Origin of the sequence: Phytohabitans sp. LJ34, assembly GCF_052068095.1 — a bacterium.
Taxonomy (GTDB): Bacteria; Actinomycetota; Actinomycetes; order Mycobacteriales; family Micromonosporaceae; genus Phytohabitans.
The window spans coordinates 1-56,150 of the sequence record NZ_JBQHDG010000016.1 but is presented as its reverse complement, the minus strand read 5'-3'; the positions used below and the strand labels follow the sequence as shown (position 1 = coordinate 56,150).

The 56,150-nt window shown below is 71.6% G+C and carries 47 protein-coding genes (1 of these 47 running past the window's edge); 24 read left to right on the top strand and 23 right to left on the bottom strand.

Annotated features, from left to right (window positions below; translation table 11 throughout):
- Nucleotides 1–1,110: the 5' portion of a glycoside hydrolase family 30 protein gene (locus tag ACTMTJ_RS26875; protein WP_441220660.1), read on the bottom strand. The gene continues 309 nt to the left of window position 1, outside the view; 1,110 of the gene's 1,419 nt are visible here — the first part of the coding sequence; it begins with the start codon at nt 1,108–1,110; the stop codon falls past the left edge of the window.
- 397 nt (nt 1,111–1,507) lie between these two features.
- On the opposite strand from ACTMTJ_RS26875, the gene ACTMTJ_RS26870 reads away from it, so the two are divergent.
- The 9 genes from ACTMTJ_RS26870 to ACTMTJ_RS26830 all read left to right on the top strand — a co-directional run bounded on the left by ACTMTJ_RS26870 (nt 1,508) and on the right by ACTMTJ_RS26830 (nt 11,798).
- Entirely contained in the window at nt 1,508–2,398 is an 891-nt protein-coding gene (locus ACTMTJ_RS26870; protein WP_441220658.1) for a fructose bisphosphate aldolase, read from the top strand.
- Nucleotides 2,399–2,508: 110 nt separating this feature from the next.
- Nucleotides 2,509–3,717, top strand: coding sequence for a dipeptidase (locus ACTMTJ_RS26865; RefSeq protein ID WP_441220656.1), 1,209 nt, complete (start codon nt 2,509–2,511; stop codon nt 3,715–3,717).
- Complete coding sequence (locus ACTMTJ_RS26860; RefSeq protein WP_441220654.1) at nt 3,717–5,312, top strand: ABC transporter substrate-binding protein; 1,596 nt, start codon at nt 3,717–3,719, stop codon at nt 5,310–5,312. Before ACTMTJ_RS26865 ends, ACTMTJ_RS26860 begins: the two co-directional genes overlap by 1 nt.
- 2 nt (nt 5,313–5,314) lie before the next feature.
- Complete coding sequence (locus ACTMTJ_RS26855) at nt 5,315–6,280, top strand: ABC transporter permease (RefSeq protein ID WP_441220652.1); 966 nt, start codon at nt 5,315–5,317, stop codon at nt 6,278–6,280.
- Complete coding sequence (locus ACTMTJ_RS26850; protein ID WP_441220650.1) at nt 6,277–7,167, top strand: ABC transporter permease; 891 nt, start codon at nt 6,277–6,279, stop codon at nt 7,165–7,167. Before ACTMTJ_RS26855 ends, ACTMTJ_RS26850 begins: the two co-directional genes overlap by 4 nt.
- 5 nt (nt 7,168–7,172) lie before the next feature.
- The gene (locus ACTMTJ_RS26845) at nt 7,173–8,330 is read left to right on the top strand and encodes a M24 family metallopeptidase (protein ID WP_441220648.1); all 1,158 of its coding nucleotides are present in this window, start codon (nt 7,173–7,175) and stop codon (nt 8,328–8,330) included.
- Nucleotide 8,331: 1 nt separating this feature from the next.
- Complete coding sequence (locus tag ACTMTJ_RS26840) at nt 8,332–9,168, top strand: alpha/beta fold hydrolase (RefSeq protein WP_441220646.1); 837 nt, start codon at nt 8,332–8,334, stop codon at nt 9,166–9,168.
- Nucleotides 9,168–10,145, top strand: a complete 978-nt coding sequence (locus ACTMTJ_RS26835; RefSeq protein WP_441220644.1) for an Lrp/AsnC family transcriptional regulator — start codon at nt 9,168–9,170, stop codon at nt 10,143–10,145. Before ACTMTJ_RS26840 ends, ACTMTJ_RS26835 begins: the two co-directional genes overlap by 1 nt.
- A gap of 135 nt (nt 10,146–10,280) precedes the next feature.
- On the top strand, nt 10,281–11,798 hold the full coding sequence (locus ACTMTJ_RS26830; protein ID WP_441220642.1) for an ankyrin repeat domain-containing protein: 1,518 nt from the start codon (nt 10,281–10,283) through the stop codon (nt 11,796–11,798).
- 588 nt (nt 11,799–12,386) lie between these two features.
- Here ACTMTJ_RS26830 and ACTMTJ_RS26825 read toward each other — a convergent pair.
- The 3 genes from ACTMTJ_RS26825 to ACTMTJ_RS26815 form a co-directional block, all read right to left on the bottom strand.
- Nucleotides 12,387–12,782 (bottom strand): DUF805 domain-containing protein, encoded by a 396-nt coding sequence (locus tag ACTMTJ_RS26825; RefSeq protein WP_441220640.1) that lies wholly within the window; start codon nt 12,780–12,782, stop codon nt 12,387–12,389.
- 26 nt (nt 12,783–12,808) lie between these two features.
- Nucleotides 12,809–14,329 carry an alpha/beta fold hydrolase gene (locus ACTMTJ_RS26820; RefSeq protein WP_441220638.1) on the bottom strand — a complete coding sequence of 507 codons (1,521 nt, stop codon included), beginning with the start codon at nt 14,327–14,329 and terminating at the stop codon, nt 12,809–12,811.
- A gap of 70 nt (nt 14,330–14,399) precedes the next feature.
- Nucleotides 14,400–15,398: a magnesium transporter CorA family protein gene (locus tag ACTMTJ_RS26815; RefSeq protein ID WP_441220636.1), complete on the bottom strand. Its 999-nt coding sequence runs from the start codon at nt 15,396–15,398 to the stop codon at nt 14,400–14,402.
- Between the two features lie 61 nt (nt 15,399–15,459).
- Between ACTMTJ_RS26815 and ACTMTJ_RS26810 the strand changes: the two genes are divergently transcribed.
- A complete protein-coding gene (locus tag ACTMTJ_RS26810) occupies nt 15,460–16,956 on the top strand; it encodes a B12-binding domain-containing radical SAM protein (protein WP_441220634.1) in 1,497 nt (498 codons plus the stop codon).
- Here the strand turns inward: ACTMTJ_RS26810 and ACTMTJ_RS26805 are convergent.
- The 3 genes from ACTMTJ_RS26805 to ACTMTJ_RS26795 form a co-directional block, all read right to left on the bottom strand.
- Nucleotides 16,882–17,994: a cellulose binding domain-containing protein gene (locus tag ACTMTJ_RS26805; RefSeq protein WP_441220632.1), complete on the bottom strand. Its 1,113-nt coding sequence runs from the start codon at nt 17,992–17,994 to the stop codon at nt 16,882–16,884. The two genes, ACTMTJ_RS26810 and ACTMTJ_RS26805, sit on opposite strands and share 75 nt — an antisense overlap.
- A gap of 262 nt (nt 17,995–18,256) precedes the next feature.
- Nucleotides 18,257–19,489: a Dyp-type peroxidase gene (locus ACTMTJ_RS26800; protein ID WP_441220631.1), complete on the bottom strand. Its 1,233-nt coding sequence runs from the start codon at nt 19,487–19,489 to the stop codon at nt 18,257–18,259.
- Between the two features lie 10 nt (nt 19,490–19,499).
- The gene (locus ACTMTJ_RS26795; protein WP_441220629.1) at nt 19,500–20,063 is read right to left on the bottom strand and encodes a copper chaperone PCu(A)C; all 564 of its coding nucleotides are present in this window, start codon (nt 20,061–20,063) and stop codon (nt 19,500–19,502) included.
- Between the two features lie 166 nt (nt 20,064–20,229).
- Here ACTMTJ_RS26795 and ACTMTJ_RS26790 point away from each other — a divergent pair, with 166 nt between their 5' ends.
- The gene (locus ACTMTJ_RS26790; protein ID WP_441220627.1) at nt 20,230–20,487 is read left to right on the top strand and encodes a hypothetical protein; all 258 of its coding nucleotides are present in this window, start codon (nt 20,230–20,232) and stop codon (nt 20,485–20,487) included.
- A 45-nt stretch (nt 20,488–20,532) separates the two neighbouring features.
- A complete protein-coding gene (locus tag ACTMTJ_RS26785) occupies nt 20,533–21,957 on the top strand; it encodes a hypothetical protein (RefSeq protein WP_441220625.1) in 1,425 nt (474 codons plus the stop codon).
- Nucleotides 21,958–22,057: 100 nt separating this feature from the next.
- Here the strand turns inward: ACTMTJ_RS26785 and ACTMTJ_RS26780 are convergent, their stop codons facing one another.
- Nucleotides 22,058–22,849 (bottom strand): SAM-dependent methyltransferase, encoded by a 792-nt coding sequence (locus ACTMTJ_RS26780; RefSeq protein ID WP_441220623.1) that lies wholly within the window; start codon nt 22,847–22,849, stop codon nt 22,058–22,060.
- Nucleotides 22,850–23,007: 158 nt separating this feature from the next.
- On the opposite strand from ACTMTJ_RS26780, the gene ACTMTJ_RS26775 reads away from it, so the two are divergent.
- Complete coding sequence (locus ACTMTJ_RS26775; protein ID WP_441220621.1) at nt 23,008–25,017, top strand: hypothetical protein; 2,010 nt, start codon at nt 23,008–23,010, stop codon at nt 25,015–25,017.
- Nucleotides 25,018–26,154: 1,137 nt separating this feature from the next.
- On the opposite strand, the gene ACTMTJ_RS26770 is transcribed toward ACTMTJ_RS26775, so the two are convergent.
- Genes ACTMTJ_RS26770 through ACTMTJ_RS26760 form a run of 3 tightly spaced genes read right to left on the bottom strand, consistent with a single transcriptional unit; the run spans nt 26,155 to nt 29,179 of the window.
- A complete protein-coding gene (locus ACTMTJ_RS26770) occupies nt 26,155–27,129 on the bottom strand; it encodes a TAXI family TRAP transporter solute-binding subunit (protein ID WP_441220619.1) in 975 nt (324 codons plus the stop codon).
- On the bottom strand, nt 27,126–28,505 hold the full coding sequence (locus ACTMTJ_RS26765) for an ATP-binding protein (RefSeq protein WP_441220617.1): 1,380 nt from the start codon (nt 28,503–28,505) through the stop codon (nt 27,126–27,128). The genes ACTMTJ_RS26770 and ACTMTJ_RS26765 overlap by 4 nt, the downstream gene beginning before the upstream one ends.
- A 20-nt stretch (nt 28,506–28,525) precedes the next feature.
- Nucleotides 28,526–29,179, bottom strand: a complete 654-nt coding sequence (locus ACTMTJ_RS26760) for a response regulator transcription factor (protein ID WP_441220977.1) — start codon at nt 29,177–29,179, stop codon at nt 28,526–28,528.
- Nucleotides 29,180–29,376: 197 nt separating this feature from the next.
- Between ACTMTJ_RS26760 and ACTMTJ_RS26755 the strand changes: the two genes are divergently transcribed.
- A complete protein-coding gene (locus ACTMTJ_RS26755) occupies nt 29,377–29,733 on the top strand; it encodes a peptidase inhibitor family I36 protein (RefSeq protein ID WP_441220615.1) in 357 nt (118 codons plus the stop codon).
- Between the two features lie 68 nt (nt 29,734–29,801).
- Entirely contained in the window at nt 29,802–30,689 is an 888-nt protein-coding gene (locus ACTMTJ_RS26750; RefSeq protein WP_441220613.1) for a hypothetical protein, read from the top strand.
- On the opposite strand, the gene ACTMTJ_RS26745 is transcribed toward ACTMTJ_RS26750, so the two are convergent.
- Nucleotides 30,674–31,450 (bottom strand): AfsR/SARP family transcriptional regulator, encoded by a 777-nt coding sequence (locus ACTMTJ_RS26745; protein ID WP_441220611.1) that lies wholly within the window; start codon nt 31,448–31,450, stop codon nt 30,674–30,676. The two genes, ACTMTJ_RS26750 and ACTMTJ_RS26745, sit on opposite strands and share 16 nt — an antisense overlap.
- A gap of 79 nt (nt 31,451–31,529) precedes the next feature.
- On the opposite strand from ACTMTJ_RS26745, the gene ACTMTJ_RS26740 reads away from it, so the two are divergent.
- Complete coding sequence (locus ACTMTJ_RS26740) at nt 31,530–32,798, top strand: alpha-L-fucosidase (RefSeq protein ID WP_441220609.1); 1,269 nt, start codon at nt 31,530–31,532, stop codon at nt 32,796–32,798.
- A gap of 775 nt (nt 32,799–33,573) precedes the next feature.
- On the opposite strand, the gene ACTMTJ_RS26735 is transcribed toward ACTMTJ_RS26740, so the two are convergent.
- Genes ACTMTJ_RS26735 through ACTMTJ_RS26720 form a run of 4 tightly spaced genes read right to left on the bottom strand, consistent with a single transcriptional unit; the run spans nt 33,574 to nt 37,661 of the window.
- Entirely contained in the window at nt 33,574–34,413 is an 840-nt protein-coding gene (locus tag ACTMTJ_RS26735; RefSeq protein ID WP_441220607.1) for a carbohydrate ABC transporter permease, read from the bottom strand.
- Nucleotides 34,413–35,375: a carbohydrate ABC transporter permease gene (locus ACTMTJ_RS26730; RefSeq protein ID WP_441220605.1), complete on the bottom strand. Its 963-nt coding sequence runs from the start codon at nt 35,373–35,375 to the stop codon at nt 34,413–34,415. Before ACTMTJ_RS26730 ends, ACTMTJ_RS26735 begins: the two co-directional genes overlap by 1 nt.
- A gap of 1 nt (nt 35,376) precedes the next feature.
- Nucleotides 35,377–36,666: an ABC transporter substrate-binding protein gene (locus ACTMTJ_RS26725; protein WP_441220604.1), complete on the bottom strand. Its 1,290-nt coding sequence runs from the start codon at nt 36,664–36,666 to the stop codon at nt 35,377–35,379.
- A gap of 38 nt (nt 36,667–36,704) precedes the next feature.
- On the bottom strand, nt 36,705–37,661 hold the full coding sequence (locus ACTMTJ_RS26720; protein WP_441220602.1) for a carbohydrate kinase family protein: 957 nt from the start codon (nt 37,659–37,661) through the stop codon (nt 36,705–36,707).
- Nucleotides 37,662–37,798: 137 nt separating this feature from the next.
- Here ACTMTJ_RS26720 and ACTMTJ_RS26715 point away from each other — a divergent pair, with 137 nt between their 5' ends.
- Genes ACTMTJ_RS26715 through ACTMTJ_RS26705 form a run of 3 tightly spaced genes read left to right on the top strand, consistent with a single transcriptional unit; the run spans nt 37,799 to nt 42,995 of the window.
- Nucleotides 37,799–38,527: a DeoR/GlpR family DNA-binding transcription regulator gene (locus ACTMTJ_RS26715; RefSeq protein WP_441220600.1), complete on the top strand. Its 729-nt coding sequence runs from the start codon at nt 37,799–37,801 to the stop codon at nt 38,525–38,527.
- Nucleotides 38,524–39,966 carry a 6-phospho-beta-glucosidase gene (locus tag ACTMTJ_RS26710; protein ID WP_441220598.1) on the top strand — a complete coding sequence of 481 codons (1,443 nt, stop codon included), beginning with the start codon at nt 38,524–38,526 and terminating at the stop codon, nt 39,964–39,966. Before ACTMTJ_RS26715 ends, ACTMTJ_RS26710 begins: the two co-directional genes overlap by 4 nt.
- Before the next feature lie 11 nt (nt 39,967–39,977).
- Complete coding sequence (locus ACTMTJ_RS26705) at nt 39,978–42,995, top strand: alpha-mannosidase (RefSeq protein ID WP_441220597.1); 3,018 nt, start codon at nt 39,978–39,980, stop codon at nt 42,993–42,995.
- Nucleotides 42,996–43,071: 76 nt separating this feature from the next.
- Here the strand turns inward: ACTMTJ_RS26705 and ACTMTJ_RS26700 are convergent, their stop codons facing one another.
- From ACTMTJ_RS26700 to ACTMTJ_RS26685, 4 genes are all read right to left on the bottom strand, one after another.
- The gene (locus tag ACTMTJ_RS26700) at nt 43,072–43,773 is read right to left on the bottom strand and encodes a hypothetical protein (protein WP_441220595.1); all 702 of its coding nucleotides are present in this window, start codon (nt 43,771–43,773) and stop codon (nt 43,072–43,074) included.
- Between the two features lie 137 nt (nt 43,774–43,910).
- Entirely contained in the window at nt 43,911–44,972 is a 1,062-nt protein-coding gene (locus ACTMTJ_RS26695) for an AI-2E family transporter (RefSeq protein ID WP_441220593.1), read from the bottom strand.
- Between the two features lie 9 nt (nt 44,973–44,981).
- Nucleotides 44,982–45,530, bottom strand: coding sequence for a GNAT family N-acetyltransferase (locus tag ACTMTJ_RS26690; RefSeq protein WP_441220591.1), 549 nt, complete (start codon nt 45,528–45,530; stop codon nt 44,982–44,984).
- Nucleotides 45,531–45,597: 67 nt separating this feature from the next.
- On the bottom strand, nt 45,598–48,003 hold the full coding sequence (locus ACTMTJ_RS26685) for a M14 family metallopeptidase (protein WP_441220589.1): 2,406 nt from the start codon (nt 48,001–48,003) through the stop codon (nt 45,598–45,600).
- A gap of 166 nt (nt 48,004–48,169) precedes the next feature.
- Here ACTMTJ_RS26685 and ACTMTJ_RS26680 point away from each other — a divergent pair, with 166 nt between their 5' ends.
- The 4 genes from ACTMTJ_RS26680 to ACTMTJ_RS26665 are packed head-to-tail and all read left to right on the top strand — an operon-like array spanning nt 48,170 to nt 52,229.
- Nucleotides 48,170–48,874, top strand: a complete 705-nt coding sequence (locus ACTMTJ_RS26680; RefSeq protein ID WP_441220587.1) for a hypothetical protein — start codon at nt 48,170–48,172, stop codon at nt 48,872–48,874.
- Between the two features lie 9 nt (nt 48,875–48,883).
- A complete protein-coding gene (locus tag ACTMTJ_RS26675) occupies nt 48,884–49,843 on the top strand; it encodes a LysR family transcriptional regulator (protein ID WP_441220585.1) in 960 nt (319 codons plus the stop codon).
- A 54-nt stretch (nt 49,844–49,897) separates the two neighbouring features.
- Nucleotides 49,898–51,160, top strand: a complete 1,263-nt coding sequence (locus ACTMTJ_RS26670; RefSeq protein WP_441220583.1) for an MFS transporter — start codon at nt 49,898–49,900, stop codon at nt 51,158–51,160.
- Nucleotides 51,161–51,215: 55 nt separating this feature from the next.
- Nucleotides 51,216–52,229, top strand: a complete 1,014-nt coding sequence (locus tag ACTMTJ_RS26665; protein ID WP_441220582.1) for a glycoside hydrolase family 6 protein — start codon at nt 51,216–51,218, stop codon at nt 52,227–52,229.
- On the opposite strand, the gene ACTMTJ_RS26660 is transcribed toward ACTMTJ_RS26665, so the two are convergent.
- The 3 genes from ACTMTJ_RS26660 to ACTMTJ_RS26650 are packed head-to-tail and all read right to left on the bottom strand — an operon-like array spanning nt 52,226 to nt 54,830.
- Entirely contained in the window at nt 52,226–53,047 is an 822-nt protein-coding gene (locus ACTMTJ_RS26660; RefSeq protein ID WP_441220580.1) for an ABC transporter permease, read from the bottom strand. The genes ACTMTJ_RS26665 and ACTMTJ_RS26660 overlap by 4 nt on opposite strands.
- Nucleotides 53,044–54,024: an ABC transporter ATP-binding protein gene (locus tag ACTMTJ_RS26655; protein WP_441220578.1), complete on the bottom strand. Its 981-nt coding sequence runs from the start codon at nt 54,022–54,024 to the stop codon at nt 53,044–53,046. Before ACTMTJ_RS26655 ends, ACTMTJ_RS26660 begins: the two co-directional genes overlap by 4 nt.
- Nucleotides 54,021–54,830, bottom strand: a complete 810-nt coding sequence (locus tag ACTMTJ_RS26650; protein WP_441220576.1) for an ABC transporter permease — start codon at nt 54,828–54,830, stop codon at nt 54,021–54,023. Before ACTMTJ_RS26650 ends, ACTMTJ_RS26655 begins: the two co-directional genes overlap by 4 nt.
- Before the next feature lie 26 nt (nt 54,831–54,856).
- On the opposite strand from ACTMTJ_RS26650, the gene ACTMTJ_RS26645 reads away from it, so the two are divergent.
- On the top strand, nt 54,857–55,777 hold the full coding sequence (locus tag ACTMTJ_RS26645) for a winged helix-turn-helix transcriptional regulator (protein WP_441220574.1): 921 nt from the start codon (nt 54,857–54,859) through the stop codon (nt 55,775–55,777).
- Nucleotides 55,778–56,150: the final 373 nt, after the last annotated feature.

Sequence of the window (56,150 nt, the reverse complement as noted above, 5' to 3'; positions counted from 1 at the left end):
CCACAGGCGCTTGGAGACCCGGTAGCCGTCGCCCGAGTTTGGCAGCTGGATGAACGCCCGCGTGGCACCGAGCGACATCGCGACCCAGTAGACGTAGGCGTTGGCGTTGGCTTCGGCGAACGTCTGGTGGATGCTCTCCGCGACGGCGAAGCCGGCGTGGGTGGTGCCGTCGTCCCAGGCCTCGTTCCAGGTGGTGCCGCTCGGGTTCCACTCGGTCATCCAGGTCGGCTTGCCGGTGGGCAGCGGCGCGGTGGGCCGGCTGGCGTACATGTGCCCGGTGTGCGTGGCGACCTCCCGCGCGGCGGCCGGGTCGGCCTCGATCGCGGCCGTGTACGCCGCCTGTTGGCTCCACCCGAACGAGTCGCAGCACACCAGCTCGGTGCGCAGCCCGCTGCGGCGCAGCGTCGGCCCGAGCACCTTGACGAAGTCGGCGGCCTGCGCGGGCGTGAAGCGCATCGAGGCGTAGGACGCGGTCCAGTCGGGCTCGTTGGTGAAGCCCACGTCCGTGATACGGATGCCTTCCTGGCGGTAGAAGCGCAGATACCGCACGAGGTAGTTGGCGTAAGCCTGGCGCCAGTCACCGCTGGCGCAGGCCGTGCCCGGCACACCGCAGAGCTCGCCGCCCTGCACGTCGGTGCCGTTGGTCTTCATGAAGCCCGGCGCGCTCCACGCGTCGGCGAAGAAACGCTTGACGCCATACCGCTGCGCCTGCTTGCTGAACCACACCTGCGCGCCGTCGTCGCCGTCCCACACGTAGGTGGGCTTCGCGTCCGGCCCGCCCGGGTCGGTAGGCTCGATCGTCTTCATGTGGTCGTAGACGTCGTCCGTCGACGACCCGATGCCGATCCGCACGATCGACGCGCCCGCGCCGGTCCGCTGGTCGAAGAGCAGGTCGAGCACCGCCTGCGTGCTCTCGGGGGAGAGGCCCCGATCCCCGCGCAGGAGCGTCGCCCGCTGAAACGCCGCCGCGAAGCCCAGCCCGTCGATCGACTGGAGTCGCTGCCGGAAGCTGATCGTGTCCCCGGTGTCTTGTGCCGCCGCGGACCCAGGCGCGAACGACACGATGGTGGCGGAGACCGCCAGGCAGGCGAGCGCGGCGCGTAGTTTCATGTGCCTTCCTTCCGATAGTTTTCCGGAGGCAGGCATAAACTATGGTCGATCGCCGTCGTGCGTCAACCGCCTGGTCTCGCTCTTTCCGCGGTCGAAACTTTCGAAGCCTATTTGCCCACGTGGGTGGGTGGTGGCGCGTCTTGCTTCCGCGGGCTTTAGCTCCGCTGTCGGGTCGGGCTTGGCGCGCCTGCTGCTCGGATGGGCTCGACGGTGCGCTGTGGACCCTTCGCCGCGGAAGGGCGGTGGCCGGAGTTGATCAGGGAGTTGGTGGGCGTGTCGGTCGGTGTGTCGTGACATCAACTCCCTGATCAACAGCGGTGGGCCTGGGTTTTGGGCTAAGCATCACGCGGTGCCCGACCCGGTCTGTGGGTATGACGCGAGGAAAAGGGGGTGTCCCATGAACGAGGCGCAGTTGCACAAGGTGGCCCATGACGCGGGCTTCGTCGCAGCGCTCGACCAGAGTGGTGGCAGCACGCCGAAGGCGCTGGAGCACTACGGCGTGCCCGAGTCGGCCTATGCCGGCGACAAGCAGAAGATGTTCGACCTGATGCACGAGTTTCGCAGCCGGATCATCACCGCGCCGGCGTTCGGCGGTGACCGGATTCTCGGCGCGATCCTGTTCGAGCAGACGATGGACCGTGACGTGGCCGGCGTGCCGAGCCCGCGGTACCTGTGGGAGCACAAGAACGTGGTGCCGTTCGTCAAGGTCGACGAGGGTCTCGCGCCCGAGGCGGACGGGGTGCGGCTGATGAAGCCGTTCACGAAGCTCGACGGGCTGCTGGAGCGCGCGGTCCAGGCGGGGGTGTTCGGCACGAAGATGCGGTCGTTCATCGCGCGCGCCGACCCCGACGGCATCGCCGCCGTGCTGGATCAGCAGTTCATGTACGGCCGACGGATCCTGGACGCCGGGCTCGTGCCGATCCTGGAGCCCGAGGTCGACATCAACAGCGACGACAAGGCGGAGGCTGAGCGGCTGCTCGAGCAGGGCATCGCGGAACGGCTGTCCGGCGTGCCGGACGGGCGGCGGGTGATGCTCAAGCTCACCATCCCCAGCGAAGACGACCTCTACGCCAATCTGATCCGGCATCCGAAGGTGCTGCGCGTTGTCGCGCTGTCCGGCGGCTACTCGCGGGACGAGGCCACCGAGCGGCTGGCACGCAACCACGGGCTCGTCGCGAGTTTCTCCCGGGCGCTCACCGAGGGGTTGCGGCGGCAGGAGAGCGACGAGGAGTTCGACCGGATCCTGGAGGCTTCAGTCGCCGCGATCTACGCGGCCTCGACAACCTAACGGATTCTGTCGTTACGACACCGTGATGGACGGATTTCCTCACGGACTTGACGTCGACTGACTGATACTGGCACCGTCGGGCTAGTTGTGAATCATGAAAGGAGCCCGGCGTGCTGGATCCTGCCGCCCGCTACACCGGCTACCGGTCCTACAGCTACCTCGAGGCCGGGTCCGACTACCGTGAGTTCAAGCTCGCGCCCGAGCTCGGCCGGGTGCCCGCCTACCAGGGGACGGCGCTGACCGGCGACCAGCGCGACCGGGTGCGGCGGCTGCTCACCGACAACATCGTCATCTCGCTGCACGACCACCCCTCGGTCTTCCCGGAGGACATCGGGGAGACCGTCGAGTACAACCGGACCGCGCGCCACCACACCGGCTACGAGGGGCTGGCGCGCTCCGGGATGACCGCCGTCTTCGACAACTTCATGGACGGCACCTGCTGCGTCACCAGCCAGATGGGCTGGAAGTGGAGCGACGTCATCGCCGACGTCGGCACCCGCCTGTCCGACGTCGCGCACCAGGACTACCTGGTCAAGGTCGAGCGGCTGGCCGACATCACCGACGCGCACGCGAGCGGCCGGGTCGGGCTGGTCGTCGCCACCGAGGCCGCCACCATGATCGAAAACGAGGTGGACCGGCTCGACATCCTGTACGGGTTCGGGGTCCGGCAGATGGGCATCGCCTACAGCGAGGCCAACACGCTCGGCAGCGGCCTGAAGGAGCGCGGCGACGGCGGGCTGACCTACTTCGGCGAGCGGGCCGTGCGCCGGATGAACAAGCTGGGCATCGCCATCGACGTCTCGCACTCCGGCGACCGGACCTCGCTCGACACGATCCGGCACTCCACGAAGCCGATCTTCATCACCCACGCCGGCGCCCGCGCGGTGTGGCCGACCAACCGCATGAAGCCCGACGAGGTGATCCGCGCCTGCGCCGAGCGGGGCGGGGTCATCGGCATCGAGGCGGCACCGCACACGACGCTCTCGCCCGCCCACCCGCGACACACTCTCGAGTCGGTCATGGACCACTTCACGTACTGCGTGGATCTGGTCGGGATCGACCACGTGGCCTTCGGGCCAGACACCCTCTTCGGCGACCACGTCGGCCTGCACGACGCGTTCGCCGCGCACCTGTCCATCGCCGAGGCGCACGGGCACGTCGAGCACCCGCGGGTGTCCTACGTGGACGGCCTGGAAAACCCGGCCGAGTGCTACTGGAACATCACGTCCTGGCTGGTCGGCCGGGGCTACTCGGACGACGAGATCGTCAAGGTCCTGGGGGGCAACATCATGCGCGTCCTTGCGGAGGTCTGGCACTAATGCGACGCATCCTCGTGGGCATCGCCTCGATAGCACTCGTCGCGGCCGGTTGCTCGCCGAGCAACCCGGACAGCGACTCCTCCGACAGCGGTGGCGGCTCGGGCCGGCTCACCATCGGCACCACGGCCGACGTGGTCAACTACAACCCCCTGGTCGGCAACAGCCGCACCGACACCTGGGTCACCAACCTCATGTACCCGCGCCTGATGAGCATGGACATGGAGGGCAAGCGGACGCCGTACCTCGCGACGAAGTGGGAGTACGCGGACGGCGGCAAGACGGCCAAGGTGACGCTGCGCGACGACTTCACCTGGAGCGACGGCACGAAGGTGACCGCCGACGACGTGATCTTCACGATCGACGCGGTGGCCAAGGAGAAGATCGGCGTCGTGGCCGGCCTGATCCCCGCGTACACCGACGCCACCGCGGTGTCGCCGACCGAGATCGAGTTCCACCTCTCGCAGCCGGACGGCACGTTCCTCGACAACGTCGGGTTCTGGATGCCAGTGGTGCCGAAACACGTTTTCGAGAAGGCGCCGAGCGTGCAGAAGTTCGCCAACGACAGCGACTGGGTCTCCGCCGGGCCGTACAAGCTGGAGACCGTCGAGCGCGGCCAGCGGTACGTGCTCAAGCGGGTCGACTCGTACCCGCTGGTCGACGGCGGCAAGCCCACCGCGGAGGAGGTCGTCTTCCGGGTCTTCCCGGACGTCAACACCGAGGCGCTCGCGCTGCGCAACGGCGAGATCGACCTGATCGCCAACGCCGTGCCGCCCGCGCTGGCCAAGACGCTCGAGGGCAATGACAAGATCAAGACTGTGAAGGTGCCATCGCTCGGTTGGGCGCACATGCAGTACAACGTGCAGCGCAAGCCACTGGACCGGCTCGAGGTGCGGCAGGCCTTGGCGGCCGCGGTCGACTACGAGGCGATCCGGCGGGTGGCGTTGCAAGGCTCGGCCGTCTCGTCCAACTCCTCGGTGCTCACGCCGACGCTCAAGCAGTGGCAGGACACGAGCGCCAAGGAGTACACGTACGACACCGCCAAGGCGAAGCAGCTGCTCACCGGCGCCGGCTTCAAGGACGGCAACGGCGACGGGCTCTTCGACGGCCTCAGCTTCCGCATGATCTACGACCAGGCCGACCCGAACATCGCCAAGTGGGCCCAGCTCGTGCGCGACTCGGCCAAGCAGGCCGGCGTCGACATCAAGCTGGAGGGCCTGGAGCGCAACACCTACGTCGCCAAGTACCAGGAGCGCGACTACGACATCTACGCCGGCTCGTGGGCGATCATGGACAATCCGCCGGCCAACCTCGCGCTCGCGTTCAAGTGCAAGGGCTTCATCAACTACGCGAACGCGTGCGACCCGGAGCTGGACAAGCTGATCGACCAGGCGCGGGCCCAGCTCGACCAGGCCGACCAGAAGCCGATCATCCAGCAGGCCGCCAAGATGATCACCGACAAGGTGTACGACAACGTGCTATACGTCGAGGAGTTCACCATCGCGCACTCCGCGCAGTGGTCGAACTTCCTGACCCAGCCCAGCGAGCTGCTGTCCATCGTCAACCCGCAGTCGATCGCCCAGGCCAAGAAGGGCTAGGCATGGGCGGCAGCACCCGGTTTCTGGTCCGCCGCCTGCTGCGCGGGCTGCTGACCCTGTGGTTCGCGGCGACCGTGACGTTCCTGCTGCTGCGGTTGCTGCCCGGCGACCCGGCGCTGGCCGTCGCCGACCCGACGATGACCGAGGAGCTGTACGACGAACTGCTGCGCGACTACGGCCTGGACAAGTCGCTGCCCGTGCAGTATTGGCACTTCCTGACCCAGCTCGCCCAGGGCAACCTCGGTGTCTCGTTCCGGCAGAACCAGCCGGTGCTCGACATCCTGCTCGAACGGTTGCCCTGGACGATGCTGCTGGCCGGGTCGTCGCTGCTGGTCACGGTGGTGGTGGGCATCCCGCTCGGGGTGCTCGCCGCCACCCGGGCCAAGGGCCTGCTCGACCGGCTCATCCAGGTCGGCGGGATCACCGGCCAGTCGCTGTTCGTGCCGAGCATCGGCGTGTTCCTGCTGTACCTCTTCGGTGTGCGACTGGGCTGGCTGCCGATCGGCGGCGCGATGGACGACGACGTCTACGGCCTGGCCGCGTACGCCAGCATCGCCAAGCACCTCGTGCTGCCCTGCCTGTCGCTCGTGCTGGTGCAGCTCGGCTCGTACGTGCTGACCCTGCGCAGCACGCTCATCGAGGCGCTGGGCGAGGACTACTGCCGGCTGGCCCGCGCCAAGGGCCTGCCCAACCGGCGGGTGGTGTGGCGGCACGCGTTGCGCAACGCGCTGCTGCCCACCACCACGCTGGTGGGGCTACAGCTCGGTTTCCTGGTCGGCGGCGCGGTGCTCACCGAGTCGATCTACGCGTACCCCGGCGTCGGCCGGGCCATCTACGACGCGGTCGCGCAGCTCGACTTTCCCGTGCTCCAGGGCGCGTTCATCATGCTCGCGTTCACCGTGATCGTCGCCAACCTGCTCACCGACATCGCGTACGGCGTGCTCGACCCCCGGGTGCGGGCGTCATGACCCTTCTCCGGCGCCCGACCGGTCGCCGCGCGGCGGCGCCCGGCGAGACCGTCACCGAGTCGCCCGGCCGGCTCACGTTCGAGGCCTTCCGGCGCAACCCGCTCGGCCCGGCCGCCGTGGCCGTGCTGCTGCTCATGGGCCTCGTCGCGGTGGCCGCGCCGCTGATCGCCGACTACCCCAGCGGGTACGGCGAGGACGTGCTCGCCCCGCCCGGCGGCGCACACTGGTTCGGCACCGACGACCTGGGCCGCGACGTGTTCGCCCAGGTGGTGTGGGGCACCCGGGTGAGCATCGTGGTCGGCCTGGCGGCAAGCCTGCTGGCCATCGTCGTCGGCGTCGTCGTCGGCGTCGCGGCCGCCTACTTCAAGCGGGCCGACGCCGCCCTCGGCGTGGTCGTCGACCTGTCCCTCTCGCTGCCGGTGCTGCCGCTGATGATCCTCGTCGCCGCGCTCGCCGGCCCGAGCGTGCCCACGCTCGTCGTGGTCATCGCCGCGTTCAGCTGGCCGGAGGTGGCCCGGGTCGTGCGCTCGCAGGGCCTCGCGGTCGTGCCCCTGCCGTACGTCTCGGCCTCCCACGCGCTCGGCGGCTCGCACCTGTGGATCATCCGCAAGCACGTGCTGCCGGGCGTCGCGCCGGTGGTCGCCGTCTCCGTCGTCCTGACCACCTCGCGCGCCGTGCTCTCCGAAGCGGGCCTGTCGTTTCTCGGCCTCGGCGACCCGGACAGCTGGTCGTGGGGGGCGATCCTGCACAACGCGCAGCGGTCCGGCTCCCTGGCGACCGCGTGGTGGACCACGCTCTTCCCGTCCTTGGCCATCCTGCTGCTCGTCGTCTCGGCCACGCTCGTCGCGGTGGCCTACAACGACGCCAGCAACCCGCGTACGAGGTGACCCGCATGCGACTGGCCCCGGCCTTCTACGCCGACCTCCACACTGGACTGCGCGCCGACCTCGACGCCGCCGGCCTCGACGCGCTGGTGCTCGACGACCCGCTCGACGTGGCCTACGTGACCGGCTTCGCGCACTTTCCCAACGAGCGCCCGGTCGCCGCGTACGTGCCGCGCGAGGGCGAGGTGCTGCTGCTCGTGCCCGACCTCGAACGCGAGTACGCGGCCGACCAGCAGGCCAGCGCCACGCTCGCCGTCTACCCCGAGTTTCCTGGCGAACGGTCACCCTTCGCGGTGCTCCGCGACGCCGTGGGCGCCCAGCCCCGCCGCGCGGCGCACGCGCCGTCGACGTCGTATGCCCGGGTACAGGCGCTGGCGTCGGAGTTCGCGGATACCCGGTGGACGGTCAGCGACCTGGTCGGTGCGCGCCGGCTGCGCAAGACGCCGGAGGAGATCGCGCTGCACGTCGAGGCGGCCCGGATCGCCGACGCCATGGTGGCCGAGGGCGTCCGCCTGGTCGGCGAGGCGAAGGACGACCTGCCCACCGAGGCGGAGCTGGCCGCGCACGTGACCCGCTTCGGCGCCCAGCTCATGTACGCCGAACACGAGGACGTCGTCGTCGTGCCGATGCTCACCGGCGGCCTCGTCTACAGTGGACCCAACTCGGCCCAGCCGCACCGGCTGCCCGGCGGCGACCGGCTCCGCCGCGGCGAGCCGTTCATGCTGTCGCTGGGGTGCGCGGTCGGCGGTCGGTTCGTGGAGAGCGAGCGCACGTTCCTGCTCGGCGAGCCGGCGCCGGAGCAGCGCCACTACTACAGCGTGGTCCGCGAGGCGCAGCACGTCGGCACCGAGGCACTGCGCCCCGGCACCCGCTGCGCCGACGCCAACCGCGCCTGCCTCGACGTGATCCGCCGCGCCGGCTTCGCCGAGTACCTGCGGCACCGGCAGGGACACGGCATCGGGCTGGGCTTCCACGAGCCGCCGTGGGTGGCCGACGGCGACGACACCGTGCTCGCGCCGGGCATGGTGCTCTCCAGCGAGCCCGGCCTGTACGTGCCGGGCCACGCCGGCTACCGCATCTCGGACACCGTGCTCGTGACCGACGAGGGGCCGCGGCGGCTCACCGGGTACCCGCGCGACCTGGCCGACATCGTGATCGGAGCCTGACATGCACGTCGAGATCAACGGAAACCGCCTCACCGTGGAGGTGCTCGGCGACGGGCCTGGCAAGCCCACGATGATCGTCCACCATGGAGCACCCGGACTCGGCTCGCACACCGAGCCCCTGGCGTCGTTCGGCCCGTTCGCGGACGCGTACCGCGTCGTGGTCTTCGACGCCCGCGGCTCCGGCACCAGCGAGGGCAAGCCGCCGTTCACCCACGAGCAGTGGGCGTCCGACGTGGACGGTCTGCGCGCCTGGCTCGGCGCCGAGCGGATCGTCATGGCCGGCGGCTCGTACGGCGGCTTCGTCGCGATGGAGTACGCGATCCACTACCCTTCGCGGGTCTCCGCCCTCGTGCTGCGGGACACCGCCGCCGACAGCTCCAACCAGGACGCCGCGCTCCGCAACGCCCTGTCGTCGGCGCGCGTCAAGGTCGACCGGGAGAAGCTCGACCGCATCATGTCCGGCACCGTCCGCGACGACGCCGACCTGCGCGACTGCTGGGCCGAGATCCTCCCGCTCTACGACCACGACCTCGACTGGGCGAAGGTGCGCGAGCGGGTGGCGGCCACCCCGTACCGGTACGAGACGCACAACTTCGCCTTCGCCGTCAACCAGCCGAGCTACGACATCAAGGCCAAGCTGCCCGGCATCACCTGCCCCACGCTGGTCACCGTCGGCCGCCACGACTGGATCACGCCGGTCGAGTGCGCCGAGACGATCGCATCGCTGATCCCCGGCGCCGAGCTCGTCGTCTTCGAAAAGTCCGGCCACTCGCCCCAGCTGGAGGAACCCGAGCTGTTCCAGGCGGTGGTCCGGCGGTTCCTCGCCCGCGTGGCATGATGCCCGTCGACATGTACGCGCACCTCGACTCGACCGACCGGCGCATCGTCGCCGCGCTCCAGGTCAACGGACGGGCCAGCTGGACCGACATCGCCCAGCTCACCGGCGTCTCGGTCAACACCGTGGCCCGCCGGGGCCAGCAGCTGTTCGCCGCCGGCCTGGTCCGGGTCGCCGCCGTCTTCCTCGGCTCCACCAACATGCTGATCACCCGGATCAACTGCGCGCCCGGCACCCAGCTCAGCGCCGCGCAGGCCCTCGCCGCGATCCCCGAGGTGCGGTTCGTCGCGCTGGTGACCGGCGCCTACGACCTTGTCGCCGAGGTCGTCGTGCCCAAGGACGCCGGGCTGCACTCCGTGCTGCTCAACGGCGTGCAGGCCATCCCCGGCGTGCGGGGGAGCGTGGCCGACCTCGAGCTGCACGTGTACAAGTCCACCCACGAGTGGAGCCGCCACCTGCTGCCCGATGCCAGCCAGCTCGGCCCCCCGCCGACCGTGCACGACTGCGCGCCCGACCACATCGACACGGTGGGGGAGCAGATCGTCGACGTGCTGCGCGAAGACGGCCGGGCCAGCTTCCAGGCCGTCTCCGCGCGGCTCGGGGTCAGCGAGAGCACCGTGCGGCGCCGCTTCGAGGCCCTGCACAGCACCGGCTGCGTACAGGTGATCACGCTGGTGCCGGCCGCCGCGCTGGGCTTCGAGGCGGAGGTGCTCTTCTGGGTGTCGGTCGCACCGGCCCGGCTCGACGGCGTCGCCCGCGAGCTCGCCAAGCTGCCCGGCGTGCGGTACGTGGCCGCCACCCTCGGGCAGCAGTCGCTGATGTGCGAGGTCATCCTGCCCACCCACGACGACCTGTTCCAGTTCACCACCCACACGCTGGCCGGCATCGAGGGCATCCTGTCCTGGACCGCCAACGTCGAGCTGCTGACGGTGAAGCGAGGCTTCGTCGTCACCCCCTGGGCCGCCCGCCACCTGGGTTAGGATGGCGGCTGGCTGCCAGGGAGCCACCGGTCCGCGGAAATGGGCTCAGCCCACCTGGCGTGAGCACACGCGCGTCACGATCGTTCTCCTTTCGGCCTGACCGAGCGGACATCAGGCAGACGAGAGGAGGCCATCGTGCCGACCCTGGACATGCCCGACCGTCCCCACCTCGACAGCTTCCGCCGGCAGGCCCGTGCCCTCCAGCGGGCCGCGCGGGCCGGCGACCCCGACGCCCTCGCCAGGCTGGCCCGCGACCACCCCGGCGGCCCGCCCGGTGACACGAGCGCCCTGCGGCTCAGCGCCGCGCAGGCGGTCGTCGCCCGCGAGTACGGCTTTCCCAGCTGGCCCCGCCTCACCCGATACCTGGAGACCGTGGCCGAACACGGCTGGGAGACCGGCCTCGGCGCGGCGCCCGCCACCGACCCGGCCGACGAGTTCTGCCGCTTGGCCTGCATGACGTACAGCCGCGACGACGGACCGGCCCGCTGGGCGCGCGCCCGCCAGATGCTGGCCGAGCACCCCGACCTGACCAACGCCAACATCTGGGCCGCCGCGGCCGCCGCCCGCCCCGACGACGTCGGCCGGCTGCTGTCCGAGCGGCCGCGGCGGGCGGTCGAGCGCGGCGGCCCGTTCGGCTGGCGGCCGCTGTTCTACCTCGTCTACTCGCGGTTCGACCCGACCGTGCCGGCCGAACGCGTGCTCGCGGTCGCCCAGCGGCTGCTGGACGCCGGCGCCGACCCCGACGAGGGCTACCTCTTCGACGCGCTGCCGTCACCGTTCACGCTGCTGACCGGCGTCTTCGGCGCCGGCGAGCTGGGCGAGCCGCACCAGCCCCGCCACCCGCACTGGCGGGCGCTCGGCCGCCTCCTGCTCGACGCGGGCGCCGACCCCAACGACGCGCAAGCCTTGTACAACCGGATGTTCGCGCCGGACGACTCGCATCTGGAGCTGCTGTTCGAGTACGGCCTCGGCACCGGCGACGGCGGCCCGTGGAAGGAGCGGATCGGCCAGCTGCCCACCCCCGCGCGGATGCTCCGGGTCCTGCTGCGCTGGGCGGTCGAACACCACCAGCCCGCCAGGGTGCGGCTGCTGGTCGAGCACGGGGTCGACTTCCGCTCACCGTTCGAGGGCGACGGACCGAGGTGGAGCCCCGGCGACGGCCGCACACCGGTCGAGCTGGCCCGCCTCAACGGCGACGCCGAGATCGCCGACTACCTGCTGGCCCAGGGCGCCCCACCGCCCGCCGCCGACCCGGCTCGAGACCTGATCGCGGCGGCCTTCCGCGCGGACCGCTCCACTGTGGACAAGATCCGCGCCGAACACCCCGCCGCCCTGGCCGAGGCCCGCCGCGACCGCCCCGGCCTCGTCGTCTGGGCCGCCACCCACGCATCCGGCGAGACGGTCGGCCTGCTGGCCGAGCTGGGCTTCGACGTCAACGCCTTCGGCCGCGGCGACGCGCCCGTCGAGGAGGCCTGGGAGACCGCACTGCACCAGAGCGCCGGCCACGGCGACGTCGCCCTCACCCGCCGCCTGCTCGACCTGGGCGCCGACCCCAACCTCCGCGACAAACGCTTCGACGCCACCCCACTCGACTGGGCCCGCCACCTCCACCAACCCGCGACGGCCGCCCTACTCGAACCACTCACGACCTAGGCGTGGCCGGGCGCTGAGTTCCTTTATTTAGGACAAGGATTTGGGCTACCGCGATGTCCGTCGTGGTCCGGACCGCTGCTCCCGCGGCCTCACCCGTCCGCCGTTGGTCGCGCTCACCCTGTGCGTAACCGGCCCGGGAGAAAGGGGCGGGTGGATTGAGCTCGTGCCAGGCGGTGGTCAACGTTTGTCCACAATGACCGTTCCCGGATCGGCGATCCGGGAAAGCAACAAGGGTTTCGTCGCCGCGTGTAACCGCTGCGGCGGTGTGCGCGGCGCGAGATTCGCGATCTAGGAGAGTTGGGGCGCTATTTCAACCCCAAGTCTCCTAGATCTCGAAGTTTCGTCCCCTGGCTGGTTACGCTGCGTCAGGATGGCGGAGGTAGCGCCGTGAAGACCCTTCGGGCTTGTCCCGTGGAGCCGGCTGTGGGCGGCCGGGGGTTTCGGCGAGCGCTGCGAGCCGGCGCCGGGAGTGGTGCCTGCGGGAGCACCCGGTCCGTCGCTGAGGCGGACGGGGAAATCTGCCGGAACGCCGCCGCACGCGTAACCCCGACTCCGAAGGCTCTCCAGAAACAGACATCGCGGCGGTGGCTAGGCCCAGGATGGCTGGGGTTCTTTGGGGCTGGGGCCGAAGCGGTTGGGGCCGGGTGTGCTGTCCTGCACCATGAACACGATCAGGACGATGGCGCCGACGAGCGGGATGAGGGCGATCAGCAGCCACCAGCCCGAGCGGTTGGTGTCGTGCAGCCGGCGGACGCCGACGGCCAGGGACGGCAGCAGCAGCGCCAGGTTGACGATCGTGCCGACCAGGCCGGCGGACCACAGCGACGACGAGGAGTCGGTGCCCAGCGCGATGTCGATGATGCCGGCGACGATGCCGACGAGGATGGTGAAGAGCACGAACCACCAGTACTCGGACCGGCGGGCTCGGCCTCCGAATTGGACGTACTGGGAGAGCACGGAACGCACGGCAGCGGTGAAAGACATGCGGTCAGGGTAAGCAGTGCCCGCCATCAATCCTGGAACGGCTGCGTCTCCGCCGGGCACACCGTCCCCGGCGGTGGCAGCGCGAGGTCGACCAGGTAGTGGGCCGCGATGGCCTGGGCGCAGCCGCTCCGTGGGCGGTCCGGCCGGCCGAGGCTGGTGTGGCCGAACGCGTCGACGCTGACCAGCCGGGCCGCGTCGAGCTCGGCCGCCATCCGCTGGTTGAACGTGTAGTTGGTGGCCGGATCGTGGTAGTTGCCGAACAGCAGCAGCGGGGTGGCGGCGCGCCGGTCCCAAGGGCCGTCGTAGCGCTCTGGCTGGCGAGCCGGCCACGTCGCGCAGAAGACCGCGCCGAAGGCGTGCCCGCGGCCGAAGGTCGGCGCCTGGTGCTCCCAGAGCGGCGCCACGGCCGGGAAGATCGCCGGGTTTCGCGGGTATGGCTCGTCGGCGCAGGTGACCGCGAACTCCGACTCGTTGCCCGTGTAGGGCGTGCCGGACGTCTTCGCGGCCGCCGGGCCGGCCTGGGTCGCCTCGTACACCGCCTGGAGCTGCGCGGCGAGCTGTGCGTAGAGCTGCGGTGTGTACAGTGTGGACGCAAGCTCGCCGGTGAACGTGCTGAGGTCGAGCGGCCCGAGCCCTGGGACGGTCAGTGGGCCCTGTCGCAGCCGCGCGCGGATCGCCGCCAGCTTGGCCGCCGGGTCGCCTGCGCTGAACGCGCACCGCGCGCCGACCTCCGCGCACCGGCTCAGAAACGCGTCGAGGACCGCCTCCATGCCGGCGGCGCGCTGGCGCAGGTACTCCAGCCCGTTCGTGGTCCGCAGCGCCGGATCGACGTTGCCGTCGCCGACGACCGCGCGGACCCGGTGCGGGAAGAGGTTGGCGTAGGTGGCGCCGACCAGCGTGCCGTACGAGAAGCCGAGGTAGGTGAGGCGCCGGTCGCCGACAGCCGCGCGCAGCCGGTCGAGGTCGCGCGCCACGTTCAATGTGGACACGTGCGGCAGCAGCGGGCCGCCTCGCGCGGCGCAGGCGTCGGTGAGGTCGCGGTTGGCCCGCAGCGTCGACGCGATCTCCGGGCGGGTGACCGGCACCAGGACGACCCGGCCGTAGACCGCCTCGGCCTCCTCGCCGGTGGCGAAGCACCGGATCGCGCCGCTCAGTCCGACCCCCCGCGGGTCGAAGCCGACCACGTCGAAGCGGCGCAGGATCTCGGCGGGCAGCACGCTGTCGAGCTCGATCGGCAGCAGCGTGCCCCGGCCACCCGGGCCGCCCGGGTTGACGAACAGCGAGCCGATGCGGTGCGCCGGGTCGTCGGCCGCGCGCCGCAGCATGGCGATCCCTACCGTGCCGGCGGCGGGCCACGCGTAGTCGATCGGCACCGCGTGGGTGGCGCAGTCGTACTTGTGCCGCTCTTCCACGGGCACCGCGCGGACCATCTCCTCTGGACAGTCCGTCCAGCGGAGCGGGTCCGCGCTCGCCGGCGGCGCCGGCGCCACCAGGGATACCAGGAGGAGCGCTGTCAGTGCGGCGACCAGCCGGGGCAACGGCTTCATGCCCGACAGTCTCCACCGCCAGCCCGGCCGGCACATCGCGGCAAAGCCCTAGGGACCACCCCTGACCCGGCTAGAGCCAGCCGCGGCGTCTCAAGTAGAGGTACAGGCCCGACGCGCAGGCGACGATCACGACCGTGCTCACGACGAAGCCCCACGTGGTCTCGTACCCGGGGTAGGGGAGGTTCTGGCCGAAGAAGCCGGTCAGCGCGGTCGGCACCGCGATGACCGCGGCCCAGGCGGCGAGCTTGCGGGTGATGTCGTTGAGCACGTTGCCCTGCTCGGCGAGGTCGGCCTGGAGGACGCCCTCGATGCGGTCGCGCAGGTGTTCGACCTCGTCGACGGTGTGGCGGGCGTGCTCCTCGACGTCGGTGTAGTAGGGCGCGACCTGTTCGTCGACGGTGCGGCCGTCGGTGCGCATGGCCTGGCTGACCAGGTCGGGCATCGGGGCGACCGGGCGCCGGATGGTGGCTACCAGCTTGCGCAGCGCGACGCCGCGCATCCGCACCGGCCGCGGGGCGCCGCCCTCCTCCAGCAAGGTGTCCTCGATGGCGTCCACGGCCGCGTCGACGCGCTGCGCGGCCGCGAACTGGCCGTCCACGACGACCGCGAGCAGGCCGTAGAGGAGGAAGGAGACGCCGCCGGCGGCGATCAGACCGGCGTCGGCGTCCCACCGGCCGATGAGCGGGGCGGTGTCGCCGGGTGACTTGCGGACGGTGATCAGGGCCCGTTCGGTGACGAACGCACTGATCTCGTTCTTGCTGAGGCGGAGCCGGTCGCCGGCGGCGTCGACGTCGAGCGCGTAGACGTTGAGGAACATGTGGCCCGGATAGCGCTGGAGCTTCGGCGCCTCGTGGTCCTGCACCGCGTCCTCCAGCGCGAGCGGGTGCAGGTGGAACGGGCCGGCGATGGCCGCCAGGTCGTCAGTGTCGGGGTCTTCGAGGTCGAGCCAGAGCACGGCCTCGGGGTGCTCGTCGAGCTTCGCGGCGGCCTCGCCGGCCGGGAAGCCCTCGGCGACCACGGCGCCATCCTGGTAGAGGCGGGTCTGCGTGGGGCAGGACGGTGCGTTCACCACCGCATCTTCACACTTCCACCACCACCGGGCCCGGCGGAGGGCCATACGGTCGGAGGTCATGCGGGTCCTGATGATCCTCCCGGCGCTCACCGAGGCGACGAGTCCGCTCTTCCGGCCGATCAAGTATTCGCTGTTTCCGCCGCTCGGGCTGGCCACGCTCGCCGGCTACCTGCCCGACGGCGACGACGTGCGGATCGTCGACGAGCACGTCGAGCGGTTCGACCCCGAGGACGGCGCGCTGCCGGATCTCGTGGTGATCCAGGTGTACGTGACGTCGGCCCGCCGGTCGTACGAGCTGGCCGACTGGTACCGGGCCCGCGGCGTCTTCGTCGCGCTCGGCGGCCTGCACGTGACGTCGCTGCCGGAGGAGGCGGCCCGGCACGCGGACGCCGTCTTCACCGGGCCCGGCGAGGACACCTGGCCGGTGTTCCTGGCGGACTTCCGGCGCCGGGAGCCGCTCAAGCGGTACACCTCGAAGCTCCGCACCCTGCGCGGGCTACCGCCGATCAGGCGTGACCTGATCCGGCGGCACCGCTACCTCGTGCCCAACTCGATCGTCGTGTCGCGTGGCTGCCCGCACCACTGCGACTTCTGCTACAAGGACGCGTTCTTCGAGGGCGGAAAGTCCTTCTACACGCAGGCGGTCGACGACGCCCTCGCCGAGATCGAGCGGCTGCCCGGGCGGCACCTGTACTTCCTCGACGACCACCTGCTCGGCAACCGGCGCTTCGCCACGGCCCTGTTCGACGGGATGCGCGGCATGGGGCGGGTCTTCCAAGCGGCGTCCACAGTGGATGCCGTGCTCGCGCCGGAGCTGCTGGAGAAGGCGTTCGAGGCGGGGTTGCGCAGCCTGTTCGTCGGCTTCGAGTCGGTCAACGCGGCCGGCCTGACCGAGCAGCGCAAACGGCAGAACGTCGGCCGCGACTACGCCGCCGTGGTGCGGCGGATCCACGACGCGGGCGCGATGGTCAACGCGAGCTTCGTCTTCGGCCTGGACTCCGACGGGCCGGACGTCTTCGACCGCACCGTCGGGTGGGCGGTCGAGCAGGGCATCGAGACCGCCACGTTCCACATCATGACGCCCTACCCGGGCACCGGCCTGTTTCGCCGGATCGAGGCCGAGGGGCGCATCGCGCACCGCGACTGGGAGCTGTACGACACCCGGCACGTGGTCTACGAGCCGCGCGGCATGAGCCCGCGCCAGCTGGAGGACGGGTACTGGCGGGCGTACCGCGACTTCTACCGGTGGGGCAACCTGTGGCGGGGCGCGGCGGCCAAGGAGCGGCTCGGCGACCGGCTGCGGCACCTGGCCTACGCGGGCGCGTGGAAGAAGTTCGAGCGGGTGTGGGACGCGCTGATCCGCACCCGCCAGGTGCTGCACGCGCTGCCCCTGCTGGAAACGGCGCTGAGCAGCTTCGGCGCGCGCCGGCCGGCGACGCCGCGGGGCCGGCGGCCGCCGTCACGACCGCCGGCCGAGCTGTCAGGTCGTCGCGCAGGTGGGGGTTGGGGCGGTGTTGGTGCCGTTCCACGAGGCTATGAAGCCGAACGTGGCTGAGGCGCCCGGGGACAACCCGCCGTTCCAGTTGACGTTTCGAGCGGTCACCGAGGCTCCACTTTGGGCGACCGTCGCGTTCCAGGACTGGCTGATCCGCTGGCCGTTCGCGAAGCTGAAGCTCGCGGTCCAGGCGGAGGCGGCCGTGGTGGCGGTGTTCGTGACGGCGACCTCGCCCTGGAAGCCGCCGGTCCACTGTGAAGTGACCCGGTAGGTCGCGGTGCAACGCCCGCCACCGCCGGTCGGCGACGGCGTGGGAGAGACCGACGGCGTGGGGGAAACCGACGGCGTGGGGGAAACCGACGGCGTGGGCGTCGGCGGGACGCCGCCGTCCAGGACCCGGCTGAGGACCGGGTACCAGCTGTTGGCCATCTTGCGGTAGCCGGCGTCGTTCGGGTGTACGCCGTCGCCGGTGTCGGTGGCCGTGTTGAAGCCCGTCCACAGGTCGGCGACGACGATCGGCGACTGCGCGGTGGTCAGACCGGCCGCCCAGCCGGGGATCGCGTTGTTGAACGCCACCACGTCGGCCGGGCAGGTGGCGCAGGCCGACGCGGCCATCGGGATGATCTGCGCGACGATGATCTTCATGTTGGCGTTGTCGGCGCGCATCTGGCCGACGAGCTTGGTGAACGCGTTCAGCTTGTTCTGAAGCGGGATGTGGCCGCCCCACATGTCGTTGGTGCCCAGGTGCACGACCACGACGTCCGCGTTGGCAGCGGCCAGCCACGGCGGGAGCTGGTTGTTGTCGGCGATGCCGGTGGCGGAGAAGCCGCCGTGGCCCTCGTGGTCGTGGTCGTACGTGAAGCCCGGGTTGCAGCCGCCGCCGTCGGACACCCCGCCGACGAAGTCGATGTTCGTGTACCCGGTGGTCTGGAGCCTGTTCCACAGGTAGGCCCGCCAGCAGCCGGTGCCGGCGGTGATCGAGTCGCCGAGCGGCATGATGCGCACCGGGGCGGCGGCGGCCGAGAGCGCCGGCTTGGCCACGGTGTGGACCAGCGCCGCGGTCAGGATGGCGAGGAGGGCGGCGGCCAGCTTCCTCATCGCGTCACCGACAGCAGGTGTGCTTTGTAGGCAGACGTCAGCAGCGCCTCGGCTGCCGCGGAGGTGAGCAGGGCATGTCGACGTTTCATGAGGATCTCCTCTGGGAGTGAGAGGTGACCATCAATGGGAGCGCGTCCAGGATGCTGCGGTACTTAACCCTTTAAGTCAAGCCCTTGACCAACTCGAATCGACGGGCGTCACCGTGGCGCAGGAGATGGGCGTCACCGTGCCCGACGGGCGAGCACGACCGCGCCACCGGCCCTCAGCTGAGGAGTGTCTCGCCGATCCACCCGTCCTCCGCGCAGCCGGGTGGGACGGCGAAGACGGCGGAGCCGGTAGGCGTGATCCAGTCGTTCATGAGGTCGGCCTCGGCGAGGTTGCGCTGGATGGGCAGAAACTGGGCGCCGACGTCCCGCTGGTACGCGGCGAAGACGAGGCCCATGTCCGGGCGACCGTCCGGGCCGGGGGGCTCGTCGTAGTTGTACGGGCGGCGGAAGATTCGCTGCCGGTCGTCGTCGACGTGCGCCCGCGCGATGTGCGAGGCCTCGGAGATGACGGTGAGACCAAGCTCGTTCGTGGCCGCGTAGTCGGGCAGGTCGCGCTCGTGCGAGCCGGTCAGCGGCGCCCCGGTGTCGAGCCGGCGGCCGACCGCGAACTCCTTGCCGGCGGTGTCGACGGCGTCCCACTTCTCCATCTCCGCGCGGATCCGCCGGACCACGAGCGTGGTGCCGCCCCGCAGCCACGACGGTCCACTGTCGACCCAGACCGCCCCGTCGAACTCCGGGCTGCCCGGCGGCGGGTTGCGGGTGCCGTCGAGCTGGCCCATGACGTTGCGCTGCGTGACGCCGTCGTCCTGGGTGCCCCGGCCCCGCCGGAACCCCCGTTGTGTCCATCGTGGACGGGCGAACGCGAGCGTGTCCTTCAGGAGCATCCGCTGGGTGTGCGTGACGGTGAGCGGGTCGTCGGCGCAGACCTGGATGAGCAGGTCGCCACCGCTCCAGCGCTCCTCGAGCCGGTCGATGGCGAACGCGGGCAGCGGCGCGACCGACTCCGGCCGCAGCGCGTCGAGCCCGGCGGCGGCGAAGAACCGGGGCCCGAAGCCGAACGTGATGGTGAGCCGGGCCGGGAGGGCGGCCAGGTCGGGTTCGGTGTCGGCGAGCGCCGGCCGGCCCTGGGTGAGCCGGGCGGCGTCGTCGGTGAGCAGCCGCATCATGCGCCCGAGCGCCGCCCGATCCACGCCAGGCACCAGGTCGAACGCGACGAACGCGGCATGTGCCTGCGCGGGCGTGTCGATCCCGGCCTGGTGCACGCCGTGAAACGGGACGGTCTGGTCGCCGTACACCAGCGGCGCGGCGGTGGCGGGTGCCGGACCGCCGCCGCCACCGGTGGCGCCGTGGGCGACCGCGGCGCCGGCGACCGCGCCGCCGACGGTCAGGGCCCCGCCGGTCAGCAGCCGCCGGCGGCTGACGGACGCGGGGGGAGTCGGATCGGTCATGTCGGCCCGGTCACCCGCCCATGCTCATGCTGGGCGACGCCGACATGCCGGGCATGTGCGGCTGGTAGCTCTCGTTGCCGCCGGCGAAGTCCTTGCCCAGCGCGGTGAACTCCATCGTCCCGCCGTCGGCGAAGGTCAACGTGATCGTGACCTCGGTGCCCGCGGTCACCGGCGTCGTGATGTCCATCATCATCAGGTGGTCGCCGCCCGGCTTGAGCTCGTGCGAGCCGCCGGCCGGGATGGTGAAGCCGCCGTCCTTCGGGCGCATCACCATCTTGCCGTCCACAGTGGCCACCTCGTGCAGCTCCATCATCGGCGACGCGGTGGAGGTCGCCTTGACGACGGTGACGTCGGTGCCGCTCGTGTTCAGCAGCGTGCCGAACGTCGCGGACATCCCGGATGCCGCTGTCTTCACCCACATGTCCTTCACCGCGAGCGGCTGCCCGGCCGCGGAGGGTGACGTGGACGGGCCGGCGGCGGCCGCCTCCGGGTCGGCGTCGTCGCCGCACGCACCGAGGAGCAGCACGGCCGCCACCAGGAGCAGCGCGTGGCGCCCCATCTTCCTCACGATCATCGAACAAGCCTTCCCACGATCAACTCGGTCAGGAAGGTTGGTCGACACCCGCCCGCCGAAAGTTCCCCGGCGGCCGTTCGAGATCCGCCACCCCTGGCGTATGTCTTGTTGTGATCTCGTTGAGGTGGCGGATCTCTCGGACGGCCGGTGCGACAAGCCTGTGGGCATGAGCGTTATGCATCGTGGCGACGAGCACCTGCACTACAGCGACCACTCGCACCGGTGGATCGCCCCGCCCGACATCGACCAGGCGATCTGGGAGGCCGGGATGCGGGCGCACATGGCGCAGCACCGGGCGACCATGGGTGGACCGTTCAACATCGACGAGCTGATCGAGGTGCCCAAGGCCCGCGTCCCCGGCCGGCGGGACCAGGTCGTGGAGCTGCCCAAGCGAGGCGTACCGCGCCAGCGCCGCGCCGCCTGACCCATGCGCGGGCCGGCGGCCGGCGGCCCGTAGTCTGTTGCTCCAATGAGTGACGTCGACCAATATCCCCAGGGTCGCCGCCAGGGCCGTGCCAAGGTCCGGCGGCGGCTCGTGGTCATAGCCGTCGTCGGCCTCGCGGCCGTCACCGGGCTCGGCACCGTCGCGGCGCTGTCCGCCGCCGCCCCGTCCGAGGAGGCCCGCGGCGCGGGCGTGCCGAGCACACCCGCCGGGGTCCAGCCGGACGGCTCGCTCGCCCCGCCGGCCGCGACGCCCACCGCCACCCCGACGCCGACGACCTCGGCCGCGCCCAAGACGGCCGGCACGTGCGCCCGACCCGTGAGCGCGAAGCCGGTCGTGAAGGTCACCGAGGTCAAGGTCGGTGTCGGGGTCACCGGCTACGGGTCGGAGGGCGACACCGACCCGCTGCCCATGGCGATCGCGGCCACCCCCGGCGGCGGCTCCTGGCTGGCGTGGCTGGGCACGAACGGCCGGGTCTACCTGGGCAAGCTCGACTGCGCCGACAAGCTGGTCGGCAAGCCGACGAGCTTCACCGGCATCGACCTCCAGGACGTGCAGGCCGACAGCAACGGCGGCGTGCTGCTGCTCACCCGCAAGGGCAGCTGCGGCACCGGCCCGCTGTGCGGCGGCTCGTCCAGCCCCTGCAACACCATGCACATGATCCGCTTCGACAACTCGGGCAAGCAGGTCTGGGACCGGCAGGTCACCAACCTCGGCGGCGGCCGGGAGGGCTACGACGACGGCGCCCGGTTCGTCTGGTGGTACCAGCACCACGGCCGGCTCGCGTCCGACGGCAAGAGCTACGCGGCCTACTTCGGCGTCGCCATCACGGTGCGCAACGGCAGCTGCGTCGACATCCACGAGGGCGACCGGCTCCAGGTGGTCAACGCTAACGGCACCCTGGCCTCGGGACACCGCGACAGCTTCGAGGTCGGGTGCAGCCACAGCTGGACGGCGCGCGTCGTGTGGGACCCGCGCACCAAGCACTACGTGAGCGTGTGCGCGACCGACAACGCCTGCCGCATCGCACGGCCGGCCCCGTACCGCACGGTCGCCTCCGGCACCTGCGACGGCACCCTCTTCGGCGGCGACCTCGTGCTGGCCAAGACCCGCGGCTACTGGATCGCGTGGAGCCAGGGCGGCCGCGTGCGCCTCGCCCACTTCACCACCGGGGCGGCGGACGCCACCGTCAACACCTCGGCCAGGTCCGGCCATCCGCACCTGGTCGGCTACGGCACCGGCCGCATGCTGCTGGCCTGGGGCTCGGGTTCCGCGATGGCCGCCCAGGTGTACGACGCGGGCAGCGGCAAGGCGGTGGGCGGCCAGTTCACCGTCAACGTGCGCGACCACAACTACCAGGCCTTCAAGCCCTACGCCGACGGCAGCGCCGCCTACCCGGCCGCCGGCGGCGGGACCTCCATCCGCGTAGCCCGCGTCCTGCCGATGAGCTGAGCGCGGCTACCGCCCTGTCCGTCGTGGTCCAGACCGCCGCTCGCGCGGCCTCACCCGTCCGCCGCTGGTCCCGCTCACCCCTTGCGCCCTGCTAGGGTCTCTACGGCTTGCGGCCGACGGCGCAGTACTGGTCGATGACCTCGGGCGGGGTCGTCGGGTCCGGCTTCCACTCGTTTACCGACACCACGCCGGGCTCGACGAGCTCCAGGCCCGCGAAGAGCGAGGCGATCCGCTCCGGGCTGCGCAGGTGGTACTTCGGGTTGGCGGAGACGTTCCAGATCCGCACGGCCTCGGTGACCGCCTCGCTGGTGTCGCTGCCGTCGTACATGGCGAGGAAGCTGCCGGAGGGCAGGCCGGCCATGGTGCGGTCGATGATCGCCTTGGCTTCGGCGTCGCTCTCGATGTGGCCGAGGATGCCCATCAGGATGAGTGCCACCGGCCGGGTCAGGTCGAGGGTCTTCGCCGCCTCGCGCAGGATGGTGTCGGTGTCGCGCAGGTCGGCGTCGACGTAGCTGGTGGCGCCCTGCGGGCTGCTGGTGAGCAGGGCGCGCGCGTGCGCCAGCACGAGCGGGTCGTTGTCGACGTAGACGACGCGGGAGTCCGGCGCCGTCGCCTGGGCGACCTCGTGCGTGTTGTCGGCGGTGGGCAGGCCGGTGCCGATGTCCAGGAACTGGCGCACCCCGGCCTCGCCGGCCAGGTAGCGCACCGCGCGGGTCAGGTAGGCGCGGGACAGGCGCGCGCTGTCGGCGAGCTGGGGGAGCGACTGGATGATCTGGTCGCCGACCGCGCGGTCGGCGGCGAAGTTGTCCTTGCCGCCCAGCAGGTAGTTCCAGATCCGGGCCGTCTGCGGCACGCTTGTGTCCAGCGTGGAGATGTCCTGCTGGTCGGCCATGTGCGGCACCCTTCGGTGAGCGGGGAGAGCGGCGGGGGCGGAACGCGCGCCAGCATAGCCGGGGGTCCGGATGGCCGCCGGCGCGGGCGCGCCGGAGTGTGAGGATGCTTCGGAAACGCGGGCGGCGGGGGCGGCGGCGAGCCGGTACCTTGGCGGGCGTGAGAGCCACCAAGGTGATCACGGCCGCCGGGGTCGCGCTCGTCGTCGCGGGTGCCGGTGCGGCATGGATCGTCTCCCGGCCGGAGCCTCAGCCTCCGGCGACACGGGTGCCGGCGTTCGCCACGGTCACACTGCACGGGCGCGACGGCACCTTCGGCTCGCTGGGCACCACCGCGCCGTCCGGGCAGGCGGCGACTCAGGCGGCCGTGCCCGGGTGGGACTTCGCGCCCGGCGTGCAGGCCTACCGCAGCGCGCTCGCCGCCGACGGCACGGTGCTCGTGGCCGGCGCGTCACACAAGACCGACTTCAGCGCGCCCACCGCCGACCGCGCGACGGTCGCGGCCTACCGGCCGGCGGCGGGCACGTTCGCCACCATCCAGATAGGACCGGTCCGGTCCGGCGCCCCTTCCGTGGCCGACCTGGAGCCGGTCGACGGCGGTGTCGCGTTCGTGACCCGGCCGGCCCGCGACGCGCCGCTCGACGGCTGGCCCGCCTTCGGCCTGCTGACCACTGTGGAGGGCCAGTGGCGGGTGGCGCCGGTCGGCGGCGCCGTGCACGGCGGCGATTTCAACGACCTGGCCACCCTGCCCCGATCGCGGCACATCCTCGTCGCGCGGGCCGGCCGCCAAGGCAAGGCCAACGGCGGCCTCCTCGCGGTGCGGCTGAGCGGGCCCGACCGGGAGGGCCGGTTCACCGCCGAGGTGACCGCGGAGTACCGGTACCCGCGGGTCCGCGACGGCCAGGTGTCGGTCCGCGAGGTGCGGGTCGACCCGACCGGCAGCGGCGGCGCGGAGCGGTTCGCGATCGGGCTCGACGTCGACCGCGGCGAGGGAAAGTTCTACCACCAGCTCGTCCAGGAGTTCCGCTACGACGCCGCCAAGGAGCAGATCGCCCCGGTCTCCGCCCCGGTGATCCCCGGCGACCGCAATGACGACGGCAAGGGCGCCTTCTTCGAGTACAACTCGTTCCTCTACGACCACGCCGGCAACCTCTGGGTGTCCAGATCGGACGGTTTCCGCGGCGGGCCCCTCGCCGTCTACACCGCCGCGGACGGCCGGCGCCGGCTCGCGAGCGGCGACTGCCGCCTCCGCCCCGGCCAGCCGCTCGACCGGCTGCGGGCGGTCGCCGGCGCCCGCCGCGCGTGGGGCAAGCCCTGCCCGCCCGACTACGACATCCTCCAGCCGCGCCACCTGCTCGCCATCATCGGCCTGGCACAGGACCCCGCCAGCAAAGACGTCGTCGCGCTGGCCTTCGGCGGCACGCTGCTCGCCGTGCGCGCCGTCCCGACCGGCGGCGGCCTGGCGTTCCAGGTCGGCAACCCGGTAGACCTCGGTCGCAAACTGCTGCCCATAGTGGACACCGCCTTCCCGCAACACCGCCTCGGCCCGGTCGACAGCGCCCACCGCGCCTGGGTCACCGGCATGCACGCGGCACGCACCGAGGCCGGGCAACACCTCGACCAGTGGATGTACTCAGTGGACACCACCGACCTCTTCGACCCGGCCCCGGTGGTGCTGCCGGCGACCCCGGGCCGCGCGGTCACCATCCAGGCGGAGCGCTCCAGCATCGTCACCACCACAGTGCGGCCGGGCCGCGGGTCGGCCGCGCACGAGGTCGTCTCGGACGTGACCGTCCAAGACTGCGGTGCCACCGCCGACGGCACCACCTGCGGATACGACCAGACACCCGGCGACGGCTTCGTCATCGCCGACGAAACCCGCTTCGGTCACCTCCGCGGCGACGTCGACTATCGCGTCGAGGTGCCGGCGGCCGGCCGATACCAGGTCAGCTACCGCGCCGCGACGTTCCCGGTCACCAAGACCGCGCGCATCGCCCTGTCCGCCGGCGGCCGCACCTACACGCAGCCGGTAAACACGAACGGCCACTGGACCACCGTCCGCGCCACCGAGGCGGTCACGCTGCCGGCGGGCCCACAGACCATCCGGCTCTCCCCGCCCGAGGGCAGGGGCGGCTGGTTCCTCAACTCCTTCACCCTCCAACGCCTCTGAGCGCCGAGCCAAGTCCTTTTCCCGGGTCCGCGTCAGCTGCGGACCGCCGCTCCCGCCGGAGACCGCGCAGGTCGGCGGCTCGCAGCGCTCGCCGAGATCCCCGACCTACGCTGCCACCTCCGCGCCGCAAGCCCGAGAGACCGCGACGTGCGTCGTGGTCCGGACCCGATGCCACTCACCGCAAGTTGACCATGGTCTGATCCGCAGCTGCCGCGGGTTTGGTCGCGGTCACTCCCTTTGCGGCCGTCGGATGCGCGGCCACCGGTGTTTGTCCACAATGCCGGTTACCGAACAGGCGGCGGGAGATCCAAACAGGACTTCGTCGCCCTGAGTAACCGCCGCCGCCGTGCGCCCGGCCCAAGATTCGAGATCTTGGAGAGTTGGGGCGCTATATCAACCCGAACTGTCCTAGATCTGAATGTTCTCAGCTGAGCCCGCTGACGCTGTGTCACAGACGGTGGCCGGCGAGGTCGGCCCATCCTGTGCGGGCGGGGAATGATCAACTGAGGGTGAGTGGCACTGGGTCCGGACCGCCGCTCCCGCGGCCTCACCCGTCCGCTGTGGGAACGCGGGTAGATCTTGTTACGCGTAGTGGCCCCTCGACCTTCGCGGTTTGGCCGGCTCGAGGCCGGGCCAAGCAAGGCTTCGCAAGCCCGGTATCCACGGCGCTTCGGTGATCGTTAGCCCAAAACCCGTGTTCTCGCCGGCGTGTCACACGGGTTCCGGGCTAACGATCATGACGCCGCCCACATACCGAGCCACATCCCCCAAACACTGGGAAAGTGGCCCGGCGATCCGCCGATCATGGTGTTCGCGGGCCGGCCAACCCCCTAGGCCGCAGCCAGCGGGCGAAGCCCGGCTCCCACCGCAACCACCCACCAAGACCGTGAACAAGCCGGGACGGCCCGGCCGGAGCCCGAGGCTCCGCCGGAGGCGCACTAACCGCAACCACGAAACAACCCGAAAGGAACGGAGAAGCGCCTCAAAGGCAGATGGGTCTCGCCTTGGGCTTGCACCGCGGAGGTGGCAGTGGAGGCCGGGGGTTTCGGCGAGCGCTGCGAGCCGCCGGCCGGAGCGGTGCCCGCGGGAGCATACGGTCCGCAGGTGACGCGGACCGGGGCATATGACAAGGAACCGTTACGGCGACCCGGCCATGATCTTGTGGTCGCGGTAGTAGGTGGCGGCGCCCGGGTGTAGCTGGACCGGATACGTGGCGAGCGCGGATCGGTGGTCGAGCCGCCGCGCCTCCTCGTGGGCCGCCACCAGGCGCGGCTTGGCCGCGAAGAGCAGCTCGGTCAGGCGGTAGGCGGTCTTTTCCGGCAGGGCGCGCCGCACCACCAGGACGTTGGTCACGCCGAGGGTGTCGACCGGGTCGGGCTGCTTGACGCTCGCCGGAATCGCGTAGGTCCTCGTCGCCGGGATGGTCCTCGCCTGGTAGATCTCGCCGTACCGGGCCTGGAGGCGGTCGATCTGGTCGCTGAGCGTGAGCAGGCGAAACGGCGTGTGCTTGGACATGTCGACGAGTGCGGGCATCGGCAGGCCGCCGGTGACGAACAAGCCGGCGATGTCGCGGGTGGCCAGTGCCTCGGTCGACCGCGCGAGCGTGAGGTGGTGCTCCTGGAAGGTGTTGATGTCGTGGCCGGCCTCCTGCACCACGCGGGACGCGATGGTGTGCGTGCCGGAGCCGGGCGGGCCGGTCGAGATGTCGAGGCCGGCCAGGTCGCGGAGCTGGCGGACCTTGCTGTCGGCGCGGACCACGATGTGGAGGTAGTCGTCGTAGAGCCGGGCCAGCGCCACGATCGGCAGTGCGCCGGAGAACGGGCCTTCGCCCTGCGCGGCCTGCGAGGTGGCGTCCACTGTGGCGAAACCGACGTCGGCCTGGCCCTCGGCGACCGCCCGCAGGTTGTCGATGGAGCCCTCGGTCGGCAGTACCCGCACCTCGCCGGTGACCTCGTCGCGCGCGGCGTCGGCCAGGGCGTGCGCGAGCGCGTTGTAGACGTCTCCCGCGCCGCCGCCGGCGATGACCAGCCGCTCGGGACCCGCGTCGCCGCCGTCGCAGGCGGTGGTGAGGGCGGCCAGCAGCAGGAGTGTGGTGGCGCGGCGGCCTCTCACGAGAGCCTCGCCGCGGGCAGGGTGATGCGGGCGTGCAGCCCGTGCGGGTGGGCCGGCATCAGGTCGAGGCGGCCGCCGGAGGCGGTGACCAGGGCGTCGGCGATCGTGACGCCGAGGCCGGAGCCTTCGGTGTTTTGGCTGGCCGGGTGGCGCCAGAACGCATGCGCCGCCCGTGCCAGGTCGCCGGCCGGGATGCCGGGGCCGTCGTCCACCACGTGGATGTGCACGAGGTCGGGGCCCGCGGGCTCGACCGCCACCGTGACGTGCGCGCCTTCGCCGGCGAACTTGATCGCGTTGCTGATCAGGGCGTCCAGCGTCTGATCCAGGGCCTGTGTCGCGGCGCGTACCGGGATCTGGTCCGGGCCGTGGCGGGCCAGCTCGACCCCGGCGAGGCCCGCGGCCTGGCGCCAGATCGCCACCCGTTCGTCGGCGACGGCGGCCGCGTCGACCTCGACCGCGTCGTCGGCGGTGGCCTCGGCCCGCGCGTAGGTCAGCAGGGCGTCCCACATCTCGCCCATCCGGGTGATCTCCTCGGCCACCATGCGGTAGTCGTCGAGCCCTTCCCGCCGCACCGACGGGCCGAGGTTTTCCAGGCTCAGCCGCATCGTGGCCAGCGGTGTCCGCAGCTGGTGGCTGGCGTACGAGACGAAGCTGCGCTGCCGCTCGACGAGCGTGGAGATCCGTTCGGCCATCCGGTTGAACGTGGCGGTGAGCTGCCGCAGCTCCGGCGGGCCGGAACCGCCGGGCACGCGGTCGCCGAAGCGGCCGTCGGTGAAGGCGAGCGCGGCGCTGTCGAGGTCGCGCACCGGCCGCAGCATCCACCGGGCGAGCGGCACCGCGGCGGCCACCCCGATGGCCAGCACCAGCAGGCTCAGCCCGACCAGCAGGGCCCAGCTGCGCATCGTGACCTCGTGCAGCGCTGCCGAGGGGGAGACGGTCACCGCGACGCCGATGATCTCGCCGCCCCGGCCGACCGGCTCGGCGACGACGAGCGGGTCGTCGCGCCACGGCCACAGGCCGCCGTCGAGGCCCGCGCGTTCGCCGGAGAGCGCCGCCTCGATCCGCTCGCGCACCGGCGACGCGTGCACGTCGAAGTCGAGCCGCGACGTGATGAAGAGCTGGCCGTCGCGGCCGGCCACCGCGGCGGCGATGCCGTACATGGCGTCGTACTGCTCCAGCTCCGTCCGCAGCGCGTCCTTGTAGTCGGTGCGCAGGGCCGGCTCGGCGAGCGAGGCGAAGCGGGCCGTGTCGCCGCGCCGGTCGATGAACATCTCCTGCGCGTTACGCGAGGCGATCGTGACGCCCAGCGGCACGCTGAGGCCGGCGAGCACGGCGAAGAGCAGGGTGACGTACGTGATGAGGAGTCGGCGCTGCACGAAGCCCTCCGGTGCTGCTGCTACTGCCGCGGCGCGATGCGGTATCCGACACCGCGGATGGTCTCGATCTGCGCGCCCGCGCCGATCTTCCCGCGGAGCGTCGCCATGTGGACGTCGAGAGTACGCGAGGTGCCCCGCCACGAGGTGTGCCACACCTCGGTGAGCAGCCGCTCGCGCCGCACGGCCGTGCCCGGCTCGGCGGTCAACAGCATGAGCACGTGGAACTCCTTGCGGGTCAACGTGATCGGCTGACCGTCCACTGTGACCTCGTGGCGGTCGAGGTCGACCTGGAGGCGGCCGACGGTGCGCACGCCCTCCGGCCGCGGCCGCGCCCGCCGCAGCACCGCCTCGATGCGCGCCTGGAGCTCGGCGAAGCCGAACGGCTTGACCACGTAGTCGTCGGCGCCGCCGCGCAGCCCGGCGACCCGGTCGCGCTCCTCGCCGCGCGCGGTCAGCATGATGATCGCCCCGTCGCCCTGGCCGCGCAGCGTGCGGCACACGTCCATCCCGTCGCCGTCGGGCAGGCCGACGTCGAGCAGGACCAGGTCGGCCGGCGGGGCGGCGAGCGCGGCCGCCGCGGTGGTGGCGTGCTCCACGTCGTATCCGCTGCGACGCAGGGCGGCGATCAACGCGGCCGCGAACCGGGCGTCGTCTTCCACGAGCAGCACGCGCATGCTCATCCGCCTCCTCCGCGCCGTCATGGTCATCGTGGTACAGGGAAACGCGTTCCGCGAGACCGGCGACCTTAAATGTTTGTCAAGTGGCCCGTGCTGTGATCGGGCTCTGAACGGACTATGAGCGGTCGGGGCGACGGTAGCCGCACAAGCACGGTCGACCTGAGGAGGTCCAGATCAGAATGAAGGCTTACCGGATGAAGCGGGCTGTCGCGGCGGTGTTCGCGGCCGCCGCGATGTCGGCGCTCTCGCTCGGCGTGGCCGGGGCGCCCGCCCTCGCGGACTGCCCCGCCAACAGGTTCTGCCTGTACGAGTCCGCCGGCTACAACGGCGACCAGTTCACGTACGCGCCGGGCACGTCCTGCACCAACCTCGGCTCCGGCATCAACAACGACGCCAACGCGATGCGGAACTACCGGAGCCACCGCGTCAAGATGTGGGACATCCCCGGGTGCGCCGGCGCCACCACGTACACGGCGCAGGGCGCGTCCTACGACTCGGACTTCGGCAACAACGGCTTCTCCAACAAGGCCAGCTCGCTGAAGCGCATCTGACCCACAACTGCTGGGACGCCGGGGCTCACCCGGCGTCCCAGTGTCTGTCGACAAGGGAGCGAGGAGAGATGATTCTGCGATCGGCGCGCGTTCTCGTAGCCGCGCTACTGGTGGTCGGCTGTGGTGCTCCCGTCGACCCCTTCGCGCCGACGGCGCGGGTCGAGGGCCTGCGCCTGCCGTTCGACGCGTACACGCATTCGCTGGCCGGGCTATACGCGATAGAGAACGCCAAGGACCTGCTCACCCGCGAGTGTATGGAGGCGAGAGGGCAGACGTGGGAGGCCATCGAGCGACCCACCAACCTGAAGGATCTGCGCAACCGCCGGCGCTACGGGGTCGTCGAGATGGGCGTCGCCGAGCGGGTCGGCTACCACGCGCCGGCCGGGCTGCTCACCCCGTTGGCGGTCGAGCGCCGGTACGACGCGCGCGAAGGGACCCTCACCGAGAGCCAGACGGCGGCGGCCTTCGGGCCGGGCGGTTGCGCGGACGAGGCGGCGACGCGGCTCCAGCCGGCCCGGAGTCCGGACCTGGAGCTCGTCGACCGGCTGAGCCGCGACTCACTCGACGACGCCCAGCAGGTGCCGCCGGTCGCGTCCGCGATGGGCGCGTGGCGCGAATGCCTGCGCGGCATGGGTTTCGACTACGCGACTCCCTTCGCGGCCATGTCCGACGCGCGATGGTGGGCGGACGACGCCGCCGAAGCGTCGGACGACGCCGCCGAAGCGTCGGGTGACGGCGCTGGAGCGTCGGGTGACGGCGCTGGAGCGTCGGGCGACGAGAAGGCGGTGGCCGTCGCCGACGTCCGCTGCAAGGAGCGGACCGGCCTCGTCGAGGTGTGGCACGCGGCCGAGGTGGAGATCCAGCGGAAGGAAATCCGGCGTCACCCGTCCTACTTCGAGGAGCTGGGCGCCGCGACGGAGGCCGAGCTGGCCGCCGCCCGTCAGGTGGTGGAGTAGAGGTCGAGGCGGGGGTCGCCGCGCAGGATGGCGTGCTCCAGCTCGCGCAACCCCCGCCCCGGATCCAAGCCGGTGCCGCCGGCCATGGCCGCGCGCGCGGCGCGGTAGGTGGCGAGCGCGTCCGCGATCAGGCCGGCCCGGTACTGCGCCAGCATGAGCTGGCCGACGAGCCGCTGCCGGTACGGGTGCTGCGCCACGAGCTCGACGAGCGTGCCGAGGACGCCGAGATGGTTGCCAGTGTGCAGCTCGGCGTCCACCCGCTCCTCCTCGGCCGCGAGGCGCTCCTGGGCGAGGCGGTGGGTGAGCCGCTCGACGACCTCAGGCGGCCCGGCGCCGGTGAGCGCCGCACCGCGCCACATGGCCAGGGCACGGCGCAGCGGGCCGAGCCGGTCGGCCTGGACCGCGCACTCCAGCGCCTGCGTGACCAGTACGCGAAACCGGTGCACGTCGACGCAGTGCGGGTCGGCGTGCAGCGCGTATCCGTCGCCGTGGCCGGCCAGCTCGACCTGGCCGGGGCGGAGCACCGCCCGCAACCGCGAGATGTTGACCGCGATGGCGTGCCGCGCCGTCCGGGGCGGGTGGGCCGGCCACGTGAGGTCGACCAGCCGGTCGACGCTGACCACGCGGTTGACCTCCATCGCCAGCAGCGCGAGGCAAAACCGTTGCTTGCGCGGGCCGAGGCCGAGGCGAGCGCCGTCACGCCACACCTCGACGGGACCCAACAGCCGGATGTCCATGGCCCCCCGATCCACATCGGACATTCTCCTACCGTATGCGAGCCGGCGGTGTTCGCACGTAAAGCCTTCCCTAAAAAGGGTGCGGGGCGGATAAGATCATGAGGTGCAGGATGCCTTCCGCGAGCGGCGTTTCGGGCTGTTCATCCACTGGGGCCTCTACGCGCTGCCGGCGCGGGGCGAGTGGATCCGCCACCACGAGCGGATTTCCAACGCCGACTACCAGCGCTACTTCGCGCACTTCATGCCGGATCTCTACGACCCGGCCGAGTGGGCGGAGCACGCGGCCGACGTGGGCGCCCGCTACGTCGTGGTCACCACCAAGCACCACGACGGGTTCTGCTTGTGGGACACCGCCCTCGGCGACTACAAGGCCACCAACACGCCGTGGGGCCGCGACCTCGTCGCCCCGCTCGTGGCCGCGCTGCGCGAGCGGGATCTCGGCGTCGGCTTCTACCACTCGCTGATCGACTGGCACCACCCCGACTTCCCGATCGACGGCCTGCACCCCGAGCGTGACAACGAAACGCTGCGCGCCGAGCCCCGCGACATCGCCCGCTACCGCGAATACCTGCACGGCCAGGTGCGCGAGCTGCTCACCGGCTACGGCAGGCTCGACGAGCTGTGGCTCGACTTCTCGTACGTCGACCACACGCACTACGGCCAGCGCGTGTGGGGCGGCAAGGGCGCGGCCGACTGGGGCAGCGCCGAGCTGCTCGCGATGGTGCGCGAGCTCCAGCCCGGCGCGCTCGTCAACGACCGGCTCGACGTGCCCGGCGACTTCGTGACGCCGGAGCAGTACCAGCCGAGCAAGCCACTCACCCGCGACGGCGAGCCGGTCCGGTGGGAGGCCTGCCAGACCCTCAACGGCACCTGGGGCTACGACCGCGACAACACCGACTTCAAGTCGGTCGACCTGCTGGTGCGGATGCTCGTCGACACCGTCTCCATGGACGGCAACTTCCTGCTCAACGTCGGCCCCACCGCCCGCGGCCAGTTCGACCCGCGGGCGGTCGAGACCCTGCGCGGCATCGGCCGGTGGATGCGCCTGCACGGCCGCTCCATCTACGGCGCCGGCCCCAGCACGTTCACCGCGCCGCCCGACTGCCGCTACACCCAGCGCGGCGATCGGCTTTACCTGCACCTGTTCGCGTGGCCGTTCGACGCGGTCCATCTACCCGGGTTGGCCGAGCGCCTGGAGTACGCCCAGTTTCTGCATGACGGCGCCGAAGTCCGTTGGACGGTCGCGGATCCCAGCCGCGGCGCGGCCTACGCGACCGTCGCGGAGAGCCAGCCGGCCGGCACGGTGACGCTGGAGCTGCCGGTGCGCCGCCCCGACGTCGAGGTCCCGGTGATCGAGCTCTTCCTCCGCTGATCGGCGGGCCGGCTTTCCAAGGGCGGTCCCAGACGGAGACTTCCGCGGCCCACGCCGTCGTGCGCGCGGGGCAGTGGGCAATCCGGTGAGGTCGGGTGTCGCGGGTGCCCTTGCTCCGCACCCTATGAGGGCGGCTGGGCGGTCGAGCCCGCGCCCGAGCATGGGTGACCACTATGGGGGAGCAGAGCAAAGCCACCCGCGCGCGTCTACCGGCGGCGGGACGGGGGAGGCCGCGGGAGCAGCCTCACCCGAGCGCTCAGGAGCTTTCAGAGTCGGGGTGGCTTCGAGCCCTATTTAGATTTGAGCTACCGCGATGTCCGTCGTGGTCCAGACCGCTGCTCCCGCGGCCTCACCCATCCGCCGTTGGTCACGGCACCCCTACGCGCCACCGGCCAGGGCGGAAAGGGGGCGGGGTTGATTGGGCTCCCGCGAGGCGGTGGTCGACGTTTGTCCACAATGCCCGTTCCCGGATCGGCGACCCGGAAAGCAAACGAAGTCCCGCCCCTGGGCTGGTAACGCTGCGTCAGGACGGCGGAGGTAAAGCCCGCGAAGACCCTGTCTCGCGGAGCTGGCAGTGGACGGCCGGGGGGTCGGCGAGCGCTGCGAGCCGCCGGCCGGGAGCGGTGCCCGCGGGAGCATACGGTCCGCCGCTGACGCGGACGCGGGCAAATATGCCTCGAAGCAACGCCACGACGAGCGACCCTTACCCGAAAGGTCTCTCGTGACACGGCGAACTCCGTCTCTACCGCCCGTAGCTCGTACGCGGGCGGCATGCTCACCCCTTGAACGCGCCCTTCGCGAGGTCGGCGATGAAGCCGCGCGCGAAGATGGTGAACGCGATGACGAGCGGGAACATGGCCAGCAGCGCGCCGGTGACGATCCGGCTGTAGTCGAGCTGGTGGGTGCCGTTGAGCTGCGAGAGCGCCACCTGCAACGTGACCTTCTCCGGGTTGGTCAGCACGATGAGCGGCCACAGGTAGTCGTTCCAAGTGCTGACGAACGTGTAGATGCCCAGGAACGAGAGGCCGGGACGCAGCACCGGCAGCGCCACGCTCCAGTAGAGGCGGAAGAACCGGGCCCCGTCGAGCCGGGCCGCGTCGAGCAGGTCGTCGGAGATCGCACCCTTGATGTACTGCCGCATCCAGAAGATGCCGAACGCGTTGGCCGCGGCCGGGATGATCAGCGCTTTGAGGTCGCCGATCCAGCCGAGCTCCGCCATCGTGATGAACTGCGGGATCACTGCGAGCTGTACCGGCAGCATGAACGTGCCCAGCAGCAGCCCGAAGAGCAGCCGCCGCCCCGGGAAGTCGAACTTGGCGAACGTGAACGCGGCCAGCGAGTCGAAGAACAGCACCAGCACGGTGACCGAGCAGGCGACGATCAGCGTGTTCAGCATCGAGCCGAAGAAGTCGATGCTGTCGAAGACGTTGCGCACGTTGGTGCCGAACTCCGAGCCGAGCGTCAGCTTCGGCGGGAAGCGGTAGATGTCCTCCGTGCTGTTGGTCGCCATCACGAGCGTCCAGTAGAACGGGAACAGCGACACGATCGCGCCGAAGACGAGCGCGGCGTGCAGCAGGACGCCGCGGCGGCGGATCCGAACCTTGAGCACCGACATCAGTCCTCCCGCCGTTGCACGAGGCGCCAGTTGATGACCGCGAAGAGCAGGATGACCATGAAGACCGCCCACGAGATCGCGGCCGCGTACCCGAAGTCGTTGTTGTCGAACGCCTGGTGGTAGAAGTAGAGGACCATGGTCAGACCCTCCTGGCCGGGCCCGCCGGTGTTCGGCGTGGTGTTGTTGCCCGGGATCATGACCTGCGGCTCGGTAAACGTCTGCATCCCGCCGACCGTCGAGACGATCACCGTGAAGAGGATGACCGGGCGCAGCATCGGCAGCGTGATCCGGAAGAACGACTGCACCGGACCGGCACCGTCCACCTTGGCCGCCTCGTAGAGGTCGCCGGGGATGGCCTGGAGGCCGGCGAGGTAGATGATCGCGTTGTACCCGGTCCACTGCCAGGTGCCCACCGCGGCGATCGCGATCTTGAGGCCCCACGGGTCGCTGAGCCACCGCACCTCGGGCAGATGCAGCCAGTGCAGCACCGCGTTGGCCAGCCCGAAGTTGGAGGCGAAGACGGCGCCGAAGAAGAGCGCCATCGCGACCACCGACGTGACGTTGGGGACGAAGTAGGCGATCCGGTAGAAGCCCCGGAAGCGGACGGCCGAGTTGAGCATCGCCGCGATCACCAGCGCCAGGCACAGCATCGGCACGGTCGAGAACAGCCAGATGATCACGGTGTTGCGCAGCGAATGCCAGAACGTGGCGTCTTCCACCAGGTACTTGAAGTTGGCCAGGCCCACGTACTCCATGTCGCCGAAGCCGTCCCAACGCTGGAACGCGAGGTAGAGCGAGAACAGCATCGGGAAGAGCCCGAACACGGCGAAGAGCACGTAGAACGGGGAGATCGCCAGGTACTGCGGCCAGAACCGCCACGGCCCGCGGCGCCGCCGGGTGGGTGCGGCATGCGCACCCACCCGGGTCACCGTTGGCGCCGCCGGCCGGTGGATGGTGGTCACGTCAGCTGACTCCCAGCCGTTCCCCGATCTTCTTGGCCTCGCTCACGGCGTCGTTCCACGCCTCGTCCGAGTTCTTGCCCTTGGCCTCCACGTTGGACAGTTGCGTGTAGAACGGCGCCTTGACGGCCGCGTCGTTCGGGCCCTCGTACGCGACCGGCACCTTCTCGGCGGCCGGGCCGAAGACCTTGATCGTGACCTGGTCGCCGAAGAACGGGTCCGGCTGGTTGAGCGCCGGCATCGCGTACGTCGCCGGGGACGCCGGGAAGATGGCCGCGTCGGTGAAGCCCTGCGCCTGGTTGTCCGGGCTGAGGATCCAGCTGATGATCTCGAACGACTTGGTGGGGTTGCGGCTCGCCTTCGGGATGGTCAGGAACGAGCCGCCGTAGTTGCCCGGGCCGCCCGGCGTCGCCGCGACGCGCCACTTGCCGGACGTGGACTCGGCCGCCGACCGGATGTCCAGTGCCATCCACGCCGCGCCGATGACGCTCGGCAGCGTGCCCTTGGTGAGCGCGGCGTTGAAGTCCTGGCTGCCGCCCGGGGTCTTCGCGTTGATGCCCAGCTCGAGCGACTTGACCGCGAGGTCCCACGCGGCGCGGACGTGGTCCTGGTCGCCGATGAACTTGTTGTTCTCGTCGACGAAGCGCTTGGCGCCCTGCCCGATCGCCATGTCGAACACGGCCGTCGTCTCCACGACCATGAACGCGCCGGGCACCTTGCCCTTGAGCTCGACCCCGGCGTCGAAGAACGCGTCCCAGGTGGGCATGGCCGCGGCCACCTTGTCCGGATCGGTGGGCAGCCCCGCCTTCTCGTACACGTCCGCCCGGTAGTACAGCGCGGTCGGCCCGATGTCGATGGGGAAGCCGATCACCTTGCCGTCCTTGGTGGTGGCCTGCCGCCACTTCCACTCCACGTACTGGCTCTTCAGCGTGTCGAACCCGAGCTCGTTCAGGTCGAGGAACTGCTCCTGCTGGGCCAGGAACGTGGAGATGTCCTCGCCCTTGACCCCGGTGATGTCGGGGATGCCGGACCGGCCGCTCATCGTGGTCAGCAGCTTCTCCTTGAAGGTGCCGCCGATCTCGGACATCGTCACCTTGACGTCGGGGAACCGCGTGGCGACGCCGTCGAGCACCTTCTTGCTCAGCCCGCCGCTCCAGTACCAGAGGGTCAGCTCCTTGCTGTCTCCGCCGGTGCCGCCGCCGGCCGCGTCGTCGTCGCCGCACGCGGCCAGCCCGCCGAGCGCCGTGCCGGCCAGCCCGAGGGCGCCGAGCTGGAGCAGCCGTCTTCTGTTCATATCCATGGGGGTGCCTACCCTTCACGTTCCACAATGGATCAGTCTGCTATCGCGGTGTCGAGGAAGCCGTAGTCGGTGCCGCCGTTGGTGCGCCGCCAGGCGGCGATCTCCGCCCAGGTCGGCGCCGCGGGCGCGCCACCCAGCCGGCGTACCGACAGGGCGGCGGTGAGGTTCGCGAAGCGCAGCCGGTCGGCCAGCGGCCAGCCGGCGAGGCTCGCGACGATGAACCCGGCGCCGAACACGTCCCCGGCGCCGGTGGTGTCCAGGGCCGGGACGGAAATCCCGGGCACGGACGCGGATTCCCCCGTCGTGGCGTCCACCGCGAGCGCCCCCTCGGCGCCGCAGGTGATGACCGCGACCGGCACGAGGTCGGCCAGCCGGTGCAGCGCGCCGGCCGGTGTCGAGGCGCCGGTGTAGTGCATCGCCTCCATGGCGTTGGGCAGGAAGGCGTGGCAGTAGGAAAGCTGGCGCAGCACCTCGCGCGACCAGGTGCCGGACGGGTCCCATCCGACGTCGGCGAAGACCAGGCTGCCCTGTGCGTGTGCCCGGGCCAGCCAGTCCTGCTCCCACGGTCCGATGTGGACCATGGCGGCCCGGCTCGCCGGCGGCAGCCCGATCAGCTCGTCGGCGGTCACAGGCGGCGGTGTGCCGTGGGTGACCAGGGCCCGGTCGTCGTCGTACGCGAGGGAGACGGTGACCGGCGTGGACCAGCCGGCGAACCGCCGTGACACGGACAGGTCGATGCCCTCCTGCCGCGACAGGTTGTCCCAGCAGATGTCGCCGTAGGTGTCCGCGCCGAACGCGGCCGCGAGCGACGTGCGGGCGCCGAGCCGGCTCAGCGCCACCGCGAAGTTCGCGATGCCGCCCGGTCCGACGCCCATCTGGTCGGTCCAGACCTCGGCGCCCAGCGTCGGCGGCTTCGCCAGTCCGGTGAAGACCATGTCGTAGAAGAGCAGGCCGGACAGGAAGACGTCGACGGGCTCCGCGTCAGCCATGGACAACCTCCCGTTCATAGTTGCGCAGAATTTTGCACCCCATGAGCGAGGTTGGCAATAGTCGCTCAAACTCCGTCATAGCGCTGAGCGAGTTTGAGTGATAGCTTCTTGCCGTGCTTCCCCAACAGCGTCACGAGATGATCTTGCGTACGCTGCGGGCCGATGGCCCCGCGGCGGTGCGGGTCCTGGCCGACCGCCTCGGCGTGAGCCAGGCGACGGTCCGCCGCGACCTCGTCCAGCTCCAGCAGGAGGGTCGCCTCACCCGGGTCTACGGCGGAGCCGTGTCCTCCACCGACGTCGACGAGCCGTTCGCCGAGGTCGCCGCCGTCCGCGTGCGGGAGAAGGACGACATCGCCGCACGCTGCGCCGAGATCGTCAAGGACGGCGAGACGATCATCCTCGACATCGGCACCACCGCACACCGGCTGGCACACCGGCTGCACGGGCGCTCGATCACGGTCATCACCAGCAGCCTCGCGGTGTGCGAGGAGCTCGTCGATGACCACGACATCCAGCTCGTGCTGCTCGGCGGCGTCGTGCGCCGCAGCTACCGCTCGATGGTCGGCTTCCTGACCGAAGACGCGCTGCGCCAGGTGCGCGCCGACCGCCTCTTTCTCGGCACCAGCGGCGTGCGGTCGGACGGGCAGGTCATGGACACCACCGTGGTCGAGGTGCCGGTCAAGCGCGCGATGATCGCGGCGGCCGAGCAGGTGGTGCTGATCGCCGACGAGAGCAAGTTTCCCGGCACCGGCATGGCCCGGGTCTGCGGGCCGGAAGACCTGCACGTGGTCGTCACCAACGGCACCGCCGACGCGGGCACCCGGGCCGCTTTCGCCGACGCGGGCGTGGAGGTCCAGACCGTATGAGGCTGACCATCCTGGGCGGCGGTGGCTTCCGGGTGCCGCTGGTGTACCGGGCCCTGCTCGACGACCGCCGGGCCGGGCGGGTCACCGACGTGGTCCTGCACGATGTCGACGCCTCCCGCCTTGCCGCCATCCGGCGGGTGCTGGCCGAGCAGGCCGACGGTGTCGCCGACCCACCGCGGATCACCCACACCACCGACCTCGACGAGGCCATCCGCGGCGCCGACTTCGTCTTCTCCGCGATCCGGGTCGGCGGCCTCGCCGGCCGCGCGTCCGACGAGCGGATCGCGCTCGACGAGGGCGTGCTCGGCCAGGAGACGGTCGGCGCCGGCGGCGTGTCCTACGGGCTGCGCACCCTGCCCGTCGCCATCCAGGTGGCCCGCCGGGTCGCCGCGCTGGCGCCGGAGGCCTGGGTCATCAACTTCACCAACCCGGCCGGCATGGTCACCGAGGCGATGGCGGCGCATCTCGGCGACCGCGTCATCGGCATCTGCGACTCGCCGGTCGGGCTGGGCCGCCGCGTCGCCCGCGCGCTCGGCCTCGACCCGGCCGCGGTGCAGCTCGACTACGCCGGCCTCAACCATCTCGGCTGGCTGCGCGGCGTGCACGCCGGCGGCGTCGACCACCTGCCCCGGCTGCTGGCCGACCCGGAGGCGCTCTCCTCGTTCGAGGAGGGCAAGCTCTTCGGCACCGACTGGCTGCGGACGCTGGGCGCCCTGCCCAACGAGTACCTGCACCACTACTACTACACGCGCGAGGCGGTCACCACTGGGCGGGCGAGCGCGCAGACCCGCGGCGCCTTCCTGCTGGAGCAGCAGGACCGCTTCTACACGGCGACGGCGAGGGGCTCCGGCTCGGCGCTCGCCGCGTGGGAGGACGCCCGGCTGGAGCGCGAGCGGACGTATGGCGCGGAGAGCCGGGCCGCCACCGGCGCCGGCCCGCGCGACTCCTGCGACCTGGACGGCGGCGGCTACGAGCAGGTCGCGCTCGCCCTCATGCGCGCCATCGCGCACGACGAGCCGGCCACGCTCATCCTCAACGTCCGCAACCGCGCCCCGGGGCCGGCAAGCTCCGACCCGAGGAGCGGAGCGACGAGGGCGGAGCGCGCCGGGCGCCCGGGGCGCTCCGCGAGCGAAGCGAGCGCAGCCAGCAGAGTCACGCTGTCCATCTTGGACGCGGACGCGGTCGTCGAGGTGCCCTGTGCCGTCGACGGCGGCGGTCCCCGGCCGTTCGCGGTCGACCCGCTGCCCGAGCACGCGGCCGGGCTCGTGTGCGGCGTGAAGGCGGTGGAGCGGGCGGCCATCGAGGCGGCCGTGACCGGCTCGCGCGCCGCCGCGCTCAAGGCGATCGCGCTGCACCCGCTCGTCGACTCGGTCACCGTCGCCCAGCGCCTGCTCGACAGGTACGTGCGGCACCATCCACACCTGGCCTACCTGAGCTGAGGGAGACGGCGTTGCACGACAACCGGAGACTCGTCGAGGAACGGCTCGCCCGCGCGCTGCGCGAGCGGATCCGCCCGGCGCGCTACGCGGCGTCCGTCCCGCTGCGGGTGGAGGCCTGGCAGGCGCCGGGCGAGCCGGTGCCGGTCGCGGAGGCGCTCGCCGCCGGCTACTCACCCTTCGCGATCGGCGAAGCGTGGGGTCCGCCGTGGTCCACCACCTGGTTTCGGGTACAGGGAAGCGTGCCGGCCGCCTGGGCCGATCGCCAGGTGGAGGCGGTCTTCGACCTCGGGTTCGTCGGCGACTGGCCAGGCAACCAGGCCGAGGCGCTTGTCTACGACCACAGTGGACGACCGATCAAGGGTGTCGCGCCGCGCAACCAGTACGTCCCGGTCCCGTCCCGCGGCGACGTGCGCCTGTTCGTCGAGGCGGCGGCCAACCCGGACATCCTCGCCGGCGGCTTCCGGCCCACGCCGCTCGGCGACAAGGCGACGGCGGGCGACGTGCCGCTCTACCGGCTGACCCGCGCCGACCTCGCCGTGCTCGACCTCGACGTGTGGCACCTGACGCTCGACATCGAGGTGCTCAGCGAGCTGATGGCCGAGCTGTCCGTCAACGAGCCGCGCCGGCACGAGATCCTGCGCGCCCTGGAGCGCGCGCTCGACGTGCTCGACCTGCTGGACGTGCCCGCCACCGCGGGCCGGGCCCGCAAGGAGCTGGCCGACACGCTGGCCCGGCCGGCCCACCGCAGCGCGCACATCCTCTCCGCCGCCGGCCACGCGCACATCGACAGCGCCTGGCTGTGGCCGCTGCGCGAGACCGTGCGCAAGTCCGCGCGCACGTTCGCCAACGTCACCGCCCTCGCCGCGGAGTACCCGGAGCTGATCTTCGCGGCCTCGCAGGCGCAGCAGTACGACTGGGTCAAGCGGCACCAGCCGGAGATCTACGCCCGCGTCAAGGCCACTGTCGACAACGGACAGTGGGTGCCGGTCGGCGGCATGTGGGTCGAGTCCGACGCCAACCTGCCCGGCGGCGAGGCGCTCGCCCGCCAGCTCACGCACGGCAAGCGGTTCTTCCTCGACGAGTTCGGCGTGGAGTGCGAGGAGGTGTGGCTGCCCGACTCGTTCGGCTACACGGCCGCCTTCCCGCAGCTGGCCCGGCTGGCCGGGATGCGCTGGTTCCTGACCCAGAAGCTGTCCTGGAACCAGACCAACCGGCTGCCGCACCACACGTTCTGGTGGGAGGGCATCGACGGCACCCGGGTGTTCACCCACTTCCCGCCGATCGACACGTACGTGGCGGCGTTCGAGGGCAAGGAGCTGGCCCACGCCGTCGCGAACTACTCGGAGAAGGGGCGCGGCACGCGCTCGCTCGTCCCGTTCGGGTACGGCGACGGCGGTGGCGGCCCCACCCGGGAGATGATGGAGAAGGCGCGCCGCCTGCGCGACCTGGAGGGCTCGCCACGGGTGGTCATCGAGCGCCCGTCCGACTTCTTCCGCGCGGCCGAGGCAGAGTACCCGGACGCACCGGTCTGGTCCGGCGAGCTCTACCTGGAGCTGCACCGCGCCACGTACACCACCCAGGCGCGCATCAAGGCCGGCAACAGGCGCAGCGAGCACCTGCTGCGCGAGGCCGAGCTGTGGGCGGCCACCGCGTCCCTCCACACCGGACACCCATACCCCTACGACGACCTGGACAGGTTGTGGAAGACGGTGCTGCTGCACCAGTTTCACGACATCCTGCCAGGCAGCTCCATCGCCTGGGTGCACCGCGAGGCCGAGCAGACGTACGCGCGGGTCGCCGCCGAGCTGGAGTCCATCATCGACGGTGCGGTCGCCGCGCTCGGCGGTTCCCCCGCGGTCTTCAACGCCGCGCCGCACGCGCGGGCCGAGGTCGTCGACGGCGTCTTCGTGCGGGTGCCCGCGCTCGGCGCCGCGCCGCTGACCCCGGCCGACCCGCCGAGCATGGTGGCGGTCACCCCGCGTGTCCTCGACAACGGCCTGGTCCGGGTGGAGATCGACGACGACGGGCTGCTCACGTCGGTGCGCGACATGTCCACCGGCCGGGAAGCGCTCGCGCCCGGCGGCCGGGGCAACCTGCTCCAGCTCCACGCCGACCTGCCCAACGAGTGGGACGCGTGGGACATCGACGAGCACTACAAGCGGCAGCGGGTCGACCTGACCGCCGCCGACGCGATCACCGTCGAGTCCGCCGGTCCGCTCGTCGGCGCGGTGCGGGTCGAGCGCAGCTTCGGCTCCTCGCGGATCAGCCAGACCATCACGCTGCGGGCCGGCAGCCGCCGCGTCGACGTGGTCACCGAGATCGACTGGCACGAGACCGAGAAGATCCTCAAGGCGGCGTTCCCGCTCGACGTGCACGCCGACCGGTCCACATCGGAGATCCAGTTCGGGCACGTGCACCGGCCCACGCACGTCAACACCGGCTGGGAGGCCGCCCGTTTCGAGGTCTGGGCGCACCGCTGGGTGCACGTCGGCGAGACCGGCTACGGCGTCGCGCTGGTCACCGACTCGACGTACGGACACGACGCCGGCCGGCACACCCGCGAGGGCGGCGGCACGACCACGACCGTGCGGCTCAGCCTCGTGCGCGCGCCCCGCTCGCCCGACCCGCACGCCGACCAGGGCGCGCACCGGTTCACCTACGCGATCGTGCCCGGCGCCACGGTCGCGGACGCGGTGGCCGAGGGCTATGCCCTCAACCTCCCGCTGAGGGCGACCCCGGGTGCGGCGGCGGCCGGTGCGCTCCCGCCGCCGCTGGTGACGTGCGAGGGCGCCACCGTGGAGGCGGTCAAGCTCGCCGACGACCGCACCGGCGACGTGGTCGTGCGCCTCTACGAGTCGCTCGGCGGCCGCGCCGAAGCCGTGCTGCGGGCCGGCTTCCCGCTGGCGGCGGCCGAGGTGGTCGACCTCCTGGAGCGCCCGTTGCCCGACACTCCGCTGGAGGCCGGCGAAGTCCGCCTACCCCTACGCCCCTTCGAGATCGTCACCCTCCGCCTCCGCCCCGCCGCCTAGCCGTGTTGATCAGGGAGTTGGTGACGCGGCGCGCCGGCCGACCCGCCCACCAACTCCCTGATCGACGGCAGAGGGGCTAGCCGCGGAGGGCGGCGGCGCCCGCGGGGGAGAGGGTCAGCGCGCCGTCGAACGTGAGCCAGGACTCGCCGCTCGGCGACGGCAGGCCGGTGATCGCGTCGAAGATGTCGGCGATGATGATCGGGCACCGCCACGTGCGGTTGGCGCGCGGGATGGCGCCCTCGTTGCCGACGAGCTTGCCGGTCAGGTTGGCCGGGTCGGTGCCGGCGAACGGCGCGCCGGTCAACGATCCACTTTGGTCGGTCGTGAGCGACGTGCGGAACGGGCCGATCGTGCAGGTGTTGAGCAGCACGTCCGCCTCGGCGACCACCTCGCCGCTGAGCGAGATGTGGATCCCGTCCGCGCCGAACGTCACCGGGCCGGTGAAGTCGCTGGCCGGCTTGATCCGCACCGGGACGTCGATCAGGCCCAGCTTGTCGATGGGCACCGACAGCGGCGCGAACGCGAGGTTCGCCCGTGGGATGGTGGCCTCGAGGGTGAGCTCCGGCGTGAAGTCGACGACGCCGCAGGCCGTGCCGCTGGCCCCCGTCGCCGGGTCCAGCCGGCCGATCTTGACCTTGCCGTTGCTGAGCGTGCTGGTGAACGGGATGCCGTTCGTCGGGCATGCCGGAGCGGCCACCGCCGGGGAGTGGGGAATCGCGGCCGCGGCCACGGCGAGGAGCAGCACGGTGAGTAGGGAGACCGGACGAGTGAGCGACATGTGTACACCTCCACAAGGTGCGTGCGGGGCCCCGCAGCGTCGCTACCGATCGGTAAGTTACCGGCGAGTTTAGGACTCGCAACGGTGTCCGTCAATGTCCCGACCACGTGCGGATGGGCCACCCTGAGGCTAGTTTCCTAGGACGCTCTAGGGGGTGTGCCCGTCCGGCGGCCGTGCCACAGGTCGCGGGCGATGAGCTGGATGGTGCCGGCGACCGGGATGGCCAGGAGGGCGCCGAGGATGCCGGCCAGCTCGACCGCGATCAGGATGGCGATCAGCACCGTGAGCGGGTTGAGCTGGACGGTGCGGGCGAAGACCAGCGGCTGGAGCAGATGGTTTTCCAGCTGCTGGTACGCGACGAAGAAGACGATCAGCACGATGCCGGCGGTGACCGACTCGGTGAAGCCGGCGAGGATCGCGACCGCGGCGCCGAGGGTGGCGCCGACGAGCGGGATCAGGTCGGCGATCGCGACGAACAGGGCGATCAGGCCGGCGAACGGCACACCGAGGATCATCAGGACGACGTAGGTGAGGACACCGCAGACGAGGCTGATCAGCAGGTTGCCGGTGATGTAGCCGGTGACGGTGCGGGCGCAGGCGGAGCCGACCCGCCGGATCCGCTCGGCCGTCGCGGGCTCGAACAGGCCGAGGAGCGCGGCGACGAACTTCGGGGCTTGAAGCACCATCAGGTACGCGAGGACGAAGATCGTGACGATGCCCACGACGGTCGTCGCCACACCGGTGAGGAAGCCGAGGGTGGGCCCGCCGAGGTTCGACGCGTACTGGCGGATCTGGTCGGAGTGGCTTTCCAGGTACGACACGACGTGGAAGCGCTCGGCGAGGTGGCCGACCGGGCCGCGGCCCGCGCGGATGTCGGCGACGATCCGGGGAAAGTCGTCGTAGAGCTGGCTGCCCTCGCGGACCAGCGGCACCGCGAACAGGGCCACCAGCCCGGCGAGGAGGAGGGCTACCGCGAAGAAGACGAGCAGTGTCGCCAGCCATCGCCTGCACCAGGTGAGCCGGCGTTCCGTCCAGTCGACCGCCGGCTTGAGCGCCACCGCGAAGAACGCGGCGACGACGATCCAGACGAGCACCCGGGCCGTGTGCACGACGAGGTACAGCGACACCGCCGTCGCCAGTACCAGGGCGATGACGACAAGAGTGCGCCGCGCGGTGGTCCGCGTATCGGCGGAGGCCATGGGGCGGGGCTACCCGCCGGCGGGCGTTCCATGCATGGGTGAGGGGTCGTCCCGGGTGCGGCTGTAGAGGTAGCCGTCGCGCCACTGGCCGGCGCGAAACTCGCAGGCGCGCACCACGCCCTCCAGGTGGAAGCCGGCCTTCTCCAGCGACTTCTGCTCGGCGATGTTCTCCGGGTGGGTGCCGGCCTGCACGCGATGCATGGGCGTGTGGGTGAAGAGGTAGTCGGTGAGCATCGCCTGCGCCCGCCAGCCGATGCCCTTGCCGCGCCACTCGGGGAGCAACGCGATCCCGATCTCCCAATGCTTGGTCGGGCCGCCGAAGTCGCGCAGTGCCCAGCTCACGAAGCCGGCGGCGACCTTCTCCGGCGCCACCTCGACCATCAGCCGGCTGCTCGTCGCGCTGAGGTAGCCGTCGGCGGCGAACCGGCGCGCGGGCTCCTGCGCGTCGCGGAAGCCGGTCCAGTCGAGCCCGACGAGCCCCGGCTCCGTCGCGAACCGGCGGAACATCGCCAGATCTTCCTCGACGACCGGGCGCAGGCGGATCTCCAGATCGTTCATGCCGGAACGGTAGCCGGCCGCGGCGGGGGAGCGCCGCGGCCGGTACTCAGGGGTTCGATACCCGGCGTCAGGTGTCGGAGAGCACCGCGTAGGCGCGGTTCCAGTTCTTGGCGTCGGTGTCGGGGCGGTAGTTGTTTTCGATGTTGCCGGCGGCGTCCACGGAGAACCAGAAGACCCGCGTGCCGTACGGCACGGTGAGGGTCTCGCCCGCCTCGCGGATGCCCGCCGACGCGTACAGGGTGGACTCGAAGGTCGGCTTGGCGCCGTCGAGCGTGTAGAACACCGCGGCCGGCTCGCTCGTCTCGAACTTCACCTCGACCATGCCCTCGGTCGGGCTCGGCGCGACCGCGAGGGTGCTGGTCGGGCGCTTCTTGTCCTTGTCGTAGTCGCGGGCGACCCGGAAGAGCTCGACGAGGCCGTTGGAGAACTCCATCGTCTCGGCGTGCGCTTCCTCCCACTCCGGCTGGAACTCGGTGCCGACCTCGAAGTTCCAGGCGTAGATGCCGTACTTGTACCAGAGCATGTCACCGGAGTTGCCGGCCGCCGAGTACAGCACGTCGGAGATCGGGCCGGTCCGGGCCGGGGTCACCGCCATGTTCCGGTGGCGCTTGATGGCGGTGAGGATCCGCGAGGACGCGCCCCAGAAGTACGACTCCTCGGCCAGCGTGGGCCGCGGCGCGGAGATCCGGCCCGGCAGGCTGTACGAGCCCGGCGACCACATGAAGTAGTTGCCGGAGGAGTGCAGGTTCATCGAGAACTTGATGTTGGGGCGGCTGGCCAGCCAGTTCAGGTTCTTGTTCTCCGGTTCGGTGAGCTCGCTCGGGCCGGCGAACGTGCCGCTCGTGCAGCTCGTCGACGCGCCCGAGTACCCGTCGAAGAGGCTGTACTCGGTGTAGTTGCGGTTGTTGTCGACGCCCCAGGAGTTGCGGCCCAGCGCGTCGGTCTCGGCGCCCGGCGCGCAGTGGTTGGTCATGTTCTTGCGCTGCGAGTTGAAGTCGTAGAACGAGTAGTGCCCGCCGTCGGGGTTGATCGACGGGGCGATCCAGATGTCGAGCGAGCGGAGCAGCTCCTGGGTCTTGGGGTCGTGCTTCTGGTTGCGCAGCAGCCGCTCGGCGGTCTCGATAGTGACCAGCGGCGGCACCCACTCGCGGGCGTGTTCCTGCGCGTAGGCGAGCACACCGGGCCGGGAGCCGTCGCGGAACTTGCCGATCCGCAGCGCGTACACCGGCTGGGGACCGCGGATGACGCTGGCCGGCGCGTGCAGGTTGTCGGTCAGCGGCGTCGCCGCGATCGGCGCGACCACACCGGCGCCGGCGTTGCCCCGGTAGGTGTACGCCTTGACGAGGCTGCCCGCCGCGCCGTTGATGACGGCGGCGACCTGGGCCGCGGTGCTGGTGACGGTGCCGGCGGCGTCGGTGGACAGGCTCACCCGGATGGCCTTGCCGGTCACGGTCGCGGTGAGCGGCTGGTCGGCGGCGCCCGGGTTGGCCAGCTCGACGGTGATGTCGTTGCCGCCCTCGTGACCCCAGGCCAGCGAGTCGACCGCCACCCGGCTGTCGTTGGCCGAGCCGAGCACGACCTGCGCCTTGCGCCGGTAGCCGTTGGTCTTGTAGGGCAGCTCGACCACCTCGGCGAGCTGCGGGTACTCCGCGGCCAGCCGCTTGATCCGGTCGTACAGCTCGGTCGGGGTGAGGTAGCTGGTGACGAAGTCCTTCTGGTAGCCGGGGCCTTCCGGGGACTCGCCGGGGATCGGCAGCCACTCCTTGACCTGCGCGACCGCGACGTCACCGGTGGGGCTGGTGATCTGGATCTTGTCGGGTCGGCTGGTGACGGCGGCGGCGCCGCGGTGGTAGAGGTACACGCCCGCGTCGACGAACCGGGAGATGGTCTGCGTGCCGCCCGAGCCCATCTCGGTGCCGGGGCCGCTGTCGCGGCTCACGGTCAGCGTGTTGGCCGCGGTCTGGCCCTGGGCCCACTTCGCCTCGACGGAGAGCACCTGGCTGGTTCCTGAGGTGTAGTAGTCGGCCCGAATGATCTTGACGTCGGAGACGGTGGCGCTCCGCGCCGCGGCGCTGAACGCCTGGTTCTCCGCCTTGTGGTCGGCGATCGTCGCGTCGCGTTCGGCGATCCGGTGGGCGCTGTCCGCCGGGTCGAAGAGCGTCCCGCCGACCCGGTAGCCGAGGGTGCGCAGGCCCTTGACCTCGTTCGGGGTGACCACGGCGTGGACGACGATGCCCGCGTGCGTGTGGGAGACGTGGTGGTCGAGGTCGACGCCGGTGGCGACGAGCCGGTCCAGCTCGTCGCGGTCGGCGACCGTCACCTCGACGACGCTGGCCTCTTCGTCGGCGAGGCGTTCGAGGGCGGCGGGGGCCGGCTCGGCGGGAGCGGTGGTGGGGATGGCGGTGGCGGGAGTGGCCACGATCAGGAAGGCGGCCGCCGCCGCGGTGGCGATGACGATAGCTCTTCGCGACATCTCGGTACCTTTCATGTCCATAGTGGACGGAAGGTCGGGGGTGTTCGACCATCGTGGATGGCGCCGACTTGATCTGTCAATCACCGGCGAAAGCGTTCGTCACCTGTAACAAAGCCAGGACCGCCGCACGCGACACATGTCGCGTGGATCTAGCAGAATGTCCGCTGTGTACCGCGTTCTAGTGATCGCCCTCGCCCTGGTCGTGGCCGGCTGCACGTCACGGGACACCGTGGCGGAGCCCCTGCCGTCGCCCTCGCCTACGCCCTCTCCAACCCCGGCCGCGTCTCCGTCCGGGCCCTCGCCGATCCCGACCGCGTCGCTGACCGGGCCGCTGCGGGTGACCGCCGGCATGACCCGGCCGGGGACCCGGCTCCGCTTCGGCCAGAAGGCGACCGTGCCGATCCGCCAGTTCAACCCGCGGCGCGACGCCTATCTCGAAGGGGTGCTCGGCATCGTGGTGCAGCCCATCCGCAGCATCCCCGGCTCCCAGGTCAAGGGCAACTTCGACGCCCGGAGCGCCGCCGAGCTCAAGCGCAGCCGCGCCTACTACGTCAAAATCATCATCACGAACGAGAGCGGCAACCCGCTGCCGCTGGAACGCCCCCAGTTCGACGGGCTGTACGGCGACGGTGACCTCTCCTACAACGTGCTGATCGGCGGCGAGATACCGGGCTGCGAGGAGGTGGGCGCCCCGGAGGCCTTCGACCGCAAGGGCGCGCGCTGGGAGACCTGCGACCGGTGGATCTCCTCGCCGTCCGAGCCGATCCGGCAGGTCAGCTACCAGGGAGTGCCGTACGGCGAGGCGCCGAAGGCCTTCGCCGACTCGAAGTTCAACCGGCACTACAACCTCGGCCCCATCGTCTGGCGCTAGAGACTGACGATGGCGGACGATCTGGAGTTCCGGCTGCTGCGCTACTTCGTCGCGGTGGCGGAGGAGCTACATTTCGGCCGGGCGGCGCAGCGGTTGTTCGTGGCGCAGCAGGCGGTCAGCCGGGACATCCGGCGGCTGGAGCAGCGGCTTGGCGTGACCCTGCTCGACCGGGGCACCCGGCGGGTGGCGCTCACCCCGGCCGGCGAGCGGCTCCTGGCGCGGGCGCGGCAGCTGCTGGCCCTGCACGACGAGACGGTGCGGGAGGTGCGCGCCGGCACGGCCCCGCTCTACGTCAACGTGGTGGGCCAGAAGCTGACGCCGGCGCGGCTGCTGGCCTCGGCGCGGGAGGAGGCGCCGGACCTGGAGTTCGCGGCGACGTTCCACGCGCGGTTGGAGACGTCGGTGCCGTTGCTGCTGTCCCATCGCCTCCAGGTGGTGTTCGGCCGGCGGGCCGGTCTTCCCGCGCACCTGGCCGCGCGGGTCGCGCACCGGTTGGTGCGGTGGGAGCCGCTCGCGCTGCTGCTGCCCGAGGGGCATCCGCTGGCCGGCGGCGGGAGTGTGGCGTTCGCGCGGCTGGGCGGGCTGGAGCTGTGCCTGCACGCGGGTAACCAGTCGTCGCCGGAGTGGACGGACGTGGGTGTCCAGCTGGCCGCGGCGAGCGGTGCGGTCCTCGAGCCGGACCACCCGCCGGCGTACGGCGTGGACGAGTTGGCGCACCGGGTGCGGCGGCACGGTACGCCGGTGCTGGCGTTGAGCACGCAGCCGGCGGTGCCGGGGGCGGTACTGGTCCCGATCGTCGATCCGGTGCCGGTGTACCCGTGGAGCATGCTGTGGCACCGCGACGTGCGCCACCCGGGCCTGGACGTGCTGCGGGCGGTGGCCCGGCGGGCCGCGCGGGCCGAGGGCTGGCTCGACCTGCCCGGTGGCGCGTGGCGGCCCGAGCCCGAGGCGACAACCGGAGTGCGTTAATCGGGCGTGGACAGGTGTTGGACCGGCGGGTGGGCCGGCGCCGACCGTTGAGTCATGCCACCGTCCTTCGCCCGCTTGTGGATCGTTCAAGCCGTGTCCGACTTCGGCACGTACCTGACGTTTGTCGCGCTGCCGCTGATCGCCGTCGTCGAGCTGGACGCGTCGGCGGGGGAGCTCGGCCTGCTGGTAGGCGCCGGCACGGCTCCGCTGGCGTTCGCCTGGCCGCTGTTCGGGGTGCTGGCCGACCGGGTCGACCGGCGGCACATCATGCTGGTGACATACGCCGGCCGGGTGCTGCTCCACGCCTGGGTGCCGGTCGCCGCCGTGGCCGGTGTGCTGAGCATGGCCCAGCTGGTGGTCGCGTACTTCCTCGTCTCGTTCCTCAAGGTCGGCTTCGACGTCGCGGCGCCCAGCCTGCTGCCGGCGCTGGTCGGACCGGACCACCTCGTCCTGGCGAACAGCAGGCTGGAAGCCACCCGCTCGCTCGCGATGATCATCGGGCCGGCGCTCGGCGGCGCGCTCGCCGAGGTGATCCGGCCCAGCGGCGCGGTCGCGGTCGCCGCCACCACCTACCTCGCCGCGGCGCTGCTGGTCGGGACCATCCCGCCGCTCAGGTCCGCCGGCGGGCCACCGCGCGCGGTCGACGAGGCGCTCGGCCGTCGTGGTGGGGCCGACCGCGCCCGGCGCCGCGGCGTGGCGCGGGAGATGTGGGAGGGCGTCGCGGCCGTGTGGCGGCACCCGGTGCTGCGCCCGATGGCCGTCTCGTCCGCGCTGCTGAACGCCTTCTACGCGCTGCGCACGCCGCTGGTCGCCGTCTACGTCGTGCGCGACCTCGGCTTCCCGCCGGCCGCGTTCGGCCTGGTCCTCGGCGCGGCCGGACCGGGCGCGCTGCTGGGCTCGCTGGCCGCCGCCCGGGTCGCCGCCCGGCTCGGCTTCGGCCGCACGATGGTCGCCGCGGCCCTCCTGGCCGGTGCGCCCGTGCTGCTCGTGCCGCTCGCGACCGGCCGGGGCCCGGGCTCGCTCGGGCTGCTCGCCGGCAGCGCGCTGCTGGTCGGCTTCGGCATGCAGGTCTACAACGTCACCCTGATCGCCGGCCGCCAGGCGATCACCCCGGACCACCTGATCGGCCGCGTCACCGCCAGCTTCCGCTGGGCCGCGTGGGCGGCGGCACCGCTGGCCGCGGCCGCCGGCGGACCGCTCAGCGGTGCGCTCGGGGTACGCGGGGCCATCGCGGTCGCCGGCGCGGGCCTGCTGCTGCCGGCCGCCCGCCTGCTCGCCTCGCCCGTGCGCCGGACGGCCGCCCTCTCGGCCCGCTGATCCGCCGGTGCACGCTGTGCGTATTCATGGTTATCGTCCTGACGTGGGAGGTGGTATGCGGGTCGTCGGTCGGATGGCGGCAGCGGTCCTGGCGGTGGGTGCCCTCGTCGCGTGCGACGGTTCGGGCACAGATTCACCGCCGGCCGGGGTGTGGACGGCCGCGAGCAGCCCACCGCCGAGCGTCGCGCCGAAGGCGGCCCCGGCCGCGGCGGGCTTCTACGTCGACCCGGACACCTCGGCCGCCGACTGGGTCGCCGCCAACCCCAAGGACCCGCGGGCCGCCGTCATCCGCGACCGCATCGCGCGCGTGCCGCAGGGCCGGTGGTTCACGCAGAAGAACACCGCGGCGGTACGCTCCGAAGTGGACGCTTTCGTGGGTGCGGCCGCCGCCGCGGGGCAGACCCCGATCCTCGTGGTCTACAACATCCCCAACCGCGATTGCAGCGGTGCCAGCGCCGGCGGCATGCCCAGCCACGACGAGTATCGAAAGTGGATAGACGAGGTGGCCGCCGGGCTGGCCGGGCGCCCCGCGACCGTCGTCCTCGAGCCCGACGTGCTGCCGCTGATGAGCAACTGCCTCAACACCGCCCAGCAGGCCGAGGTGCACGCCTCGATGGCGTACGCGACCCGGAAGCTGAAGGCCGCCTCGGCGGCGGCGAAGGTGTACCTGGACGCCGGACACTCCAACTGGCTGCCGCCCGCCGAGATGGCCGGCCGGCTCGTCGCCGCCGGCATCAAGGAGAGCGGGGACGGCATCTCCACCAACGTCTCCAACTACCGATCCACGCGGGACGAGGTGGCGTACGCGAAGAAGGTCCTCGCCGCGGTCGGCGTCGCCAGGCTGCGCGCCGTGGTCGACACGAGCCGCAACGGCAACGGGCCGCTGGGCGACGAGTGGTGCGACCCGAAGGGCCGGGCGATCGGCACGCCGAGCACCACCGCCACCGGCGACCCCAAGGTCGCGGCGTTCCTGTGGGTGAAGCTGCCCGGCGAGTCGGACGGCTGCATCGCGGGCGCCGGCCGGTTCGTACCCGAGCGGGCGTACGAGCTGGCCACCGCCAGGCGCTAGAAGAGCTGGAGCGAGCCGGTCTTCTGCGCGTGGCGCTCGCCGACCCGCAGCGTCACCGCGGTCAGGGCGAAGAGCGCGGCGGAAAGGACGCCCAGCAGGGCCAGCTCGCCGCCCAGTTCGCGTACGCCTTCGCCGTCGAGCAGGGCGCCGCGGAGCACGGCGAGGCTCGTCGTGAGCGGGAAGGCGAGGCCGATCGCCTTGACCCACAACGGCATTGCGAACAGCGGCAGCCGCACACCAGCGACGAACCACAGTGGATCGTCCAAAAGGGTGTAGAGGAACGCCGAGTCGCGGGAGAACATCAGCAGGCTGTTGAGAAACGCGCCCCAGGCGACCGCCGGCACGAGGAGGGCGGCCAGCGCGAGCGGGTACATGCCGGGGTGCGCCACGTGCAGCGTGCCCGTCGCGGCCGCCGCCGCCACCGCGAAGGCGCCGAAGAGCCACGCGTTCTGCACGAGCGCGCCGGAACCGTTCGCCACCACCAGGGCGAGCCGGCTCGCCGGCGTCAGGAACAGCGCCTCCAGCGTGCCGCTCACCCGTTCGAACGAGAAGTGCCACGCGGACTGCACGAGCGAGAAGAAGAACGTGTACGCGAGCGCGCCGGCCGCCAGGAACGCCGCCAGCCGCTGCGGCTCGGCGACCAGGGGCCAGCGCGCGGCGGCGCCGGGTGTCGCGGTGACCGGCAGGATCGTGTAGTACGCCGTCGCGAGCGTGAGCACCGGCCACACCAGCATCGAGAAGACGACGAGCTTGGTGCCGAAGATGCGGCGGTGCTGCTTGAGCGCCTCGGCGAGCACCACCCGCCACGCGGCGCTCATCGGGCGGCCATCGCGAGGATCGCGTCCTCCAGCGTCGGCGGCGACACTTCGACGCGGGCGATGGCGCCGCCCGCACGTACCACGGTGGTCGTCAACTCACCGGCGAGGTCGTCGGGATGGCGGAGGGTGACCCGCGGCCGGCCGTCGACGTCCGTGTCGTGCCAGACCTCGGCGCCGGCGCGGGCGGCGAGCGCGTCCACCGCCTTGCTCGCGTCCGGCGCCGGCTCGGTCAGCGTGAGCTCCACGGTGTGCGGCAGGCGGGTGCCGGCGGTCAGCTCGGCCGGGCTGCCGGCGGCGACGAGCGCGCCGCGGTCGATGACGTGGACGTACCGGCACAGCTGCTCCACCTCGGCCAGGTAGTGCGAGGTCAGCAACACGCCCACGCCGCCGGCGGCCAGGTCGGCGACGACCGCGCGCAGGTCGCGGGCGATCGGCGCGTCCAGTCCGAGCGTCGGCTCGTCGAGCAGCAGGTAGGCGGGGGAGTTGACGAGCCCGCGGGCGATGCTGAGCCGCTGCCGCATGCCGCGCGAGTAGCGCTCGACGAGCGTGCCGGCCGCGTCGGTGAGGCCGACGAGGTCGAGCAGCTCGCCGATCCGGCGGTGGAGGGTGGCGCGCGGCACGTCGTAGAGCTGACCGAAGTACCAGAGGTTTTCCCGGCCGGTCATCCGCGCGTACACCATGCGCTCGCCGCCGGCGATGAGGTTGATCCGGCGCCGCACCTCGCGCGCGTCGCGCACCACGTCGAGACCGTCCACTGTGGCCGTGCCCGAGGTGGGGCGGAGCAGCGTGGCCATCATCTTGATGGTGGTGGTCTTGCCGGCGCCGTTGAGCCCCAGCAGGCCGGTCACCGCGCCGGGCGGGATGCTCAGCGAGAGCCCGTCGACGGCTGGCGCGCCCGCCGGCGGCCGCCTGCCGAACAGCCGGCGCGGCGGCGGAAACGTCTTGGTCAGCCGCTCGGTGACGATGCCGGCGCTCACGCGGCACCGCCCCGCTGCACGGCGATCCGCTCGGCCGGCCCGAGCAGGCGGAGCCCGACGGCGAGGTACGCCAGCCCGAGGCCCGCGCAGAGGAGCAGGTCGGGAAGGATCGCGCCGACGGTCTCGTGTCGCAGGGCGGCGCCGCGCAGCGCCCGCAGCCCCGAGGTGAGCGGCAGCGCCTCGCCGAGCCACCGCAGCGGGTCGGGCAGCGACGCCGGTGGAAACGTGAACCCGCAGAGCAGCGCCATGCCGACGAACAGCGTGTTCTGCGTGATGTGCGCCTCGCCGACCGAGATCATGATGGCGCTGAGCGGCACCGAGATCCCAAACACCGCCGCCCCCGCCGCCGCGACCGCGCAGAGCAGCGCGAGCGGGTCGGGCGCCGGCAGCCGCACCCCGATCGCCACCGCGAACGCGAGCATCACCGCCACCTCGGCCACCGTCGTGGTGAAGGCCTGGAGACCCACACCGACGAGGTACGGCAGGCGCCGGGCCGGTGCCAGGAGCTGGCTTTCGAAGGTGCCCTCGCGCTGCTCGGTGATCTGCGCCTTCGCGACCCACAGCACCATGCGGGTGGCGAACATGAGCGCGGCGGCGCCCACGGTGACGTAGCCCAGGTAGTCGCTCGTCCCTCCGTCGGCCAGGAAGACGGCGCTGACCTGGCCACCCCCGATCGCGTGGAAGGCGAGATAGGCAAGGCCCACCGTGAGCACCCCGGTGGCGACGGTGCCGACGAAGTACGTCCATGGGTACGCGCGCAGGGTCACCAGCCAGTTGCGGCGCATCGTGGGCAGAGCGGTCGGCACGTCGTATCCTTCCTGGCGAGGACTGAGTGAGTTTCGAATGGGAACTTACCCCGGAGGGGGTGGTCATGTACATAGGCCGGGTCGCCGACGAGACGTGCGGCATCGCCCACGCCGCCGCCGTCATGGGCGACTGGTGGAACCTGCTCGTGCTGCGCGAGGTCGCCCGCGGCCACATGCGCTTCGACGAGCTGGTCGGTGAGCTGGGCGTGTCCCGCAAGGTGCTCACCGAGCGCCTCACCCACCTGGTCGAGCACGACGTGGTCGCACGGGTGCCGTACCAGGACCGCCCGCCCCGGTACGAGTACCGCCTCACCGAGCGCGGCCGGGCGTTCCTCCCGGTGCTGGTCGGCATGCAGGACTGGGCCGACCGCTGGCTGCTCGGCGACGGCACGCTCAGCGCCAGCGCCCCGTCCGACGGCGCCGAGGCCGCCCGCGTGCGCTCACTGCCCGGCGGCACGATCCCGGCCGACCTCACCCTCGTCGACTCCACCGGCGCCCGACGCGACCCGGTGGCGCCCGACGTGCCCGCCACGGTGCTCTTCACCTATCCGGCGACCGGCCGCCCCACCCCACTGCCCGCGGGCTGGAACGACATCCCCGGCACCGTGGGCTGCACGCTGGAGAACCGCCTCTTCCGCGACCGGTGGCCGGCGTTCACCGGCGCGGGTGTCGCGGTACACGGGGTGAGCACGCAGCGCCCGGAGGAGCAGGCCGCGTTCGCCAAGGCGGAAGGCGTGCCGTTTCCACTGATGTCCGACGTCGACCTCCGCCTGGCCGCCGCGCTCCGCCTGCCCACCGCCCGCATCGGCCAGCAGCCCCGCCTCAAACGCGCGGTGCTCGTGGTCACCCGCGACCGCACGGTCCGCCACACGATCTTCCCGGTCACCGACATCCCCGCCGCCGTCGAGGACGCCCTCGCCGTCGCCACCGCCCTTTCGAAACCCTGACGCGACCGCCTTCGGCCCTAGCCCGCCCCCGCGGTGGGGTGGCTTCGATTCCCTATTTGGACAGAGATTTGAGCTACCGCGACGTCCCGTCGTGGTCCAGACCGTTGCTCCCGCGGCCTCACCCGTCCGCCGCTGGTCCCGCTCACCCCTTCCCCGCCCGGCTCTCAAGAGGGCAGCCCTGTCACTGTCTGGGCGGGTATACGGGACCCCTGTTGGGAATTCACGCCCAAGAGGGCTGCCCTCTTGGGGCAAGGGGCGGGGCTTGTCGCGTGGAGCTGGCAGTGGACGGCCGGGGGTTTCGGCGAGCGCTGCGAGCCGCCGGCCGGGAGCGGTGCCCGCGGGAGCATACGGTCCGCCGCTGACGCGGACGTGG

What these genes read in the sequence shown, in the direction of transcription:
- ACTMTJ_RS26825 (WP_441220640.1), bottom strand. Translation starts at nt 12,782, where the DNA reads ATGTCTTTCACCGCTGCCGTGCGTTCCGTGCTCTCCCAGTACGTCCAA.
- ACTMTJ_RS26710 (WP_441220598.1), top strand. Translation starts at nt 38,524, where the DNA reads ATGAGGCTGACCATCCTGGGCGGCGGTGGCTTCCGGGTGCCGCTGGTG.
- ACTMTJ_RS26845 (WP_441220648.1), top strand. Translation starts at nt 7,173, where the DNA reads ATGCGACTGGCCCCGGCCTTCTACGCCGACCTCCACACTGGACTGCGC.
- ACTMTJ_RS26870 (WP_441220658.1), top strand. Translation starts at nt 1,508, where the DNA reads ATGAACGAGGCGCAGTTGCACAAGGTGGCCCATGACGCGGGCTTCGTC.
- ACTMTJ_RS26795 (WP_441220629.1), bottom strand. Translation starts at nt 20,063, where the DNA reads ATGATCGTGAGGAAGATGGGGCGCCACGCGCTGCTCCTGGTGGCGGCC.
- ACTMTJ_RS26725 (WP_441220604.1), bottom strand. Translation starts at nt 36,666, where the DNA reads ATGAACAGAAGACGGCTGCTCCAGCTCGGCGCCCTCGGGCTGGCCGGC.
- ACTMTJ_RS26745 (WP_441220611.1), bottom strand. Translation starts at nt 31,450, where the DNA reads ATGTCCGATGTGGATCGGGGGGCCATGGACATCCGGCTGTTGGGTCCC.
- ACTMTJ_RS26850 (WP_441220650.1), top strand. Translation starts at nt 6,277, where the DNA reads ATGACCCTTCTCCGGCGCCCGACCGGTCGCCGCGCGGCGGCGCCCGGC.
- ACTMTJ_RS26695 (WP_441220593.1), bottom strand. Translation starts at nt 44,972, where the DNA reads ATGGCCTCCGCCGATACGCGGACCACCGCGCGGCGCACTCTTGTCGTC.
- ACTMTJ_RS26685 (WP_441220589.1), bottom strand. Translation starts at nt 48,003, where the DNA reads ATGTCGCGAAGAGCTATCGTCATCGCCACCGCGGCGGCGGCCGCCTTC.
- ACTMTJ_RS26665 (WP_441220582.1), top strand. Translation starts at nt 51,216, where the DNA reads ATGCGGGTCGTCGGTCGGATGGCGGCAGCGGTCCTGGCGGTGGGTGCC.
- ACTMTJ_RS26860 (WP_441220654.1), top strand. Translation starts at nt 3,717, where the DNA reads ATGCGACGCATCCTCGTGGGCATCGCCTCGATAGCACTCGTCGCGGCC.
- ACTMTJ_RS26790 (WP_441220627.1), top strand. Translation starts at nt 20,230, where the DNA reads ATGAGCGTTATGCATCGTGGCGACGAGCACCTGCACTACAGCGACCAC.
- ACTMTJ_RS26760 (WP_441220977.1), bottom strand. Translation starts at nt 29,179, where the DNA reads ATGCGCGTGCTGCTCGTGGAAGACGACGCCCGGTTCGCGGCCGCGTTG.
- ACTMTJ_RS26715 (WP_441220600.1), top strand. Translation starts at nt 37,799, where the DNA reads ATGATCTTGCGTACGCTGCGGGCCGATGGCCCCGCGGCGGTGCGGGTC.
- ACTMTJ_RS26720 (WP_441220602.1), bottom strand. Translation starts at nt 37,661, where the DNA reads ATGGCTGACGCGGAGCCCGTCGACGTCTTCCTGTCCGGCCTGCTCTTC.
- ACTMTJ_RS26820 (WP_441220638.1), bottom strand. Translation starts at nt 14,329, where the DNA reads ATGAAGCCGTTGCCCCGGCTGGTCGCCGCACTGACAGCGCTCCTCCTG.
- ACTMTJ_RS26660 (WP_441220580.1), bottom strand. Translation starts at nt 53,047, where the DNA reads ATGAGCGCCGCGTGGCGGGTGGTGCTCGCCGAGGCGCTCAAGCAGCAC.
- ACTMTJ_RS26840 (WP_441220646.1), top strand. Translation starts at nt 8,332, where the DNA reads ATGCACGTCGAGATCAACGGAAACCGCCTCACCGTGGAGGTGCTCGGC.
- ACTMTJ_RS26690 (WP_441220591.1), bottom strand. Translation starts at nt 45,530, where the DNA reads ATGAACGATCTGGAGATCCGCCTGCGCCCGGTCGTCGAGGAAGATCTG.
- ACTMTJ_RS26735 (WP_441220607.1), bottom strand. Translation starts at nt 34,413, where the DNA reads ATGTCGGTGCTCAAGGTTCGGATCCGCCGCCGCGGCGTCCTGCTGCAC.
- ACTMTJ_RS26835 (WP_441220644.1), top strand. Translation starts at nt 9,168, where the DNA reads ATGCCCGTCGACATGTACGCGCACCTCGACTCGACCGACCGGCGCATC.
- ACTMTJ_RS26785 (WP_441220625.1), top strand. Translation starts at nt 20,533, where the DNA reads ATGAGTGACGTCGACCAATATCCCCAGGGTCGCCGCCAGGGCCGTGCC.
- ACTMTJ_RS26800 (WP_441220631.1), bottom strand. Translation starts at nt 19,489, where the DNA reads ATGACCGATCCGACTCCCCCCGCGTCCGTCAGCCGCCGGCGGCTGCTG.
- ACTMTJ_RS26670 (WP_441220583.1), top strand. Translation starts at nt 49,898, where the DNA reads ATGCCACCGTCCTTCGCCCGCTTGTGGATCGTTCAAGCCGTGTCCGAC.
- ACTMTJ_RS26755 (WP_441220615.1), top strand. Translation starts at nt 29,377, where the DNA reads ATGAAGCGGGCTGTCGCGGCGGTGTTCGCGGCCGCCGCGATGTCGGCG.
- ACTMTJ_RS26810 (WP_441220634.1), top strand. Translation starts at nt 15,460, where the DNA reads ATGCGGGTCCTGATGATCCTCCCGGCGCTCACCGAGGCGACGAGTCCG.
- ACTMTJ_RS26805 (WP_441220632.1), bottom strand. Translation starts at nt 17,994, where the DNA reads ATGAGGAAGCTGGCCGCCGCCCTCCTCGCCATCCTGACCGCGGCGCTG.
- ACTMTJ_RS26750 (WP_441220613.1), top strand. Translation starts at nt 29,802, where the DNA reads ATGATTCTGCGATCGGCGCGCGTTCTCGTAGCCGCGCTACTGGTGGTC.
- ACTMTJ_RS26780 (WP_441220623.1), bottom strand. Translation starts at nt 22,849, where the DNA reads ATGGCCGACCAGCAGGACATCTCCACGCTGGACACAAGCGTGCCGCAG.
- ACTMTJ_RS26855 (WP_441220652.1), top strand. Translation starts at nt 5,315, where the DNA reads ATGGGCGGCAGCACCCGGTTTCTGGTCCGCCGCCTGCTGCGCGGGCTG.
- ACTMTJ_RS26700 (WP_441220595.1), bottom strand. Translation starts at nt 43,773, where the DNA reads ATGTCGCTCACTCGTCCGGTCTCCCTACTCACCGTGCTGCTCCTCGCC.
- ACTMTJ_RS26675 (WP_441220585.1), top strand. Translation starts at nt 48,884, where the DNA reads ATGGCGGACGATCTGGAGTTCCGGCTGCTGCGCTACTTCGTCGCGGTG.